The 57671-nt window shown below is 72.0% G+C and carries 47 protein-coding genes, 1 pseudogene and 1 riboswitch (1 of these 49 running past the window's edge); of the genes and pseudogenes, 14 read left to right on the top strand and 34 right to left on the bottom strand.

Going from position 1 to position 57671, the window contains the following annotated elements; translation table 11 throughout:
* From IE274_RS33365 to IE274_RS33275, 19 genes are all read right to left on the bottom strand, one after another.
* A protein-coding gene (locus IE274_RS33365) for a polysaccharide pyruvyl transferase family protein (protein WP_190119684.1) crosses the window boundary here: on the bottom strand, positions 1 to 941 show its 5' portion. The gene continues 304 nt to the left of window position 1, outside the view; the window shows 941 of its 1245 coding nt (coding positions 1–941); it begins with the start codon at positions 939 to 941; the stop codon falls past the left edge of the window.
* Positions 938 to 1912, bottom strand: a complete 975-nt coding sequence (locus IE274_RS33360) for a glycosyltransferase family 2 protein (RefSeq protein WP_190119683.1) — start codon at positions 1910 to 1912, stop codon at positions 938 to 940. Before IE274_RS33360 ends, IE274_RS33365 begins: the two co-directional genes overlap by 4 nt.
* Entirely contained in the window at positions 1909 to 3204 is a 1296-nt protein-coding gene (locus IE274_RS33355) for an MATE family efflux transporter (protein WP_190119682.1), read from the bottom strand. The genes IE274_RS33360 and IE274_RS33355 overlap by 4 nt, the downstream gene beginning before the upstream one ends.
* Before the next feature lie 5 nt (positions 3205 to 3209).
* Complete coding sequence (locus IE274_RS33350; RefSeq protein WP_190119681.1) at positions 3210 to 4508, bottom strand: DUF4910 domain-containing protein; 1299 nt, start codon at positions 4506 to 4508, stop codon at positions 3210 to 3212.
* Positions 4505 to 5530: an NAD-dependent epimerase/dehydratase family protein gene (locus IE274_RS33345; protein WP_190119680.1), complete on the bottom strand. Its 1026-nt coding sequence runs from the start codon at positions 5528 to 5530 to the stop codon at positions 4505 to 4507. Before IE274_RS33345 ends, IE274_RS33350 begins: the two co-directional genes overlap by 4 nt.
* Before the next feature lie 3 nt (positions 5531 to 5533).
* Positions 5534 to 6181, bottom strand: a complete 648-nt coding sequence (locus IE274_RS33340; RefSeq protein ID WP_190119679.1) for a PIG-L deacetylase family protein — start codon at positions 6179 to 6181, stop codon at positions 5534 to 5536.
* Positions 6178 to 6972 carry a glycosyltransferase family protein gene (locus IE274_RS33335; protein ID WP_190119678.1) on the bottom strand — a complete coding sequence of 265 codons (795 nt, stop codon included), beginning with the start codon at positions 6970 to 6972 and terminating at the stop codon, positions 6178 to 6180. Before IE274_RS33335 ends, IE274_RS33340 begins: the two co-directional genes overlap by 4 nt.
* A complete protein-coding gene (locus IE274_RS33330) occupies positions 6969 to 8222 on the bottom strand; it encodes a class I SAM-dependent methyltransferase (protein WP_190119677.1) in 1254 nt (417 codons plus the stop codon). The genes IE274_RS33335 and IE274_RS33330 overlap by 4 nt, the downstream gene beginning before the upstream one ends.
* Positions 8219 to 9496: a glycosyltransferase gene (locus IE274_RS33325; protein ID WP_190119794.1), complete on the bottom strand. Its 1278-nt coding sequence runs from the start codon at positions 9494 to 9496 to the stop codon at positions 8219 to 8221. The genes IE274_RS33330 and IE274_RS33325 overlap by 4 nt, the downstream gene beginning before the upstream one ends.
* 16 nt (positions 9497 to 9512) lie before the next feature.
* Positions 9513 to 10805: an O-antigen ligase domain-containing protein gene (locus IE274_RS33320; protein ID WP_190119676.1), complete on the bottom strand. Its 1293-nt coding sequence runs from the start codon at positions 10803 to 10805 to the stop codon at positions 9513 to 9515.
* A 1-nt stretch (position 10806) separates the two neighbouring features.
* Positions 10807 to 12345: a right-handed parallel beta-helix repeat-containing protein gene (locus IE274_RS33315; protein WP_190119675.1), complete on the bottom strand. Its 1539-nt coding sequence runs from the start codon at positions 12343 to 12345 to the stop codon at positions 10807 to 10809.
* Between the two features lie 9 nt (positions 12346 to 12354).
* Positions 12355 to 14322: a heparinase II/III family protein gene (locus tag IE274_RS33310; RefSeq protein WP_190119674.1), complete on the bottom strand. Its 1968-nt coding sequence runs from the start codon at positions 14320 to 14322 to the stop codon at positions 12355 to 12357.
* The gene (locus IE274_RS33305) at positions 14319 to 16514 is read right to left on the bottom strand and encodes a bi-domain-containing oxidoreductase (RefSeq protein WP_190119673.1); all 2196 of its coding nucleotides are present in this window, start codon (positions 16512 to 16514) and stop codon (positions 14319 to 14321) included. The genes IE274_RS33310 and IE274_RS33305 overlap by 4 nt, the downstream gene beginning before the upstream one ends.
* A gap of 17 nt (positions 16515 to 16531) precedes the next feature.
* Positions 16532 to 18466: an asparagine synthase (glutamine-hydrolyzing) gene (gene asnB, locus IE274_RS33300; RefSeq protein ID WP_190119672.1), complete on the bottom strand. Its 1935-nt coding sequence runs from the start codon at positions 18464 to 18466 to the stop codon at positions 16532 to 16534.
* A gap of 3 nt (positions 18467 to 18469) precedes the next feature.
* Entirely contained in the window at positions 18470 to 20002 is a 1533-nt protein-coding gene (locus tag IE274_RS33295; RefSeq protein ID WP_190119671.1) for a Wzz/FepE/Etk N-terminal domain-containing protein, read from the bottom strand.
* Positions 19999 to 21372, bottom strand: a complete 1374-nt coding sequence (locus tag IE274_RS33290; RefSeq protein ID WP_190119670.1) for a Wzz/FepE/Etk N-terminal domain-containing protein — start codon at positions 21370 to 21372, stop codon at positions 19999 to 20001. The genes IE274_RS33295 and IE274_RS33290 overlap by 4 nt, the downstream gene beginning before the upstream one ends.
* A complete protein-coding gene (locus tag IE274_RS33285) occupies positions 21369 to 22652 on the bottom strand; it encodes a glycosyltransferase family 4 protein (RefSeq protein WP_190119669.1) in 1284 nt (427 codons plus the stop codon). The genes IE274_RS33290 and IE274_RS33285 overlap by 4 nt, the downstream gene beginning before the upstream one ends.
* Positions 22642 to 23958 (bottom strand): nucleotide sugar dehydrogenase, encoded by a 1317-nt coding sequence (locus IE274_RS33280; protein ID WP_190119668.1) that lies wholly within the window; start codon positions 23956 to 23958, stop codon positions 22642 to 22644. The genes IE274_RS33285 and IE274_RS33280 overlap by 11 nt, the downstream gene beginning before the upstream one ends.
* A gap of 68 nt (positions 23959 to 24026) precedes the next feature.
* Positions 24027 to 25505 (bottom strand): sugar transferase, encoded by a 1479-nt coding sequence (locus IE274_RS33275; protein WP_190119667.1) that lies wholly within the window; start codon positions 25503 to 25505, stop codon positions 24027 to 24029.
* Positions 25506 to 26174: 669 nt separating this feature from the next.
* On the opposite strand from IE274_RS33275, the gene IE274_RS33270 reads away from it, so the two are divergent.
* Genes IE274_RS33270 through IE274_RS33260 form a run of 3 tightly spaced genes read left to right on the top strand, consistent with a single transcriptional unit; the run spans position 26175 to position 27179 of the window.
* The gene (locus IE274_RS33270) at positions 26175 to 26501 is read left to right on the top strand and encodes a PadR family transcriptional regulator (protein WP_190119666.1); all 327 of its coding nucleotides are present in this window, start codon (positions 26175 to 26177) and stop codon (positions 26499 to 26501) included.
* Positions 26498 to 26854, top strand: coding sequence for a DUF1048 domain-containing protein (locus IE274_RS33265; protein WP_190119665.1), 357 nt, complete (start codon positions 26498 to 26500; stop codon positions 26852 to 26854). Before IE274_RS33270 ends, IE274_RS33265 begins: the two co-directional genes overlap by 4 nt.
* A gap of 1 nt (position 26855) precedes the next feature.
* Complete coding sequence (locus IE274_RS33260) at positions 26856 to 27179, top strand: DUF1048 domain-containing protein (protein WP_190119664.1); 324 nt, start codon at positions 26856 to 26858, stop codon at positions 27177 to 27179.
* Here IE274_RS33260 and IE274_RS33255 read toward each other — a convergent pair.
* Positions 27125 to 28660, bottom strand: coding sequence for a short-chain fatty acyl-CoA regulator family protein (locus tag IE274_RS33255; protein ID WP_190119663.1), 1536 nt, complete (start codon positions 28658 to 28660; stop codon positions 27125 to 27127). The two genes, IE274_RS33260 and IE274_RS33255, sit on opposite strands and share 55 nt — an antisense overlap.
* A gap of 407 nt (positions 28661 to 29067) precedes the next feature.
* On the opposite strand from IE274_RS33255, the gene aceA reads away from it, so the two are divergent.
* Both aceA and metE read left to right on the top strand, forming a co-directional pair.
* Entirely contained in the window at positions 29068 to 30354 is a 1287-nt protein-coding gene (gene aceA / locus IE274_RS33250; protein WP_190119662.1) for an isocitrate lyase, read from the top strand.
* A 139-nt stretch (positions 30355 to 30493) separates the two neighbouring features.
* Positions 30494 to 30711, top strand: a riboswitch (cobalamin riboswitch).
* Positions 30712 to 30874: 163 nt separating this feature from the next.
* Complete coding sequence (gene metE, locus IE274_RS33245; RefSeq protein WP_190119661.1) at positions 30875 to 33193, top strand: 5-methyltetrahydropteroyltriglutamate--homocysteine S-methyltransferase; 2319 nt, start codon at positions 30875 to 30877, stop codon at positions 33191 to 33193.
* 75 nt (positions 33194 to 33268) lie between these two features.
* Here metE and IE274_RS33240 read toward each other — a convergent pair whose 3' ends face one another.
* Both IE274_RS33240 and IE274_RS33235 read right to left on the bottom strand, forming a co-directional pair.
* Positions 33269 to 33448 (bottom strand): hypothetical protein, encoded by a 180-nt coding sequence (locus IE274_RS33240; RefSeq protein WP_229909974.1) that lies wholly within the window; start codon positions 33446 to 33448, stop codon positions 33269 to 33271.
* Between the two features lie 54 nt (positions 33449 to 33502).
* On the bottom strand, positions 33503 to 33862 hold the full coding sequence (locus IE274_RS33235; RefSeq protein WP_190119660.1) for an ArsR/SmtB family transcription factor: 360 nt from the start codon (positions 33860 to 33862) through the stop codon (positions 33503 to 33505).
* Between the two features lie 137 nt (positions 33863 to 33999).
* Here IE274_RS33235 and IE274_RS33230 point away from each other — a divergent pair, with 137 nt between their 5' ends.
* Together IE274_RS33230 and cpt are read left to right on the top strand one after the other, a co-directional pair.
* Entirely contained in the window at positions 34000 to 35340 is a 1341-nt protein-coding gene (locus IE274_RS33230) for an MFS transporter (protein WP_190119659.1), read from the top strand.
* Positions 35341 to 35467: 127 nt separating this feature from the next.
* On the top strand, positions 35468 to 35998 hold the full coding sequence (gene cpt, locus IE274_RS33225) for a chloramphenicol phosphotransferase CPT (RefSeq protein WP_190119793.1): 531 nt from the start codon (positions 35468 to 35470) through the stop codon (positions 35996 to 35998).
* Here cpt and IE274_RS33220 read toward each other — a convergent pair.
* Positions 35991 to 37037, bottom strand: coding sequence for a GlxA family transcriptional regulator (locus IE274_RS33220; RefSeq protein ID WP_229909973.1), 1047 nt, complete (start codon positions 37035 to 37037; stop codon positions 35991 to 35993). The two genes, cpt and IE274_RS33220, sit on opposite strands and share 8 nt — an antisense overlap.
* A 165-nt stretch (positions 37038 to 37202) precedes the next feature.
* Between IE274_RS33220 and IE274_RS33215 the strand changes: the two genes are divergently transcribed.
* From IE274_RS33215 to IE274_RS33200, 4 genes are all read left to right on the top strand, one after another.
* On the top strand, positions 37203 to 38045 hold the full coding sequence (locus IE274_RS33215) for a dienelactone hydrolase family protein (protein WP_190119658.1): 843 nt from the start codon (positions 37203 to 37205) through the stop codon (positions 38043 to 38045).
* Positions 38046 to 38126: 81 nt separating this feature from the next.
* Positions 38127 to 38543 (top strand): DUF6463 family protein, encoded by a 417-nt coding sequence (locus IE274_RS33210; RefSeq protein ID WP_190119657.1) that lies wholly within the window; start codon positions 38127 to 38129, stop codon positions 38541 to 38543.
* Positions 38544 to 38675: 132 nt separating this feature from the next.
* Positions 38676 to 40301 (top strand): serine/threonine-protein kinase, encoded by a 1626-nt coding sequence (locus IE274_RS33205; protein WP_190119656.1) that lies wholly within the window; start codon positions 38676 to 38678, stop codon positions 40299 to 40301.
* Between the two features lie 91 nt (positions 40302 to 40392).
* On the top strand, positions 40393 to 41505 hold the full coding sequence (locus IE274_RS33200; protein WP_190119655.1) for an alpha/beta hydrolase: 1113 nt from the start codon (positions 40393 to 40395) through the stop codon (positions 41503 to 41505).
* Here the strand turns inward: IE274_RS33200 and IE274_RS33195 are convergent.
* From IE274_RS33195 to IE274_RS33185, 3 genes are all read right to left on the bottom strand, one after another.
* Complete coding sequence (locus tag IE274_RS33195; RefSeq protein ID WP_190119654.1) at positions 41459 to 41968, bottom strand: ricin-type beta-trefoil lectin domain protein; 510 nt, start codon at positions 41966 to 41968, stop codon at positions 41459 to 41461. The genes IE274_RS33200 and IE274_RS33195 overlap by 47 nt on opposite strands.
* Before the next feature lie 209 nt (positions 41969 to 42177).
* On the bottom strand, positions 42178 to 42936 hold the full coding sequence (locus IE274_RS33190) for a DUF3472 domain-containing protein (protein WP_190119653.1): 759 nt from the start codon (positions 42934 to 42936) through the stop codon (positions 42178 to 42180).
* Between the two features lie 616 nt (positions 42937 to 43552).
* Positions 43553 to 46420, bottom strand: a complete 2868-nt coding sequence (locus tag IE274_RS33185) for an NACHT domain-containing protein (protein ID WP_190119652.1) — start codon at positions 46418 to 46420, stop codon at positions 43553 to 43555.
* Between the two features lie 180 nt (positions 46421 to 46600).
* Between IE274_RS33185 and IE274_RS33180 the strand changes: the two genes are divergently transcribed.
* A complete protein-coding gene (locus tag IE274_RS33180) occupies positions 46601 to 47212 on the top strand; it encodes a dihydrofolate reductase family protein (protein ID WP_190119651.1) in 612 nt (203 codons plus the stop codon).
* A gap of 39 nt (positions 47213 to 47251) precedes the next feature.
* Here IE274_RS33180 and IE274_RS33175 read toward each other — a convergent pair whose 3' ends face one another.
* The 4 genes from IE274_RS33175 to IE274_RS33160 all read right to left on the bottom strand — a co-directional run bounded on the left by IE274_RS33175 (position 47252) and on the right by IE274_RS33160 (position 51436).
* Positions 47252 to 48460: an alpha/beta hydrolase gene (locus IE274_RS33175; RefSeq protein WP_190119650.1), complete on the bottom strand. Its 1209-nt coding sequence runs from the start codon at positions 48458 to 48460 to the stop codon at positions 47252 to 47254.
* Between the two features lie 88 nt (positions 48461 to 48548).
* Positions 48549 to 49010, bottom strand: coding sequence for a DinB family protein (locus IE274_RS33170; protein ID WP_229909989.1), 462 nt, complete (start codon positions 49008 to 49010; stop codon positions 48549 to 48551).
* Between the two features lie 213 nt (positions 49011 to 49223).
* The gene (locus IE274_RS33165; protein ID WP_229909972.1) at positions 49224 to 50246 is read right to left on the bottom strand and encodes a YncE family protein; all 1023 of its coding nucleotides are present in this window, start codon (positions 50244 to 50246) and stop codon (positions 49224 to 49226) included.
* Between the two features lie 140 nt (positions 50247 to 50386).
* Complete coding sequence (locus IE274_RS33160; protein ID WP_190119647.1) at positions 50387 to 51436, bottom strand: aldo/keto reductase; 1050 nt, start codon at positions 51434 to 51436, stop codon at positions 50387 to 50389.
* A 179-nt stretch (positions 51437 to 51615) separates the two neighbouring features.
* On the opposite strand from IE274_RS33160, the gene IE274_RS33155 reads away from it, so the two are divergent.
* Positions 51616 to 52311, top strand: coding sequence for a M15 family metallopeptidase (locus tag IE274_RS33155; RefSeq protein WP_190119646.1), 696 nt, complete (start codon positions 51616 to 51618; stop codon positions 52309 to 52311).
* Here IE274_RS33155 and IE274_RS33150 read toward each other — a convergent pair.
* The 4 genes from IE274_RS33150 to IE274_RS33135 all read right to left on the bottom strand — a co-directional run bounded on the left by IE274_RS33150 (position 52304) and on the right by IE274_RS33135 (position 57111).
* A complete protein-coding gene (locus IE274_RS33150; protein WP_190119645.1) occupies positions 52304 to 53686 on the bottom strand; it encodes a HAMP domain-containing sensor histidine kinase in 1383 nt (460 codons plus the stop codon). The genes IE274_RS33155 and IE274_RS33150 overlap by 8 nt on opposite strands.
* Positions 53686 to 54384 carry a response regulator transcription factor gene (locus IE274_RS33145; RefSeq protein ID WP_190119644.1) on the bottom strand — a complete coding sequence of 233 codons (699 nt, stop codon included), beginning with the start codon at positions 54382 to 54384 and terminating at the stop codon, positions 53686 to 53688. Before IE274_RS33145 ends, IE274_RS33150 begins: the two co-directional genes overlap by 1 nt.
* A gap of 46 nt (positions 54385 to 54430) precedes the next feature.
* Positions 54431 to 56008, bottom strand: coding sequence for an alpha/beta fold hydrolase (locus IE274_RS33140; RefSeq protein ID WP_198897886.1), 1578 nt, complete (start codon positions 56006 to 56008; stop codon positions 54431 to 54433).
* 131 nt (positions 56009 to 56139) lie between these two features.
* Entirely contained in the window at positions 56140 to 57111 is a 972-nt protein-coding gene (locus tag IE274_RS33135; RefSeq protein WP_190119643.1) for an immunity 49 family protein, read from the bottom strand.
* Between the two features lie 178 nt (positions 57112 to 57289).
* Between IE274_RS33135 and IE274_RS33130 the strand changes: the two are divergent.
* Positions 57290 to 57671, top strand: a pseudogene (locus IE274_RS33130) (barstar family protein); the annotation flags it as partial.

Here is a 57671-nt window from a genome sequence, read left to right as displayed (position 1 = left end):
ATCAGGTTGTGGTAGCGGGTCGCCACCACGGTGTCGGCAGCCGCCATCTCCTTCATGAGGTCGGCGAGGGAGGCCGCTTTGGCCGCGGTGACCAGCGGCGAGTTCACCGCGGCGAGGATCGCGGCGACCACCGGCTCATCGCACGCGTCGCCGGTGACCAGCCGGACCGGCCTGCCGTCCTCGACCAGCGCGCGGACGAACCGGGTGGTCCCGTCGAGGTAGCGCCGGTGGATCTCCTCGGCGCGGGCGCGGTCGTCGTCGCCGCCGTGGAAGTCCATGACGCCGACGCAGACCGGTCCCGGCGAGTCCGAGGGCGGGCTCGCCGGAACCGTCGGCAGGGCGAAGGCGAGGTCCGGGTAGACCTCGTCACGCGCGGTGTCCACGCCCATCCCCCGCATCGCGTCGCGGGACAGGTCGTCCCGGTACGACCGGTACCTGGCGCACCGCGCCGACCAGCGCACCAGGGCCCGGGTCAGCCGGTTGCCGATCGGCGCGGCACCGACGCCCACCAGCGCGACCCGGGTGCCGAGCAGTCGGCCGGAGGCGCAGAGCAGGAACAGCGAGTACGGGAAGCCCCAGGGCCGCAGCGGCAGCGTGGCCTCCAGGACGCCCATGCCCGGCACGATCACCACGTCGTGCCGCCGCACCCAGGCGGCGGTGCGGACGACGTCGACGAGCTTGCCGAGCCCCTTCCCGGCGATCGCGCCCGCCCGCGACGCGGTCCGGTACTCCCCGCGGTACCAGTGCAGCCGCGTCGCGGGGATGCCGTACCGGGCGGAGACGACCTCGGGTCCGCCGCACAGCGCGTCCACGACCGCCTTCGGGTGCTGGGCGCGGAGGTAGCCGAGCACGGCCTCCAGCGACCCGTCGTTGCCGAGGTTGCCGGAGCCGAGCAGGCCGAACACCCCGACGCGCACCGGGATTTCGGGCGCGGACGTCACGCCTGGCTCCCTTCATGACCCTCGCGGCCTCCGCGGCCTTCACGTCCGGCGACGAGCGCGTCGACGGAGACCGTGTGCCGCGCGGGGTCGACCGGGGCGCGGTCCTCGACCCGCTCGCCCGCGCCCGGCCGGACCCGGCTGGCCATCCACGCGGCCAGGTGCCGGTAGCAGGCGCGCCGGTCGGCCGAGGACAGCGGCGCCCGCCGGATCGCCGAGACGAAGCCCCAGACGTACTCGGCGAGCAGCCGGGGCGTCGGGTGCAGCGGCCCGGACCGGCGCGGGTCCAGGTTGACGCACCGGGAGCGCTTGGAGGGGTTCGCCCGCTCGGCGCGGGTGGGGTGGTCGCGGCGGAAGTACAGGAGTTCCGGCACCTGGTGGAAGGGCCCGTGCAGGCCGATCTCGGCGACGAACGTGCGGTCCGCGTGGTGATAGCTGTCGTGCGGCTTCACCCGGCGCAGTACGTCGGCCCGCATCACCCCGTAGAAGTCGTCTCCGCCGGGCTCGAACAGCATGCTGCGGAAGCGCTTCGGGGCGCTCGGCGAGTCGGTGGCGAGCGTGTACTCGTAGGGGACCTTCACCTGGCCGTTCTCGTCGATGACCGCCTGGTCGGCGTGCGCGAGGATCACGTGCGGCCGCTCGTCGAGGGCCGCTACGCAGCGCTGCAGCAGGTCACGGGCGTACAGGTCGTCGTGCGAGGCCCACTTGAACAGTTCGCCGCGGCACTGGGTGAACACGTAGTTGTGGTTCGGCGCGGCGCCGATGTTCCGGGCGAGCCGGATGTAGCGGATGCGCGAGTCCTGCGCGGCGTACTTGCGGCAGATGTCCTGGGTCCCGTCGGTCGAGGCGTTGTCGGAGATGACCAGCTCGAAGTCCGCGTAGGTCTGGCCGAGCAGGGCGTCGAGCGCCTCGGCGAGGTACTCCTCGCCGTTGTAGACGGGCAGGCCGATGCTCAGCCGGGGTTGGGCGGTCATGACGTCCTCACTTCGGGAATGGATGGGTGGCGGCGCTCGCGCAGGGCGATCCGCAGCTGGAGCCACCACACGGCTGAGCTGATGATGGTCGCGGCGGCGACGCCCCAGGCCGAGCCGACCGCGCCGTCCACGGCGGCACCACCGAGCCCGCCGCCGACATAGCAGGTGGAGGCGAAGAGTTGGGCGCGCAGGCTGCGCCGGGCGGCGGCGAGGGCGCGCAGTCCGGCGGCCGCGCCGATGCCGAGGCTGCTGCCCGCGACGCCGAGCGCAGCCGGCACGATGAGGTCCGACGCGGAACCCCAGACGTCGCCGAGCACGAGCTCGCCGCCCCGGTCCGGCACCAGGAGCAGCGCCGCGCCCCACAGCAGCGCGGCGCCGGCCAGGGCGCCGGACAGCATGAGGCAGAACCTGCCGAGGCGGTGCGGGGCCTGCCGCAGCACCCGTGCCGCCTCCGGGACCGTGACCAGTGACAGGCCCATGAGTACGGCCAGGAACGGGCCGAGCAGGAGTTCGGCGCCCCGGACCACACCCACCGCGCTGACGCCGACGATCGCGCCGAGCCCGTACGCCCGCAGCTGGGAGGCGCCGCTGACGCCGACGTTCTCGACGAGGTACCGGTAGCCGAGGTCACGCTGCTCGCGCAGCCATGCGCGCGCCCCGGTCGGCTGGGGCCGGATGCCGGACTGGAGGCAGCCGTACGCGGCGGCCACCGCGGCGGCGGCGCCCCAGGCGAGTACGAAGGCCGCGACGCTGCCCACCCGGGCCGCCACCAGCAGGGCGGGGACGAGCGCGACGCCGCCCAGGAGGTCGTTGACGAACGCTTTCCGCCCGGTGCCCGCGGCGAAGAACGAGTACCGCCAGGCGTCCTGCAGGAGCAGCCCCGGCAGCACCACGCCGAGGGCGGCGAACGCGGGCCCCACGCGGCCGCCGACGCTCAGCCCGACCACCAGGCACACCGCGCCGATGGCACCGCCGACGCCGAGCGCGGTACCCGACGACCGGGCCGCCGCCGCGCGCCAGGACTCGGTCGACACGCCGCTGAAGCGCACCACGAGGGGGTCGGTGGCAAGGCCGCGGGAGACGCTGAGCACCACGCCGTAGGTCACCCAGGCCAGGCTGAACACGCCGAACGCCGACAGGCCCAGCGAGCGGGCCACGTAGATCCCCACCGCGAAGTTGGTCATGCTGCAGACCGCCTGGTCGGCCAGGCCCCAGGACAGCCGGCCGGCCATGGCCCGCCTGGCGGTCGGCCGGGCCGCCGCTGCCGCCTGCTTCTGCTTCCCGGTGGTCATCGGCGTCACGCCTTGAGCAGCCCTGCGTCGTGCAGGGCCCCGGCCGCGGCGGCGACGGTGTCGAACGGCAGCCCGGCCCGCTCGGCGACGTCGAGGAGACTGTGCTCGCCGTCGGAGAGGCTGAGCACCCACAGCATGGCCATCTGGGCCTGTTTCGCGTCGCTGCGGCCGCCGAGCGAGTCGTACAACCCGCGTCGCCCCAACTGCGGCTCCCCGTAAGGGCTGAGGTTGACGTACCGCCGGTTGCGGTCGAGTACGCCGAACGCCTCGCGGCAGACGGCGAGGGTGTCCGCCATCGCCTCCGGGGAGACGAAGTCCGGGTTGTCCGCCGAGGTGTGGTACTCGGGATACCCGGCGTACGGAGTCCGGCTGAGCGAGCCCACACCGAGGTCGAACCCGGGCGAGCAGTACTGCCGCTCGTCGTAGCCGTACGGGGTGAACTCGGTGACGTGGTGCGGCCGTTCGGAGGCGGCGAGCACCTGCCGCAGCACCCGGTCGATCTCCGCGTCGCCGCGCCTGCTCTGCTTGTACGTGAGCTGCCCCGAGTCGCCCGCGCAGGCCAGCACGAGCCCGTGCTTGACCCGCTCGATCCGGTCCGCGTTGCGGGCCAGCCAGGTGATCGCCCCGATGGTGCCGGGCGCGTAGATGAACCGGTAGGTGTAGTACGGCGTCTCCTGCGCCAGCGCGCGGGCCAGGAACGTCGCCACCGCGATGCCCGCCAGGTTGTCGTTGGCGAGCGACGGGTGGCAGGTGTGGCAGGAGACGATCACCTCGTCGGCCACCTGCCCGGGGACGACGTGCTCGGCGTAGGTGAGATGGCCGTCCGCGAGCGTGGAGTCGACGCGCACCTCGTAGTCGCCGTCGGGCAGTGCGTCCAAGGTCTCCTGGGCCAGGCAGAAGCCCCAGGCCGGCTTGTAGTAGCTGGTGCGGTACGGCACCCAGCCCGGGTGGTCCGGCAGGGTGTGCAGGTGTTCCCGGAGTTCGGCCAGCGGCATGGTCCGCGACACGGGCACGCTGTAGCCGAGCACGTGCAGGCTGGACGCGGCGAAGTCGACGACCCGGTTGCCGGAGGCGTCGGCGATGTACGCGTCCCGGATGTTCCACTCCTGCGGCACGGTCCAGTCGAGCACGTGCGTCCCGGTCGGCACTTCGTGCATCTGCAGGGGGACGTACTCGCCGACGATGTCCAGGGTGGCGCGCACGCCGTCGCCGGTGATGCTCCGGCAGAGCGGGTAGAGCCGCTCCACCAGCGCGTGCATCTGCTCGCCGGTCGAGGTCGCCGGCTGCTCGCCGGACGCGGTCATCGGCGCCGCCGCAGGGTGTCGTCGACGGTGCCCGCCTCGGACGCGGCGCGCAGCACGGCGAGGCGGGTGAAGCGGTGCTCGAAATTCTCCTGGGTCAGCCCGAACTTCCGGTAGGCCTCGGCGAGTTCGAGCGCACCCTGCCGTACCGTCCACGCGCAGTCGAAGCCGGGAATCGCGGCCCGGAACCGGGAGAAGTCCACCCGGTAGGACCGCGGATCGGCGCCGGTCTCCCCCGTGATCACCACCTTCGAGCCGGACACCGCCTCGGCGACCTGCTCGGCGATCTCGGCGACCCTGACGTTGTTGACCTCGCTGCCGATGTTGAACGCCCGGTCGTGCACCGCTTCGCGCGGCGCGGTCAGCGCGGCCGTGAAGGCCCGTGCGATGTCGGCGGCGTGCACCAGCGGGCGCCAGGGGGTCCCGTCGGACATCACCAGGACCTCCCCGGACAGCAGCGCGTGACCCACCAGGTTGTTCAGCACGATGTCGGCGCGCAGCCGGGGCGAGAAGCCGAAGGCGGTGGCGTTGCGCATGTAGACCGGGCTGAAGTCGCCGTCGGCGAGCGTGTGCAGGTCGTCCTCCACCCGCACCTTGGACTCCGCGTACGGCGTCACCGGGCGCAGCGGGGCGTCCTCGCCCACCAGGTCGCCGCCGCCCGCCGCGCCGTAGACCGAGCAGGTGGACGCGTACAGGAAGCGCCGCACGCCGGCCTCGCGCGCCAGCCTGGCCAGGCTCACGGAGGCGTGGTGGTTGATGTCGTAAGTGAGCTCCGGCGCGAGCGATCCCAGCGGGTCATTGGACAGCGCGGCCAGGTGGATCACGGCGTCCACCCCGGCGACGTGTTCGGCTGTGACGTCACGCAGGTCCACCCGGGGGCCCGCGGGGTCCGCGGGCCTCGGGCCGAGGACGCAGTCGGCGAACAGGCCGGAGTCGAGGCCGACCACCTCGTGCCCGGCGGCGGCGAGGACCGGGGCCATGACGGTGCCCAGGTAGCCCTGGTGTCCGGTGAGCAGTACGCGCAAGGTTCAGTCCCCCAGATCGAGCATGAGTTTGGTGGCGGCGAACGCCTCGGCGTACCGCGCGTGGCATTCGATTCCGCGGATCCGCGCGAGGCCGAGGAAGGCCTCGCGGTCGTACCAGGGCCGGTGCCGCTGCGAGAGGTAGTGCTCCTGCAGCAGCCGCACCTTCTGTTCGGCGATCTCCGGTGTCAGCGGCTGGTACGCCGACGGGCGGCCGAGGTCGCCGTCCCACTTGACGATCTCGTAGCCGAGGACCAAGTGGTCGCGGAACGCGGTGGGTATCAGCTTCGCCAGGCCGCGGTGGTCCTGGTGCGCGTCCTCGGTACGCGGCGCGAGCACCAGGTCGGGGTCGCTCTGCCCGCGTAGCTCCTCGACCGCGGCCTTGGCCTCCTCCCAGCGCGTGGGGAGTCGGCCGTCCGGCAACTTGAGGACGGTCAGGCGGAGTTCGGCGCCCGGACAGAAGGCGGCGAGCGCGGCCCGCTCCTCGTCCTCGCGCTCGCTGCCGCCGCCGGAGAGCACCAGCGCGTCGACGCGCAGGCCCGGCCGGGCCAGGCACAGGGTCAGCAGCGTGCCACCGGCGCCGATGGCGATGTCGTCGCAGTGCGCGCCCACCGCGACGATCCGGTCCAGGCGCCCGGGTCCGAGCCGGATCACGCGCTCACCCCGGACTTGTCCCGCTCCCACACGGCCCACGGCCGGTCGCCCCGGGCGTAGGCGTCGTCCAGCGCGGCCCGCTCCTTCACGGTGTCGGTCGGCTTCCAGAAGCCTCGGTGCTGGTGCGCCACCAGTCGTCCCTGCTTGGCCAGTTGGGCGCAGCCGTCGGCGACCAGGTCCCCGTTCTCCGGGATGTGATCGAAGACCTCCTGACGGAGCACGAAGTAGCCGCCGTTCTCCCACAGCGGCATGTCGCTCACCGCGGTGATGCCTCCCACCAGGCCGTCCTCGGCCAGGTCCACGCAGTGGAACGAGGACTGCGGCGGCACCACCATCATCGACGCCCCGGCGTCGCGCCGGGCGAACTTGTCGATCATCTCCGGCAGCGGGGCGTCGGTGAGCACGTCGGCGTAGTTGGCGAGGAACATCTCGTCGCCGTCCAGGTGCTGGCGCACCCGGCGCAGTCGCTCCCCGATGGGTGACTCGATGCCGGTCTGCGCGAACGTGATCGTCCAGTCGGCTATGTCGGTGGACAGGAGCTCGGTCCGGCCGCCTCTCAGCACAAAGTCGTTGGACGTCGTCTCTTCGTAGTTGAGGAAGAAGTTCTTGATGTGGTGCGCCCCGTATCCGAGGCACAGGATGAACTCCGTGTGCCCGAAGTGCGCGTAGTAGCGCATGACGTGCCAGATCAGCGGCCTGGGGCCGACCATCGCCATCGGCTTGGGCACGTCGTCGGCGGAGCCGCTGCGCATCCGCATCCCGTAACCGCCGCAGAACAGGACGACCTTCATGCTGTGACCTCTTTCACGACGCCGGCCTCGACCACGCTCAGTTCCGGGATGGGGAAGACAAGACGACCGCCCCAGTCGTGGACGAAGGACAGTTGCTCGATGAGCTCGTCCCGCAGGTTCCACGGCAGGACGAGGACGTAGTCGGGCTTGTCGACGGCGATCTGCTCGGGCGGCAGGATCGGGATGCGGGTGCCCGGGGTGTACCTGCCGTGCTTGTAGGGATTGCGGTCGACCGTGTACGCGAGCAGGTCGGGCCGGATGCCGCAGTGGTTGAGCAGGGTGTTGCCCTTGCCGGGAGCGCCGTAGCCGACGACCTTCTCGCCGCGCTCGGCCGCTTCGATGAGGAACTTCAGGAGGTCCCGGCGCACCTTGTCGACCCGGGCGGAGAACTCGGTGTACCCGGACAGCTCCTGCAGCCCGGCCGCCTTCTCGCGGGCGAGGACGTCGGCCACGCGCGAGGACGGCTCGTCGGCCACCTCGGCGGGGCGGGCCCACAGCCGGATGGAGCCGCCGTGCGTGGGCAGCAACTCGACGTCCACGAGGGCGAGTCCGCCGCTCGCGAGGGCCCGGATCGCGGACGCGACCGTGTAGTACTGGAAGTGCTCGTGGTAGATCGTGTCGTACTGGTTCTCCTCGATCAGGGTCAGCAGGTGCTGCACCTCGATGGAGACCCAGCCGTCGTCGGCGACCAGGGCGCGCAGGCCCTCGGTGAACCCGACCACGTCGGGGATGTGCGCGTACACGTTGTTGGCCACGACCAGGTCGGCCGGGCCGTGCTCGGCGCGGACGGCCGAGCCGGTGTCCGGGGACAGGAACTCCGTGAGCGTGGGCACGCCCGCGTCGCGCGCGGCGGCGCCCACGTTCACCGACGGCTCGATGCCCAGGCAGCGGATCCCCCGGTCCACCACGTGCTTCAGCAGGTACCCGTCGTTGCTCGCGACCTCGACCACGAAGGCGTCGGGGCCGAGGCCCACCCGCTCCGCGGCGTCGGCGACGAACGTGCGCGCGTGCTCCACCCAGGAGGTCGAGAAAGAGGAGAAGTACGCGTACTCGCTGAACGTCTCCTCCGGCGTGATCAGCGGCGGGATCTGCGCGAGCCAGCAGTCGGTGCAGACCCGCAGGTGCAGCGGGTACGCCGGTTCCGGCTTGTCCAGTTGGTCCACGGCGAGAAAGCTCTCGCACGGCGGGGTCGCCCCCAGATCGACGACGCTCCCCAACGCCGCCGAGCCGCAGAGTCGGCATCGTGTCATTTACTGCCCCCATCCCTGCCCGCGCGGGTGCCCCGCCGCGAGCCAGCGTTTCCGTTCCTTACCGGCGGCGCGGTGTGCCCGCCGCCCGACCGACCCGCGATCGCGGTGCGGTACCCCTCCACCAGGCGCTCCAGGCCGACGGCCGGGCTGAACCCCTGCTCGTATCGGCGCCGGGCCGCCCGGCCCATCTCCCGGTTGCGGTCCGGCTCGGCCGCGATCCGGCGGATGCAGGACGCGAGCGCGCCGGCATCGCCCGGCCGGTGCAGCAGCCCGGTCACCCCGTCCTCGACGAGTTCGACGAAGGCGCCGTGCCCGGCGGCGACGGCCGGGACCCCGGCCGCCATCGCCTCCGCCACGACCAGGCCGAAGGTCTCCATCGCCATCGACGGCGCCACCACGGCGACCGACCGCGCGACGGCCTCCCGGCACTGCTCCGGGTCGCGCAGGCCGAGGTAGCGCACGTCGTCCCGGCCCGCCGCCCAGGCGGTCACCTCCCGCTCCAGCGGCCCCGCCCCGGCGAGCACGAGCGGCACGCCCACACCGCCCGCCGCGGCGATCTCGTCCCACGCGGTCATGAGCAGCCGCATGCCCTTGGCCTCGGCGAGGCGGCCGAGGAAGAGCAGATGCTCGCCCGCTCCCGCTCGTCGGACGCCCGGGTCGGGGACGAAGTTGTGCTTCACCGCGAGCAGTTCGGCCGGCATGCCGGACCGCACCAGGACGTCGCGCTGCGCCGCGGAGATGCAGAAGAACCGCTCCACGCCGGACCACCAGCGCCGCCGGTTGACCGCCAGGCTGACCGCGAGCGGCACCGTCGCGAGGCGGGAGTTCCGGTAGCAGCCGTGCCGGACGGCGGGCAGCGCCGCCCGCGACCCGACGCACTCGGTGCACTCCCGGCCGTCCCGGTGCAGGGTGCCGGGCAGGCAGACCTGGGTGTAGTTGTGCAGTGTGGCGACGACGGGCACGTCGGCGTCGGCGCAGGCGGCGAGGACCGCGGGCGACAGGAGCGGGAAGACGTTGTGGACGTGCACCACGTCCGGCCGCTCGGCGCGGAGCCGGGCGGCGAGTTCCGAGCGGACCGCCGGGTTCCACGGCACCAGGAGCGGCACCTTGACCTTGCCGAGGAGGGACCGGGCGGCGATGTCGTCGCTGCGCCGCTCGAACACGTCGACCCGGTGGCCGGCCGAGCGCAGCACCGCTGCCTCCTCGTCGACGACCCTGTTCTCCCCGCTCGGCTGGGCCGAGGAGTAGCGGTTGTGCACTACTAGGACGTGCAAGTCATGCATGGTCGGTTCACCTCCGGGCCCATCGCGGGATACGTCGTCTGGGGACTTCGGCCTTCGTCAGGGCCGTGGCCGGGGCGGGCGTCGCCAGGAGCGAGGCGGCCAGGGCCAGGTGCAGCAGGTACGGCGAGGCGTCGCCGAGGCCCGCCTCGGTGTACGAGGAGATCGCGCAGTAGCTGATCAGGAAGATCGCGCAGGCTCTCGGCACCGACGGCGGCCGCAGCAGCGCGACGCCACCGAGGGCGATGATCATCGCCGCCACGATGGTGATGCCGAGCAGACCCTGCTCGTGGTAGACGGCCAGCCAGCTGTTGTCGATCGGCAGCCCGCCGAACGACTTGTCGCTCAGGCCGACCCCGAACACCTTCTCCCCGGTCGTCCGGGGCGCGGCGAGCAGGGCGTCCCAGACCTTGGCCCGGCCGGTCAGGTTGGACATGTTCTCCTGGCTCTGTCCGCGCAGGTACCAGGCCTGCATCGCGGAGCTGAACGCCACCGCGGCCACCACGGCGATGAGCACCGTCCAGGCGAAGAAGCGGCGGGCGGCGGCGCTGCTCAGGACGAGCGAGCTGATCGCGAGGACCAGCCCGACGAGCAGGCCGAGCGTGGCCGTCCGGGTGTGGGTCAGGGCGAGCAGGACGATGGACGGCACGATGATCACCGCGGCGCTGGCCTTGTCGGTCATGCGGCCGAGCAGGAGCAGCACGGTGAGACCGATGATCACCGCGGCGTACTGTCCGATCTGCGGCGGGGTGAGCGGCCACAGCGCGCCGACGAGGCGTCCGCCGTAGTACTCGGGCATGGCCGTGCCCGGCGAGACGACGAGGCCCGCGGCCACCGACACGAGTACCGCGAAGTACATCCGGATGTGGTGCCGGACGAACGTCGTGCTGCCGTCCCACCAGCGGCTGAGCAGCCACAGTGTGCCGACGAAGAGACCGAGGCGGGCGCAGCGGAACAGCGCGCCGTACCCGACCTCCAGGTTCGCGCTGGAGATCACGCTCGGCACCAGCAGCAGGGTGAGCAGGAACACGAAGGCGCTGGGTCGGATGCGCAGGTGGAGATTTACCGCGAGCGCCAGGGTGAACGCGGTGACCAGCGCGCCCATGGTGGCCATCTGGATGAGGGAGCGGGGCAGCGGGACGACGGTCTTCGCCCCGGCGGAGCCGAGCGTGTTGAGGGCGAGCAGCGCCCAGACGATCCCGACGGTCTTGGGTGGGACGACACGGCGCGGTTCGGCGTCGGGCCGGGTGCCCGCCGTGTCCGGTCCGCCCGGCAGTCGGCGGCGTATCAGGTCTCCGCCCATCTCAATCACCGGCCTGTGGGGCGAAGGTGCTGCCCGCGTCCTGCCGGTAGGGCGTGCTCTGCCACTGGCCGGAGTCGAGGTTCTGGTCCGTGTCCGTGGGGACGAAGCTCCACGGACCGCGGTAGGCGTTGTCGTGCCAGCGGTTGCGCTGCTTGTGGGTGATCGCCTCGGCCACCCGCTTGCCCTTGTACGGGGACCACTTGGGATAGGTGCCGTAGTTGGAGAGGACCGCCATGCGGCCGCACTCCGTCTTGCACTTGACGACGGACGTGTCGAGGACGAAGCGGTTGTCGTGGATGTCCACCCGCTGGGTCTTCCATCGGCAGTCGGCGTAGAGCGGTGCCTTGGTGATCCCCGGCCGTGCGCAGCGTTTGGTGTTCTTCACCAGCAGCGTGCAGTAGCCGGTCGAGGTGTTGGCCGGGCTGTTGCAGAACCGGTCGGCGTTCTCCCAGAGGGTGATCCCGTTCCAGTTGTTCTCCAGCACGTTCCGGGAGATCTCGATCTTGTCCGTGCGGGCCCGGATGCGTGGTTCGCCGCCGGCCTCGGAGATGTAGATGGTCGCGTACGGGAAGTTGTCGCCCTTCTTCGCGGCCTTGCGGCCCTCGACCCAGTTGTTCCGCCGGATCGTGTTGTTCCGGATGACCGCGTTGTAGCTGGTCTCGTACATCACCGCGACGCCGTCGTTGGCCTCGATGACGTTGTCCTCGATGCGGAAGTCGTTGTTGTTGTTGTCCGCCCACAGCCCGGCGCCGCGGTTGTCGTGCACCCAGTTGCCGCGGATCTCGGCGCCGTTGACGGCCCAGAACTTGATGCCGCCGGTGCAGCCGCAGCCCGGCCGCTTCCGCTCCCAGTCACCGGTGTTGTTGCCGACGATCTCGTTGCCCTCGACCACCAGGCCCTTGATGGAGTCATCGGTCTTGTACGCGTTCATTCCGTACTGCCCGTTGTTCCGCAGGCAGCTCGCGCGGACCTGCTGTCGGGCACCGGCCATCAGCCCGGCGCCGGAGTTGTGCTGGATCTTGGTGTGCTCGATGACCCACCCGTCGGCCATGTCGTGGTTGACCACGCCCTCGTCGTGCGGCGCGACGAAGCCCTGCACGGTCAGGTAGCGGATGGTGACGTCGGGGGCGGTGCCGCTGAACGCGTAGTTGTTGGTCTTCCGGCCGTCGAGCACCGCGCCCGGCGCGCCGAGGTAACGGTTCCCCTTCTTGGTCATGACCTGGGAATAGCGGTCGGGTTCGAGCTTGTGCTTGCCCGGTCGCAGCCAGAACGTGGTCTTCGGAGGGTTGCTCCTGGTCTTCTTGGCCAGGTCGCCGACCACCGCGGGGTCGACCGTCACCGCGCCCGCCGGTGCCTTGGCGGGACCGGCCGCGGGCTTGGCGCACATCCGGGCCACGGCCTTGGAGTGCGCCCCGGACGTGGATGGCCTGCCGGTCGGCTTCGTCGGCGCGTCCGGCGTGCTCGTGCAGCCGGTCGCCGCCAGCAGGACCACCGCCAGCGGTGCCGCCGGCAGCGTCCAGTGCCGCCACTTGATCCCCACGCGTCCTCCTTAACCGCGGAACCTGAGTACGGTGGTGAACCTCTCCATGCCGTCGGCGACGCCCGTGCCGACCAGCGTGGTGGTGGGTCCCTTGCGGCCGAACCCGGCGGAGTACCAGCCGAGCGGCGGGTCGCTCTCGCCACGATGCGCCTGCCAGCTCAGCTCCCCCGGCAGGTCGAGCACCGCGGAGCGGTCCTCGCCGTCCCGGGTCCAGGTGAGCACCGCCCAGTTCCCCACCAGGTCCGCGGCGATCGCCGGGCCGAGGTGGAACGCGAGTCGCACGGCCCGGCGCTGACCGTGTTGGCCGCGGACCTCGTCGACGACCCGCAACTCCTCGTCCGCGGTCAGTTCCACCTGGCGGCGGTGCACGGAGCCCTGGTAGCCGTCGTGTTCGGCGCACCAGCGGGATGTCCCCCCGCTGGCGGCGTCGGCCGTGTCCGCGACCAGGACGCGGCTGCGGGCGTGCCGGGTCCACAGGAACGGGCCGCCGGAGCCGGACTGGTCGGCGCCGTCGAGCTGCAGGGTGTTGTGGCCGAGGGTCGACCGGAAGTACTGCCGCCACTCGGGCTGCCCGTGGTAGCAGTACGTGCCCGGGTCGGCGAGCACGTCGACTCCGTCCTGCCGGACCTCCACCGACAGCGCGTCGGCGTGGGCGTGCGCGGCGATGGACAGGAACCCGTGCGGGCCGCCGTCGCAGCGGCACCAGATCTCCCCCGGGCCGCGCAGGATCGTCATGCCCGCGTCGGCGAAGTGGGCCGGGCGGTGTGCCGGGCGGGTCACGGCCGGTGCGGTCTTCGCGTACGGCCGGATGAGCGCGGCGAGCAGCGGGGTGCGCACGTCGGTGCCGGTCACCGTCGGCCACCAGTCGAGCCGCCCGAACACGGCGTCCCCAGTGGCGAGCAGCGAGCCCCAGCGGTCGGTGCCCGCGCCGTCCACGACCAGGCCGTGCCCGTCGTCCGCGTCGCCCTGGCGCGGCGGCCGCAACCGGTTGTCCACGATGGCCGCGAGCGCGTCGGCCATCCGCAGCAGCACCAGGCGCAGCGACGCGGGGACCGGCACGTCGGCGGCGTCCGCCTCGGCCACGGCGGCCAGGCCGAGTTCGAGGACGAGTCCGTGGTACTCGGTGGCCAGCTCGCGGTTGAGGCCGGAGTGGAAGGTGTTGGCGCGCAGCTGCCGCTCCAGGGACCGCAGCGCACCGGCACGCCAACGCGCCGAGGCGGGGAACCAGTCGAACGCGCAGGCCGCGGCGAACTGTCCGGCGGTCTCGGCGATGACGTGGTTGTTCGACGAGGACCCCCGGCTGGGGAAGGCGGCCAGCCAGCGCTGGTGGTGCCAGATCTGGTTGCGGGCCACCGGGTTGTCCTCGAAGAGCCCGGCCGCGCCCGGCCAGCCGTCGAGCAGCCGGCGGATCCACACCCAGGACAGGAGTCGGATGCCCAGCTCGATGCCGCTGATCCAGTGCACGCCGCGCAGCGGCGGGTTGGCCTTCCACCACGATCGCAGGTGCTCGGCCACGCGCTCGGCGTACCGCTCGTCCCCGGTGATCGCGTAGGCGGCGGCGAGCACGGTGAGGTACTGGTGCCGGGAAAGCTCCCAGATCTGCTTGATGTCCCCGACCGCGTCCTCGTTCCGGTACGGCACGTCGAAGGCGTAGCCCCACGGGGCCCGGCGCCCGGTCTTCGGGTCGCACCACCAGTCCGGATCGACCAGGTCGTCACGGACCACGCCGAAGTACTCGACGTGCCCGTACATCAGCCGGCCGGCCTCGGCGACGAGGCGTTTCGCGGCGTCCGGCGGGATCGCGGCGACCGTCCCCGCGGGCAGGACCGAGGTGAACCGGGCGTCGGTCACGTCCGGGCAGTCCGGCCGCGCCGACCGCCACCGCCGCCTGCGCACCGCGTCGAGGGCCCGGCCGCCGACCTCCTGCGGTCCCATCCGGGACAAGCGCCTCAGATACCAGGCCGGGCTCATGGTCATCGCGCCCTCGCCAACGTCACCGGCGCGCCGCCGGCCAGGCCGGTCCGCACCGCGAGGGTGGCCGCCGTGGTGGCGACGAGGGACTCCAGCGGCACGGGCATCGGCCCGCCGGTCCGTACGGCCTTGATGAACGCGGCCAGCTCGGCGTTCTGGCCCTTGTCCCGGGCCTTGGGAAGGCGCGAGCTGACCCACTTCTTGGGGCCGTGGACCGAGGCGCGGACGAAGTCGTCGAGCCGCAGCACCTTGCCGTCCGCGACGAGGTCCAGCGTCTCCTTGGGGAAGCTGGGCGCGCCGATGGTGACGTAGCTGATGGTGGCGGTGGACCCGTCCGGGTAGTGCAGGACGACCTGCAGGTCCTCGTTGCCGGCCGGGGCAACCGCGTACACCGAGACCGGGTCGGCGTCGAGCAGCCAGCTCGCCGTGTCGATGAAGTGCCCGCCCTCCCCGGCGAACCGCGAGCCCTCGGTGCCCTGTTGGAGGTACCAGCTGCCGTGCTGGAGTCGGCCCGCGTTGACCAGGTAGCGCAGGCTCGCCGGTCCGGTCCGGGCGCCGAACCGCTTCTTGGCCTCCTGCAGCAGGGGCGCGAAGCGGCGGTTGAAGCCGACCTGCAGCCGGTCGTTGCCGGACTCCTCGACCGTGGCGAGCACGCCGGTCAGGTCGTCCTCGGTGAGGGCGAGGGGCTTCTCCACGAAGACGGCCTTGCCCGCGAGGAGTGCCTTGCGGGTCAGTTCGGCGTGCGAGCTGTGCCGGGTGACGACGAACACCGCGTCGATGGACTTGTCGCCGAGCACGGCGTCGAGATCGGTGGTCGCCTCGGCGAAGCCGAACTTGCGCTTCGCGTTGGCCGCGGACAGCGCCGTCGTGGTGACGACGGTCGACAGTGCGACGGCGTCGCGCTCCGCAAGGTGGGGAAGGAGCATCGACGTCGCGTAGTTTCCGGCGCCCACGAACGCGAGGCGCACCGGTGTCCCGGCGGGCCGGGCGAGGGGGGCCGCTCCGGCGCCGCGCCGCTTCACCTCGGGCACGGCCACCGCCGGGGCCGCCGCCGGGGCTTCCGCGTCGCCCGCTTGTCCGGGGTACCGGAACAGCACGGCCACGGCCTTCAGTTCGCCTTCCTTCAGGCGCTGGTACGTCTCGACGGCGTCGTCGAAGTCGGCGATGTGGGAGACCAGGGGCTCCACGTCGACGCGGCCGCGGGCGAGGAGATCGAGGAAGCACGCCAGGTTGCGGCGCTCGGTCCAGCGCACGTAGCCGATGGGGTAGTCGCGCCCTTCGAGTTCGTACTCCGGGTCGTAGCGCCCGGGACCGTACGAGCGCGAGAACCGTACGTCGAGCTCCTTCTCGTAGTACGCGTTCCACGGCAGGTCCAGGCGGCACTTGCCGATGTCGACGACGCGGCCCCGGTCGCGGCACAGCTTGGCGGCCAGCTCGACGGGCTCGTTGCTGCCACCGCCCGCGGCCAGGTACACCTGGTCCACGCCGTGACCGTCGGTGAGTTCGGCGACGGCGGCCGCCACGGCCGCGGACGCGGGGTCGCCGCAGGCGGCGGCGCCCAGGCCCTCGGCGAGCTCGCAGCGCGCCGGGTCGGGGTCGACCCCGACGACGCGGGCCCCCGAGGCGGTGAGGAGCTGCACCACGAGCTGGCCGATCAGGCCGAGGCCGATGACCAGGGCCACGTCGCCGAGTTGGGGCTCGCCGCGGCGGACGCCCTGCATCGCGATCGACCCGACGGTGCCGAAGGCCGCGTGCCGGGGCGCGAGGCCCTCCGGCACCGGGGCGTAGAGGTTCTTCGGCACCCAGTTCAGCTCGGCGTGCAACGCGTGCTCGTTGCCGGCGCAGGCCACGAGGTCGCCGACCTTCACATCGTCGATCCCGGGGCCGACCTGCTCGACCACCCCGCACAGCGAGTAGCCGAGCGGCGTGTAGGAGTCCAGCTTGCCCATCACCTTGCGGTACGTGGCGGGCACCCCGTTGGTGGCCACGCTCTGCATGACCTTGGCCACCTGGTCGGGACGGGAGCGGGCCTTGCCCAGCATCGACATCCCGGCCTCGGAGACCTTCATGAGCTCGGTCCCGGTGGATATCAGCGAGTAGGCGCTGCGGACCAGCACACCGCCCGGCTTGCATCCCGGCACCGGCACGTCGAGCACCGCCAGCTCGCCGCTCTTGTAGTTCTGCACAACTTGCTTCACCCGAAGTCCCCTTATTCCTACGCCGACAAGCGGGCGTTCTGACCGGACCCGGAGGTCGCGTCGCGGTACCAGTACTCGAGAGTCAGTACGTGCCACAGATGCTTGGAGAAGTCCCGCTGCCCGGCGGCGTCCTCGGCGACCATGCGCGCAAGGGCGTCGCGGCGCAGGAGCCCGGAGTTGACGAGCACCCCGTCATTGACCACCTCGCGCACCAGCGGTGCCAGGTCCCGGCTCATCCAGGCCCGCAGCGGGGCGCTGAACAGGCCCTTGGGCCGGTACACGATCTCCTTGGGCAGGATCGAGGTGGCCGCCTCCTTGAGGACGGCCTTGCCCTGCCGTCCGACGATCTTGCGGTCGCCGGGCACGGCGAACGCCGCCTTGACCACCTCGACGTCCACGTACGGCACCCGCACCTCGGTCGAGGCGGCCATGCTGGAGCGGTCCGTGTACGCGAGGTTCAGGCCCGGCAGGAACATCCGGGCGTCGCCCAGGCACATGCGGTTCACGAAGTCGTCGAGGTCGTTGTCCTCGTAGATGTCCGCGTGCTCGGTCAGCACGTCCTCGACCGTCCCGGCCAGGTCCGGGTTGACCAGGGCGAGCAGCTCGTCCTGGTCGTACATGGTGTAGCTGCGCCGGAACGCGGTCTCCTCCGGCAGGTCGGCGAAGGAGAGGAACCGCTTCGCGAAGCGCACGGACCGGTACCCGCGGCGGGCCGTGGCGACCGGCAGCCGGTCCACGGCCGCGGACACCCCGCGCCGCAGGGGCCGCGGGACGCGCTGGTAGCGCAGCGCGAGCAGGTTGGCCAGGTGCTTGCGGTACCCGGCGAACAGCTCGTCGGCGCCCATCCCCGAGAGCATCACCTTGACCCCGGCCTCCCGGGCGGCCGAGCAGATCAGGAAGGTGTTGATCGCAGCGGGGTCGCCGATCGGCTCGTCCAGGCTGTACGTCATCTGCGGCAGCAGGTCGAGCACGTTCGGCGCGATCTCGATCTCGTGCAGGTCGACGCCGAACCGCCCGGCCACCTGGCGGGCGTAGCGCAGGTCGTCCGGCATCGCCTCGAACTTGGCGTCCTCGGGGCGGAAGCCGATCGTGTAGGCGGAGATCCCGGGCCGGTGGCGGGCCGCGAGGGCGGTCAGGTAGCTGGAGTCGAGGCCGCCGGAGAGGAAGGTCGCCACGGGTACGTCGGAGAGCAGGTGCTGCCGGGTCGACTCCTCGACGATGGCGGCCAGGTCCGGCCGCTCGCCGCTCCGGGCCCGCTCCCGGCCTTCGGCGGCGACGTCCTTCAGGTTCCAGTACCGGCCGCGCTCCTCCGCGCCGTCGGGCCGGAACCTGATCCAGCTCCCCGGCGGCAGCTTCTCCGCCTCGCGGTACGCGCAGCGCGAGTCCGGCACCCAGTAGTACAGGAGCGAGGCCACCAGCGCCGCGTGGTCCACTTCCAGCGTCCCGCCGGTGGCGGTGGCGAGCGCCTTCAGCTCGGAGGCGAACACCGCGCCCCCGCCACGCCGGAGCAGGAACAGCGGCTTGATGCCCAACTGGTCGCGGGCGAGCACCAGTTCACCGGTGCGCTCGTCGAAGATCCCGAACGCGAACATGCCGCGAAGGCGGGGCAGGCAGTCCGTGCCCCAGCGCCGCCAGGCCTCAAGGAGCACCTCGGTGTCGGAGGTGCCCCGGAAGCGCACTCCGGCGGACTCCAGTTCGGCGCGCAGCTCGGGAGCGTTGTACAGCTCCCCGTTGTACGTCAGGGCGAGGCCGCCCGAGACCATCGGCTGGGCGCCGGTCTCGGACAGGTCGATGATGGCGAGGCGGCGGTGCCCGAGGTGCACCTCGCCGTCACCGGTGGGATGGCTGTACCGGCCCGCCCCGTCCGGGCCGCGGTGGGCGAGGGTATCGGTGAGCCGGTCGGTCACGACCTTCCCGTCCGGCCATCGGTAAGTGCCTGCGATACCACACATGTTCTAGCGCGCCTCCTGGTCGCTGTTCGGGACCCGTGCGGCCGGTACCGGCGGCCGCTCCGTGCGAAGCTGGCCCGTCCCGTTCTGCCGGGGCAGCCGGTTGACAGGGCCGCGCAGCGCGGAATGCAGCCCGTCCCACAGGGTGCCGTCGGTCCGGTCCCGCGGATCGGGGTCGATCAGCACCACTCCGATCACCGGGATGTCCAGGTCGTCGAGCTGCCGCGCCACCGTGTGCAGCCACGCGGTCCTGCCGTGTCCGGCACGCACGACGAGCACGGTCTGGGCGCCGAGGAACCGGAGGTCGGTCCACGCCGTGCCGGGCGCGACCGAGCCGACGCCGATCCGGCGGGTCTGCTGCGGCACGGCCTCGGCACGTTCGCCGCTGACCACCTCCGGGTCGCCCGACTCCGTGTGCAGGCGCGCGAGCTGCGGTCCCGGCAGACCGTCGACGATGACCACAGGACCGTCCGTCGCCAGTGCCCTGGCGACGTCCAGGGCGATCACGCCCACGCTGCGCGCACTGCCCAGTTCGAGCAGCGACACCGGTTCCGCGGCGCCGCGCACGGTGCGGGCCAGGCTCGTGGCGAGTCTGGCCCGGGCCGCCCGGGTCCGCCGGAGCTGCCACAGCCGGGCCGTCCGGCGGGGCAGGCGGGGCAACTCCGCGATGACCGAGGCACCCAGGTGCGCCGCGATGTCCCGGCGCAGCACGGGGCGGTCCGCCACCACCGTGGCGACCGCGGCCACCGCGATGCCGAGGACGAACCCGAGGACGAGCCCGATCCCGGCGCTGGTGACGGCGGCCTTGGGCACGGAGTGCGGCACCGCGCGCGGTGCGTCCACGATCTGCGTACCGGCGATGAGCCGGGGCGTGCCGACGCGGGCCTCCTCGGCGCGCTGGGCGAAATCGGCGATCCGCGAGTTCAGTTCGGCCCGGCGGGAGAAGAGCGATTCGATGCTCGCCGACTCCTTCGGATCGCCGCTCTCCGGCGAGCGGCCCCCGATCGCCTCGTTGACCTTGTCGAGCTCGTCCCGCATCCGCTCACGCTGGTCGAGCAGGGCCTTGGCCTCGGCCTTCGCGGTCTCCCGCATCCGCCGCACATGGTCCGCGACGAACGCCTCGGCCAGCGCCTTGGCCCGGGCCACCGCCTTCGCCTCGCTGTCGGCGGTGACATCGATCTGCATCAGGTTGTTGGTCAAGCCGGTGCCTCGGTAGTCCCGCATGAAGTCCTCCGGCTTGTCCGGGGACTTGAGGGACTGCAGGGCCTTGCTCGCGATCCGGGTGGTCTTCAGCAGTTCGACGTCGGTGCGGATCAGCGTTCCGGTGTCGTTCGGCTGGTCCTCCTGGTGCGCGACGAGGACCTTGGTCGCCGCGGTGGGCGGCGGTGGCCGCAGGACCGCGAAGGCCGCGCCGAGGAGCAGCCCGATGAGCGCGAGGGAGCACCAGAGGCGGCGGCGCCTGCGCACCGACACCACCAGCGCCTGCAGGTCGAGGAGCGGAGTGCTGGTCGACGACTCCGCGGTCGTGTTCGCCGTCATCGAGGACCTCCCGTCGCGTGGCCGCGACCCGCGAGGGCCGGGGTGGCGTTCTCCGGAGGTCGTCCTGCGGACCGCGGCGAGCGGTCCCGGACCGTACTGGCGACGACGATGCCGACGACCTCGTGCCTGCCGTCCGCACACGCCTCGGCGACGGCGCCGAGTTCCCCCGCGGTCCAGCTGCCCGCGCTGAGCACGATCAGGGCACCGGACTCGGTGCTGCGGTCCGGCACCGTGGGCCGGTCCACCGACACCTCCACCACCCGCAGCAGCGGATCGCCCTTGGCCTCGTCGACGAGCTGTCCCGCGGCCCGGCGGGCGGTCTCGTCGCCATCCGGTACGACCACGAGCAGCCGCCGGGGCGCCGACAGCCTCTCCTTCAGGCGGGCGCACACCCGCCGGTAGCGGATCTGTCTGCTGGCCTCGTCGCCGGACCGCCGCGGGGGCGGTGTGTCCCACCGGATGTCGAGGCCGAGCAGCCGGCGGATCCAGGCCCGCGGACCGGCGCCCTTGGGCCGGAGCGCTGGCCGTTCACCGGGCACGTCGACGGCGCCGAGGACCGCCGAGCGCAGCGCCGCGGCGATCTCCGCCTCGGTGCGCAGTCGGCGGTTCGCCCGGGCGGCGGCGAGATGGCCGACGACCCCGAACAGGAAGAACAGCAGCGCCCCGGCGACGACGAGCTGCGTCCTCGTCGGCGGCGCCTCGCTGGTCGGCCGGGCGGCCGGGCCCATGACGACCATGCCGGCCTTGCTCGTCGCCCGGTCGGCCTCGTCGAGCTTCTTCATGGACTCCTGCAGCGCGGTACGCAGCTTCTCGAGCTCGGTGCGGGCCTGCACGCTCTCCACGGTCTGCCCGGGGTCGGCCGCCTTGGCCAGGGCGGTGATGCGGCGGTTGGTCTCCGCCACCTTCTTCCGCAGCGCCTCGGGCCCGGTGGCCGTGTCGGCTTCGGTGTCGGTGCTGTCACCCGCGATCCGCGCGGCGAAGCCGACGAATTCCTTGGCCACCCGGTCGGAGAGCTGTTGCGCGCGCTCCGGGGTGCCCGCCGTGCCTGAGATCTTGATGATGTTCCCGTCGGATGCCTTGGCACTCACTTGGTCCCGCAGCTCGCCGCCGCTGACGCCCTGCCATCTGAGCGAGGCGGCCGCGCGGTCGACCACCGCCGAACTGGAAGCTATCTCCGCCTGGGTCAGCAGCTCGCGCTCTTCCCACTGCCCCGGCAGCAGTACCGAGGCCGAGGCCGTGTACTTCGGCGGGAACAGCACCGAGGTGCCGTAGCCGAAGAGCGCGCCGATCACGGCGACGGTGACGAGGAGCCGCCAACGCCGTCGGAAGATCCGCCCGATGGTGACCAGGCGTATTGCGTCGTCACTCAACTGTGCTGCCTCTTCCCTGTGCTGACCGGGGCGACCGCCGACGCCGGAGTGTGGTCACGGCAGGCGGCGGCGTAGGCGGCTAGCAGCGACGCCTGCGAGTTCCGCCAGGAAAGCTGCCCGCTGATCCGCTCCTGACCGATCTTGCCCATCCGGGCCCGCTGCTCCGGATCGTCGAGGAGCCGCGCGATGAGCTCGGCGAACTCGGCCTCGTCGTTGGCGGGCGCGTAGACGGCGGCTTCACCGGCGGAGACCCGCGCCTCCTTGAGGTCGAACGAGACGATCGGCCGACCCATGACCATGTACTCGAGGACCTTGTTCATGGTCGACACGTCGTTGAGCGGATTGCGCGGGTCGGGCGACAGGCACACGTCCGCGGTGGACAGATAGCGCGCCAGGTCGGCGTCCGGGATGCGCCCGGTGAACTGGACCTGCTCGGCGAGCCCGAGCTGCCGGGACAGCTCCACCATCGCGTCGAAGGTGTCGCCGCCGCCGATGAACACCGCGTGCCAGTCGGTCCGCCCGGTCTCGTCACGCAGCTTCGCCAGGGACCGCAGGGCGTAGTCGACGCCGTCCTGCGGGCCCATGACGCCGAGGTAGCACAGCAGATGGGGCTTGCCGCGCTTCAACTCCGGCTCCGGCGGTACGGGTTGGAACCGGTCGGTGTCGGGTGCGCTGCGCACCACGAAGACGTCCTCCGGTCTCTTGCCGCCCCGGCTCACCGCGACGTCCCGGTAGCTCTCGTTCGTGGCGATCACGATGTCGGCGGCCCGGTAGGTCAGCCGTTCCAGCGCGCACACGGCGCGGTAGAGCAGGTCCTTGCCGCGGTCGAAGCGGGACAGGTACAGCTCGGGCACCAGGTCGTGCTGGTCGAAGACGAACCGCGCGCCGCGCCGGGTCAGCCAGCGCGCCGGCAGGAACAACAGGTCCGGCGGGTTGCAGGCGTGCACCACGTGGACCGGGCCGACCTTGCGGGCGAGCCGGGCCGTGTGCCACAGGGCCGTGCCGTACTCCCGCAGGTAGCCGGCCGGACCTCCGGTGGCCGCGCGCAACGGGTAGCGGTGGATCCGCACCCCGTCGATCACCGCCTCCGGCTCCGTGTCCCGCTTCTCCCCCCGGGGGCAGATGACGTGCACCGTCCAGCCCGCGTCGCGCAGCGTCGTGCACTCCTGCCACACCCGTCGGTCGAACGGCACCGACAGGTTCTCCACCAGGATCAGCGCGCGCCGGCCCGGCCGGCCGCCACCGCTGGTTGTGCCGTCGAGCGAAATGTCACCAAGCAAGGCCCATGTACCCCGGTTCGGCCCGGCGCGCCTCGGCGTCGGGAAGGCGGATGAGATCGATGAGGACCGGGCCTTCGCCATGGGGCAGCGCCGCGAGGACGGCCGGATCCTTGGTCCCGACGAGGCACACCTCGGCGTGTGCGAGGACCTCGTCGACGGAGTCCGCAAGGAGCTGCCCGAGGTGCGGAAGGCGCGTCTCGATGTACTCGCGGTTCGCGCCGAGCAGCCGGGACAGGCTCACGTTGGCGTCGTGGATCCGCAGGTCGTAGCCCTTGCCGAAGAGCCGCTCCGCCAGCTCGACGAGCGGGCTCTCGCGGAGGTCGTCGGTGCCGGGCTTGAAGGACAGGCCGAACAGGCCCACCTTGCGCTTGCCGGTGCGCTCCACCAGGTCCACCGCGCGCTGCAGGTGGTCGGCGTTGGAGGGCAGCACATGGGCGAGGATGGGCACCGAGACGTCGGCCCGCTGCGCCGCGTGCACCAGGCTGCGCAGGTCCTTGGGCAGGCAGGAGCCGCCGAAGGCGAAGCCGGGCCGCAGGTAGGCGGGGCTGATGTTCAGCTTGCGGTCGGCCAGGAACACGTCCATCACCTGGTGCGAGTCGACGCCGAGCGCCTGGCACACCGCGCCCAGCTCGTTCGCGAAGCCGATCTTGAGGCCGTGGAACGCGTTGTCCGCGTACTTGATCGCCTCGGCCGCCGGGACCGGCACCCGGAACACCTCGCCGGGCAGGCCGCCGTACAGCGCCGCCACCACGTCGCCGCTGGCCGCGTCGAGTTCGCCGATGACGGTCTTGGGCGGGTCGAAGAAGTCCCGCACGCTGGTGCCCTCGCGCAGGAACTCCGGGTTGACCGCGACCCCGAAGTCCACCCCGGCCGTGCCGCCGGCGTACTTCTCCAGGATCGGCACCAGGAGGTTCAGGCAGGTGCCCGGCAGCATGGTGGAGCGGAACACGACGGTCTGCCGGCCGCCCCGCTCGGCCACCGCGGCGCCGATCTCCTCGGTGACCCGCTCCAAGTACGTGGTGCACAGGCTGCCGTTGGGCTCCGACGGTGTGCCCACGCAGATCAGCGACACCTCGCTGCCCATGATCGCCTCGCGGACGTCGGTGGTGGCGCGCAGCGCGCCGGTCCGCACGACCTCGGCGACGAGCTCGCCGATCCGCTCCTCGACGACCGGCGCCTTGCCGTCGTTGACCATGTCGACCTTGACCTGGTTCACGTCGACGCCGATGACCTCGTGGCCGAGGCTGGCCAGGCACGCGGCCGACACACAGCCCACGTAGCCGAGCCCTAAGACACTGACTCTCATATCCCGTTCCTCCCCCCAGGCCCTTGCGGCCTGCCTTCCGTTCGCTGCTGCACCGCGCCCCCCGCGGTTCAGTACGCCCCCTGCCCCTGGAGCACCGCACGCAGCGTCTTCCACAAGATCACTGTGTCCAGGGCGAGCGACCAGTCCTCCACGTACCGCAGGTCGAGCCGGACGGCCTCTTCCCACGGCAGGTCGCTGCGCCCGCTGATCTGCCACAGGCCGGTGAGCCCGGGCTTGACCAGGAGCCGCCGCCGTATGTCCGGGCCGTACGCGGCGGACTCCTCCGGCAGCGGCGGCCGCGGGCCGACGAGCGACATCGAGCCGGTGAGTACGTTGAAGAGCTGCGGCAGTTCGTCGATCGAGTAGCGGCGCAGCACCGCTCCCACCCGGGTCACCCGCGGATCCTGGCGGAGCTTGAACAGCAGTCCGGCGCCCTCGTTGAGTTCGGCCAGCGCGGCGCGGGCCCCGTCGGCCCCGGCGACCATGGTGCGGAACTTGTAGATGGTGAACTCGCGGCCGTCCTTGCCGACTCGGCGCTGGCGGTAGAACGCCCCGCCCCGGCTGTCCACCAGGACGAACAGCCCGACGAGCACCATCAGCGGCGCGAACAGGATGAGCAGGATCACCGCGCTCATCCGGTCGACGACCGCCTTGACCACCCGGCGGCCGCCGGTGAAGGTCGGCATGCTGACCCGGAGGAGCGGGATCCCGAGCACCGCGTCGACGTGCAGCCGCGGTCCCGCCACCTCCATCAGCACGGGGGCCACGACCATCTCGGCGTCGCTGCCTTCGAGGTTCCAGGCGAGGCGCTGCAGCCGGTCCGGTGACCAGTGCGGGTCCGGTGTGACGGCGACGACGCGGTAGCCGTCGCGGCGGACGTGGCCCGCGACGTCCGGCAGCAGGCCGACGACGGGCACTCCGGCGAGGTGGTCGCCGTCGAGCCCGAGACCATCCGTCGTGCACACCGCTTCCACGCGCCAGCCGAGGTGCGGGAACTTGCGGGCCCGGGTGATCAGGTCGTGCAGGGTGGCTGGGCTCCCGGCAGCGAGTACCGGTCTCAGGCACCGTCCTTCCTTGCGCTGTTTGTGCAGCCAGAGGCGCAGCAAGTACCGCGCGGTCATGGTGACGAGCGCGATCGCGGGGATCGCCACGAAGATCCAGAGCTTGATGTTGCGCGAGGTGAGGGCGATTCCGCCGAGCGCGAGGACGACGGCCGCCGTGAACAGCGAGCGTCCAAGGCGGCGGAACTCCTCTGCGCCCTGGCCGAGTACGGCCGGAGCCCAGGACCGGCTCACCGCGAGCGATCCGAGTATCAGCAGCTCGGTTCCGAAGGCAAGAAATGCCCAATTCTCATGCCAGTTGGCCGCGTCCCGGACTCCGAAGAATCCGCCGATCGCCGCCACCACTAAGGCGGTGGCCACCGTATCGCTGGTGATCACAGCGCGGCGGTAGCGCTGCTCCCAGTCGCTCGCGGGCCGGCTGCTCGTCCCGTTCGTCAAACGCCCGCGCGTCGACGGAAACGGGTTGACTAATTCCCCCTGTTGCACGGGCCCCCCAGGTCGTCAGTGTTTCGACGGCTCGCCTAAACCTGTGTCTCCCCCGGGAGGCACCCCTGCCTCCCGCTCCGCGCCATTCCTCCCCTGGGAGGCATTGCCTCCCGCTCATGACGTCCGGCGAATGAATGCAGCGCTACTTGGACACCCCACGCAGGCGGCAGCGGACTGAATGTCCTGCCGAACTCTTGAGGTGCGCAGAACCCTTCGAAATCTCGGGTGCTCCCCGCACCCAAGGCCCCCCCGGGCTCCAAGAATTGATCACGCCCGCGTCTGGCTTCGGGGACGTGATTGCTGGCTATCGGTGACGCCGAACCTAAAGATCACTATTTGTCGCTCGTGTCCAACCATGTGAAGCACCGTCAATCTAGACCATCGGCGCCCTCCTGGAGAGGGGATGTGTGCAACTTGTGCTCAAGCTTTGAAGCCGGACACACCGGCCGATCACCGCCCACGGGCGCCTCGACGACAGGGACACGCCCTGTGACCTGTGACGACTCATGTTCTCCGGGTGACCGCCACCGACACCCCGGAGGCGTACCGGCGGCGCCAAATAGGCCTGATCTAGGGCCCCACGCCCCTCTCCCGCCGCACTACTCAGTGATACCGTATAGTGGTACTCGGCACTACGCAGTACCAGGAGGAGCGAACAGGAGGGTCGCGATGGACGACCTCACGGAGATGCTGAAGGGCACCCTCGAGGGCTGCGTCCTTCACATCATCGACACGGAGGAGACCTACGGGTACGCCATCACGCGTCGACTCAACGAACTCGGCTTCACCGACGTCGTCGAGGGGACGATTTACACCATCCTGCTGCGCCTGGAGAAGAACGGACTCGTCCAGGTGACAAAACGGCCGTCCGGAGTGGGGCCCCCGCGCAAGTTCTATGCGCTCAACGACGCGGGGCGCGAAAGACTCGCGACGTTCTGGGAGAAATGGGAGTACCTCTCATCACGCATCGACAAGCTCAAGGAGGGCGGGCGATGAACTTCTGGGAGACCATGACCGGAAGCGATCTCACCCGGGAATACAAGGCTTTCGAGGCCCGCGCCGAGGAACTGCCGGCCGATCACCGGGAAGCGTGGGGACAGATCAAGTTTCACCTCTCCCCCTACGCGGACTTCACGGGTCGCAACCTGATGCCGATCCTCGACGGCGCCCTGGGGCTGCTCGAAGAGACGGCGGCGGAGGGGCAGCGCGTTCACGAGGTGCTCGGCGACGACATCAAGGGCTTCTGCGCCGCGCTGGCCGGCGGCGAGGGCGCCCGGAGCCATCTCGACCGGTGGCGCGACCAGTTGAACAGCAACGTCGCGAAGAAGCTGGGCCGGCTAGGAGGCTGACGTGGGCATCCAGGACATCATCCAGGGCAAGAAGCAGTGGCGGGCGCACACAGCGCGGGTCAGGGCGCTCCCACCGGACTACCAGATCGTCTACAAGGAGATCCAGAAGTACTTCTTCAAGGTCGGACCGCTCGACCTGGCCGACGGGCCCCTGCTTCCCGGCCTCGTCGACTTCTTCGAGGAGGGCGTCGCGGCCGACAAGGGAGTCCTGGAACTCATCGGCACGGACGTCGCCGCCTTCTGCGACGGCCTGATCAAGGACTCGCCCACCTACGCGGACGTCCACCAGGAGTCCTGCGGCGGGAAGCCCGGCACGGCCGTGTAGGAGGACCGACCGGCAGGAAGCGCTCCCGCCGTATCCGGTCGAGGCGTGGGGCGACGCCTCACCCCGTCAGCCGGCGCCCCCGCCCCCACCACCGGGTACGGCACGAACGTGCTGCTGTTCTCGTCGATCGCCAGCCTGCGGTCCAGTGGTGGTACGGCCCGCTGGGGGCAGTCGGTGCGTTCGCAGAGGCGGCAGCCCATGCCGATGGGGACGGCGGCCGAGGTGTTGTCGAGGTCGAGGCCGTCGGAGTAGACGAGGCGGGAGGCGTGCCGGATCTCGCAGCCGAGGCCGAGGGCGAAGGTCTTGCCGGGCTCGCCCCAGCCGCCGCGGTGGCGGGTGAGTGCCCGCGCGGTCCACAGATAGCGCTGCCCGTCCGGCATGGCGGCGACCTGCACGTGGATGCGGCCGGGCGCGGCGAACGCCTCGTACACGTTCCACAGCGGGCAGGTGCCCCCGGCGCGGGAGAAGTGGAACGCGGTCGCGGACTGCCGTTTGGACATGTTCCCGGCCCGGTCGACCCGGACGAAGGAGAACGGGACGCCGCGCAGCCGGGGGCGTTGCAGGGTGCTGAGGCGGTGACAGATCGTCTCGTAGCCGAGTCCGAAGTGGTCGGTGAGGCGCTCGATGTCGTAGCGGAACTTTTCCGCCGCCGTGTGGAAGCGGCGGTAGGGCAGGATCAGCGCGGCGGCGAAGTAGTTGGCGATGCCGATGCGGGCCAGCGGCCAGGCCGCGGACTCCTGCGCGAAGTCCTCCGTGGCCAGCGCCGAGAGCTGGTCCGTGTGCTCCAGCAGCGCGAGCTGGGTGGCCATGCGGAACGCCTGCTGGCCGGGGCGGAGGCGACTGGACAGGTGCAGGACGCGGGCTGCCGGGTCGTAGTGGTGCAGGAGCCGGTCGGAGTCCGCGGCGAGCCGCACCCCGTGCCGTTCGGTGAGCCGCGCGGACAGGGCGCGTACGACCTCGCCGCGGCGGATGCCGATCTCGGTCGCGAACTGCTCGGCGGCGAGGTCGATGTCGTGCAGGTAGTTCTGGCGCCGGTAGAAGAACTCGCGGATCTCCTCGTGCGCGGAGCGGGGCTGTGCCACCGGGCCCGGCCCGCGGCCCTCCGCCGCCTCGGTCAGCTGCTCGGTCAACCGCTGGTTCCGGCGGCCGAGTTCGACCAGGAGGGTGGCCACGGCGGGCATCCGGGAGGCCAGGTCCGACAGGTCGGACGCCGTCACCTGGCCGGTGGAGACCACGCCGGTGAGGGCGTCCCGCAGGTCGGCCACCAGCCTGCTGGTGTCGCGCTCGGAGAAGAAGCCCGGGTCCACACCGAACGCCTCGGTCAGGCGCAGCAGCACCGGCACGGTGAGCGGACGGGAGTCGTGCTCCATCTGGTTCAGATAGCTCGGCGAGATGGCGAGGGCGCGGGCCAAGTCGGCCTGACTCATGCGGCGTTCCTCGCGCAGGCGTCGCAGCCGCGCGCCCGCGTACGTCTTGCTCACTCGTGGCTCCCGTCCCGCCGCACCATCCGCAGCTCCCGTCCTCCGCATGCCTCACACGCGTCCCCCGCACATCGGCTCTGCTCGCGATGGTAGCCACGCGAGCCGTCCTTCAAGCCTTTTCAGAGTTGGCAAAACTGCCGGAGAAGATGCGCAGAAGTTAGCAGCTTTCCCCGGTTGCTGGCACTGAGTGCCGATGCCACAGTCGAACCGCGGCCCGCCGGACTCCGTCGGGCGGAACGGGACCTGGGCTCGATTTCAAGCCCTGACGTCGGAGACCCCGGCCCTTCCGTCCGACTCGGCAGCATTGCTCACCTTGCCCGCGTACGGAATCGGCGGGCCGCGTCCGGAACCATTCAGGCACTCAGTGCCAGACATTCGCACAGTTCACGACTCTCCGGGAGACGGTCATGGCACAGGCAGGGACGACGACGGCAGCGGCCGAGGAGCTGGCGCGGCGGTGGGCGACGGACCCGCGGTGGCGGGGGATCGAGCGCACGTACAGCGCCGAGGACGTCGTGCGGCTCTCCGGCAGCGTCCGCGAGGAGCACACCCTGGCCCGGCGCGGCGCCGAGCGACTGTGGCGCCAACTCCACGAACTGGACTACGTCCACGCCCTCGGCGCGCTGACCGGCGGGCAGGCGGTGCAGCAGGTGAAGGCGGGACTGCAGGCGATCTACCTGTCCGGCTGGCAGGTGGCCGCCGACGCCAACCAGGCCGGGCACACCTACCCCGACCAGTCGCTCTACCCCGCCAACTCCGTGCCGCAGGTGGTCCGTCGGATCAACAACGCGCTGCTGCGCGCCGACCAGATCGCCACCAGTGAGGGCGACGCCTCGCTCGACTGGCTGGCGCCGGTCGTGGCCGACGCCGAGGCCGGGTTCGGCGGTCCGCTGAACGCCTTCGAGCTGACCAAGGCGATGATCGCGGCGGGCGCGGCCGGTATCCACTACGAGGACCAGCTCGCCTCGGAGAAGAAGTGCGGCCACCTCGGCGGCAAGGTCCTCATCCCCACCGGCCAGCACGTCCGCACGCTCAACGCAGCCCGCCTGGCCGCCGACATCGCCGACGTGCCGACCCTGATCGTCGCCCGCACGGACGCGCTCGCCGCCAACCTCCTCACCAGCGATGTCGACGAGCGCGACGCCGAGTTCGTGACCGGCGAGCGGACGGCGGAGGGCTTCTACCGCGTCCGCAACGGCATGGCGCCCGTCATCGCCCGCGGGCTCGCGTACGCCCCGTTCGCCGACCTCATCTGGGTCGAGACCGGCACCCCCGACCTCGCCCAGGCCCGCGAGTTCGCCGAGGCCATCCACGCCCGGCACCCCGACCAGATGCTGGCCTACAACTGCTCGCCGTCCTTCAACTGGAAGGCGGCCCTCGACGACGACCAGATCGCCAAGTTCCAGCGTGAACTGGGCGCCATGGGCTACAAGTTCCAGTTCATCACCCTGGCCGGTTTCCACTCCCTCAACCACGGCATGTTCGACCTCGCCCGCGGCTACGCCGACCACGGCATGACCGCGTACGTGGACCTGCAGGAGAAGGAGTTCGCCGCGCAGGAGCACGGCTTCACCGCCGTCAGGCACCAACGCGAGGTCGGCACCGGGTACTTCGACCTCGTGTCCACGGCGGTCAACCCCCACTCCTCCACCACGGCGCTCTCCGGGTCCACCGAGGAAGAGCAGTTCCACTAGGACGCCGTCGGGCGGCCGGGCTCGGGGCCCGCGGAACGCGCCGGGGCCGGGAAACCCGGCCGCCCGCCGACACATCACCCGTGTCTCATCTCACGTTCCGGAATGTGAACAGTGCTGCCCAGGAACGCATCCACCCTCTAACCTGGCGCGTGCAGCTGGTTCGCCCTGTCCGCCAGGCAGGCGCGTCGTAAGAGGGAACCCGGTGGGAATCCGGGACTGCCCCGCAGCGGTGAGTGGGAACGACCACCGTCATGAGCACTGGATCCGGCCGCGGATCCGGGAAGCGACGGTCAGTAGGTGTCCGCCTCGGCGGACGTGCCCGCGAGTCCGAAGACCTGCCTGTTGCCCGTACGTGACCGATCGCGTGCGGATATCCCGGTGACCTCGTGGGCGGGTCGGCGTACATACCAGACGGAACACCGTGCCAGTGGCGTGTGTGGTGTCCGTCTTGTTCGTCATCCCTTCGCGTCCGCGTCCCGTCCCCGGGATTCTCAGGAGTCATCTCGCGAAGGAGATTTCCGTGACAGCGAAGTCCGCAGCCGCGGCAGCACGGGCCACCGTGTACGGCTACCCCCGTCAGGGCGCAGGCCGTGAACTCAAGAAGGCGATCGAGGGGTACTGGAAGGGCCGCGTCACCGCCGACGCCCTCCGGGACACCGCGGCGGAGCTGCGCCGCTCCACCTGGCAGCGCCTGGCCGACGCCGGTGTCCACGAGGTGCCGACCGGTGACTTCTCGTACTACGACCACGTCCTGGACACCAGTGTCATGGTCGGCGCCGTCCCTGGGCGGCACCGCGCGGCCGTCGACGCCGACGCGCTCGACGGCTACTTCGCCATGGCCCGCGGCACCCAGGACGTCGCGCCGCTCGAGATGACCAAGTGGTTCGACACCAACTACCACTACCTGGTGCCGGAGTTGGGCCCCGACACCGTCTTCACCGCCGACTCCGGCAAGCAGGTCGCCGAGCTCAAGGAAGCCCTCGCGCTCGGCCTCGCCGCCCGTCCGGTCCTGGTCGGCCCCGTCACGTATCTGCTGCTCGCCAAGCCCGCGCCGGGCGTGGCCGCGGACTTCGAGCCGCTGACTCTCCTGGACCGGCTGCTTCCCGTGTACGCCGAGGTCCTCGCGGACCTGCGCGCGGCGGGCGCCGAGTGGGTGCAGCTCGACGAGCCCGCCCTGGTGCAGGACCGCACCCCGGCCGACCTGAACGCCGCAACGCGTGCCTACCGCGATCTCGGCGCCCTCACCGACCGGCCGAAGCTGCTCGTCGCGTCCTACTTCGACCGGCTCGGCGACGCCCTGCCGGTGCTGGCGAAGGCCCCGGTCGACGGCCTCGCCCTGGACTTCACCGACGCGGCCGCCGCCAACCTCGACGCGCTCGCGTCGGTGGGCGGACTGCCCGGCAAGCGCCTGGTCGCCGGTGTGGTCAACGGCCGCAACATCTGGATCAACGACCTCGAGAAGTCCCTGGCCGCCCTGGGGACGCTCCTCGGCCTGGCCGACCGGGTCGACGTCGCCGCCTCCTGCTCGCTCCTGCACGTCCCGATCGACGCCTCGGCCGAGCGGGACATCGACCCGCAGATCCTGCGCTGGCTCGCCTTCGCCCAGCAGAAGACCGGCGAGATCGTCACCCTGGCCAAGGGCCTGGCGCAGGGCACGGACACCATCTCCGCCGAACTGGCCGCCAACCGGGCCGACCTGGCCTCCCGCGCCGGTTCCGCGATCACCCACGATCCGGCCGTCCGGGCCCGCGCCGCCGCCGTCACCGACGCCGACGGCCGCCGCTCCCAGCCGTACACCGCCCGGGCCGCCGCCCAGCGCGCACACCTCGGCCTGCCGCTGCTCCCGACCACCACCATCGGCTCGTTCCCGCAGACCACGGAGTTGCGCACGGCCCGCGCCGACCTGCGCGCGGGACGCATCGACACCGCCGGGTACGAACAGCGCATCGAGAACGAGATTCGCGAGGTCATCTCCTTCCAGGAGAAGACCGGGATCGACGTCCTGGTGCACGGCGAGCCCGAACGCAACGACATGGTGCAGTACTTCGCCGAGCAGCTCACCGGCTACCTCGCCACGCAGCACGGCTGGGTCCAGTCGTATGGCACCCGCTACGTCCGCCCGCCGGTCCTGGCGGGCGACATCTCCCGGCCCGAGCCGATGACGGTGCGCTGGACGTCGTACGCCAACTCCCTCACCGACCGCCCGGTCAAGGGTATGCTCACCGGTCCCGTCACCATGCTCGCCTGGTCCTTCGTCCGCGACGACCAGCCGCTCGGCGACACCGCCCGTCAGGTGGCCCTCGCCCTGCGCGACGAGGTGGACGACCTGGAGGCGGCGGGCACTTCGGTCATCCAGGTCGACGAGCCCGCCCTGCGCGAGACGCTGCCGCTGCGCGCCGCCGACCGCCCCGCCTACCTCGACTGGGCCACCGAGTCCTTCCGCCTCACCACCAGCGGCGTCCGTGCCGACACCCAGATCCACACCCACATGTGCTACGCCGAGTTCGGCGACATCGTCCAGGCCATCGACGACCTCGACGCCGACGTCATCAGCCTGGAGGCCGCCCGCTCCCACATGCAGGTGGCCCGCGAACTGGCCGAGCACGGCTACCCGCGCGAGGCGGGCCCGGGCGTCTACGACATCCACTCCCCCCGTGTCCCCGGCGCGGAGGAGGCCGCGGCCCTGCTCCGCAAGGGACTTGAAGCGATCCCCGCCGACCGCCTCTGGGTCAACCCGGACTGCGGCCTGAAGACCCGCGGCTGGCCCGAGACCCGCGCCGCACTGGAGAACCTGGTCACCGCGGCGCGCACGGTCCGGGGTGAACTGCCCAAGTCCTGACCGGGGGACGGCGCGCTGGGCCCGGAGCACGTGCGGGTGCTCCGGGCCCAGCGCCGGTTCAGAGCGGGTCGAGGATCATGAGGATCTCGTCGCGGGCGATGCCGCGTGCGTGGCGTCGATCGGCGGGAACGGGAACCCCGCCGCTCCCCCGGCGTTGGTGACGTCGACCCAGCAGTCGATGAGCACGCGCCTCACCTCGGGCGTGACGGCACCGGACGAGGTGAACCGCGCAACGGCAATCGGGCTGTCGGTCATCGGAGGATCCTCGCAGGGAGGTCCGACAGCGGGACGGCGCGCGGGCGCCCGCTCTCAGTCGTGCGGAGCCTTGCCGCTCACGCGATGGTCGGCGTGGCTGAGTGCCTCGATGACCAGTCGGCGCAGATGGCCGTCGCGCAGGCTGTAGTACATGTGCCGCCCCTCGCGGCGCGCCTCGACCAGGCCCGCGAGCCGCAGCTTCGCCAGGTGCTGGCTCACCGCCGTCCGTGAGGCGGCGCATCGCTCGGCGAGCGATCCGACGTCCGACTCCTCCTGCGCGAGGAGCCACAGCAGGTGCAGGCGCGTGACATCGGACAGCAGCGCGAACACCTCGGTCGCCTCCGCGAGGCGCGCGCCGTCGGGAGCACGCAGATGCACACCGGGTGCAGGTGGCAAGGGATCGCGAGCAGGCATGCACCCAGCGTAGTCGCCCCGACAGGAGGGCACGGCAGTCGCCCCCGGGCCGCCGACATCAACATGTGCGTATGTGCGCACATATAGCTATGATGGAGGTGCCGGCCCCGCCAACCACCCGGCCAGGGATGTGAGCCATGCTCTCCGTCTTGCGCAATCGCACCTATCGGCACCTGTTCGCCGCCCAGGTCATCGCCCTGACGGGCACCGGCCTGGCCACGGTCGCGCTCGGCCTGCTGGCGTACGACCTCGCGGGCGCCGACGCCGGTTCGGTACTCGGCACCGCTCTCGCGATCAAGATGGCGGCGTACGTGGTCATCGCCCCGGCCGTCGGCGCGATCGCCGACCGGCTGCCGCGCAGGAGCCTGATGATCGGGGCGGACCTGATCCGCGCCGGGGTGGCGCTCACGCTGCCGTTCGTGGACCAGATCTGGCAGATCTACGTCCTGATCTTCCTGCTCCAGTCGGCCTCGGCGGCCTTCACACCGACCTTCCAAGCCGTGGTTCCCGATGCCCTGCCCGACGAGCGCGACTACACCCGGGCGCTGTCCCTGTCCCGCCTCGCCTACGACCTGGAGAACCTGTTCAGCCCGGCACTCGCCGCCGCGCTGCTCGCCGTGATGACGTACAACTGGCTCTTCCTCGGCACCGTGGCGGGGTTCCTGGCATCGGCCGTGCTCGTGGTGTCCGTCGTCCTACCGAAGGCGGTCGCCCCGCCGGAGCCGGGTGGGGGCAGTGTGTACGCCAAGGCCACCGCGGGTTCGCGTCTCTTCTTCGCCACGCCCCGGCTGCGCGCCCTGCTCGCGCTCAACCTGACCGTGGCGGCGGCCGGTGCCATGGTGACCGTCAACAGCGTGGTGTACGTGCGGGACCGGTTCGGCCTCGGGGCGGCGGAGGTCTCGCTGGCGCTCGGGGCGTACGGCGGTGGCTCCATGCTGGTCGCACTGGTGCTGCCGCGCGTGCTCGACCGGGTCCCGGACCGCGCCGTGATGCTGGGCGGCGCCCTGCTGCTCACGCTGGGCTTCGCGGCGCTCGGTGCCGTCACGGCGGCGAGCGGCGGAGGGTGGCGCTGGCCCACGCTGCTCGGTGTCTGGGCCCTGTTCGGCGGCGGGTCCTCGATGGTGCTCACGCCCTCCGGCCGACTGGTGCGACGGGCGGCGCCGCCCGAGCGGCGGACCCAGGCGTTCGCCGCGCAGTTCTCTCTCTCGCACGTCTGCTGGCTGCTGACGTATCCCCTGGCCGGCTGGCTCGGCGCGACGGCGGGCCTGCTCTCGGCCGTGGCCGCGCTCGGTGTGCTCGCCCTGGCCTCCGGGGTCCTCGCGACGCGGTTGTGGCCGTCGCGGGCGGCGGCACCGGTCGAGCACGAGCACACCGGCATCGGCACGGAGCACCCGCACCTCGCGGACGCGGTACGGGTCGGCCGCGCCTGGCGGCACAGCCACCGCATCCTGGCGGACGGGCTGCACGCCCATCGGTGAGCCGACACGAACGGGGTCCCGCAGGTGAAGCGGAGCAACGGCCCGAAGGCTGCGGCCGCCTAGCCGGTGGCGGCGCCGGTGGAATTCGTTTGGTGTGTTCGCACGGTGCTTCTACTGTGGCGCGGTGATGACCCAGGTGATCGTTCTCAACGGTGGTTCCAGCTCGGGGAAGTCCGGGATCGTGCGGTGTCTGCAGGCGGTGCTGCCGGGGCCGTGGCTGGCCTTCGGGGTCGATACGTTTGTCGACGCGCTGCCCGCGGCGATGCGGAAGTCGGACGCCGGGATCGCGTTCGGGCCGGACGGTGAGGTGGCCGTCGGGCCGGAGTTCCACGCGCTGGAGGCGGCCTGGATCGAGGGGCTGGCCGCGATGGCCCGCGCGGGGGCCCGGATCGTCGTCGATGAGGTGTTCCTCGGCGGCGTGGAGTCGCAGGAGCGGTGGCGGCGGGCGCTGGGCGAGTTGGGGGTGCTGTGGGTCGGTGTGCGGTGCGACAGCGCCATCGCCACGGACCGGGAGGTCGCGCGGGGCGACCGGGTTGCCGGGATGGCCGCGGCCCAGGCCGATGTGGTGCACCGGGGCATGGTGTACGACCTGGAGGTGGACACCGGGCATGCCGAGTCGATGGCGTGCGCGCGGGCGATCGCAGCGCGGGTCAGGTAGGCGCGGGCTCCGTTGTCGTGCCGCTGGCGCTCTGGCGTGACGGCGGGACGACGGTGCGCGGCGCGGGGGACGCCGGGGTGTCGTGTCGGCGGAAGGTCGCGCGGTACGTGCTCGGCTGTTGGCCCGTGTGGCGGGTGAAGACCTGGCCGAAGGCCCCGGCGTCGCGGTAGCCGACGTCGCCGGCGATGCGCGCGACGGTCCGGTCGGTCGTCTCCAGGAGGTGCCTGGCCCGGCGTACCCGGGCGGAGTGGAGGTAGGCGAGTGGGGTCTCACCGGCTTCGTCGCCGAAGCGGCGGAGCATGGTTCGCGTGCTGACGCCGAACTCCTCGGCGAGGGCGGGCAGGTCGTAGCGGGCCGCGAGGCGCTGGTCGAGCCACCGCTTCACGCCGAGCGAGAAGCCGCTGCCCACGGCGGGCAGGAGTCCGAGGTCCACGTACGCGGCCTGGGTGGAACGCGCGTCGTCGAGCAGGGCGATGCGCGCCGTGCTGCGGGCGACGCGGGGGCCGTCGTGCTCGCGGATGAAGCGGAGCGCGAAGTCGTACATCGCGCTGAAGGCGGCGGTGGTGGTCACGCCTCGGTCGGTCACGACCAACTCCTCGGCGCGGACACCCACATCGGCGTACCGCCGCGCGAAGCGGTCCGCGTACAGCCAAGAAGTCGTCGCCTCGCGTCCCGCCAGCAGTCCGGCCTCCGCCAGGAGGAAGGCGCCCACGCAGATCGACACGACCGCGGTCCCTGCGGTGGCATGCGCGCGGATGGACGTCACTTCCGGCTTCAGGTTCGCGAGGGTGGTGTCGAGGTCGGCGGCAGGTGAGAGCTCGAATCCCGGCACGATCAGCACGTCCGCGGGGCGCATCGCCGAGACGCCGATGCCCATACCGCCGGACACGGTCACCCGTCGGCGCGGCGAGACGACCGACACCTCGTAGGACGACTCCTCCGCTCCGCGCGCGGCGGCGACGTGACCGGCCATGGTCAGGAGGTCGAGGACGCCGAACACCTCCGACCCGAAGCAGCCCGGGTAGGCCAGCACACTCACCCGCAGCGGAACCACACGACACCTGCCTCCGGCTCTTTGACACTTCGACGCCCCGGCACTTCGGCATCTCGGCACTTCGGCGCCCCGGCGCTTGGCGAGATCACCGTGAAGTGTGGCGATCTCGCCGCTTCTCGGCAAGAGCAGCCTCTCGTCATCCTGGGCGTCATGACAACCGTGCGAGGGCAACGCGACGACCTCCTGGGGGACTTCTCCCGGAGGACCGTCACCGTCGATGACGTCAGCAAGACCGTGTACGTCTGCGGGTCGGGGCCGGCCGTCATCCTGATGCCGGAGATGCCGGGCATCAGCCCCGACCTCGCGCGGTTCGCACGCTGGGTGCGCGACGCGGGCTGCTCCGTCTACGTGCCGTCCCTCTTCGGCGTCGACGGCGCCTATCCGCTCGCCGAGGCGGGCGAGGCCGTCGTGCGCCGCGCCTGTGTCAGCGCCGAGTTCCGGGCCTTCGCCGGTGGCGGCACCAGCCCCGTCGCCTCCTGGCTGCGCGGCCTCGCCCGCATCGCGCACGCCGAGCGCGGCGGTCCCGGTGTCGGCGCCGTGGGGCTGTGCTTCACCGGCAACTTCGCCCTGACCATGGCGCTCGAACCAGCGGTCGTCGCGCCGGTGGTCAACCATCCGTCGCTGCCGCTCGACGACCCCGGCGGTCTGGAGCTCGGCCCCGAGGACGCCGCCGCCGTGGCCGAGCGCGTGGAGCGCGACGGCCTGAAGGTGCTCGCCTACCGCTTCGACAACGACAAGTGGTGCACCGGCCAGCGCTTCGCGGCCTACCGGGCGCTGCTCGGCGACGCGTTCGACGGCCGGGTCCTGCCCGGCGAGGTGGCGAACACGAACCCGCCGCCCTTCTTCCGCGACAGCGTCGGGTGTGCCCACAGTGTCGTCACCGCACATCTCGTCGACGAGGAAGGCCATCCGACCCGGCAGGCCCGCGACGAGATCATCGCGTTCCTCACCGAACGGCTCGGGATCCGGGACGACCCGAGCGCTCGCCCCTGAGGCAACCCGTGGCCCGCTGCGTCTGACCCATCGGAGGCGCAGCCGCATCCAGTGGCTCCACCACGAGAACGGAGAGTTCGGATGATCAAGTGGGCTGGTTGGCTCATCGCGATGTTCGGAGCGGCGCACACACTCCTCGCCCTCACGGTGGAAGAAGCCGCGAGCCACGCCGGGGACTGGTTCGGCGGGGAGCTGTGGGGCGATGACCTCTCCGCGATGAGCTCGGCGAACAGCGCGTACTGGCTGAGCTGGAACAGCTTCGGCCCGCCGCTCGTCGTCATCGGCCTGATGGTGCTGTGGCTGCACCGCCGGGGCATCGTGCCGCCGCCGTTCATCGCGTGGACGCTGGGAGTGTGGGCCGTGGGCGACACGGTGATCCTCGGGCTCTCGCCCTCGCCGGTCATCCTGCTCGCGAGCGTGCTGTTGCTCGTCGGGGCCCGGCGTGCCGACCGCAACGACGCCCCGGCGCCCGCTGCCGATACGACCCGGGCCCCGTAGCGCGGGACGCTCGCACCGCCCCCGGATCCCCCTCCGATCGCCCCTCCGATCACCCCCGTTTGCCGCCCGTTTAAGCTTCTGTCGCTGGTCAGCCCATCCGCTGACCAGATGGTGACAGGGGGAAGAGCGCCGATGAACCATCCGGCTGAGGTGTTCCAGGCGTTGCAGGCGGACGATCCGCCGCTGGTGGCCGGTTACCGTCTCGCCGCCCGGCTCGGCGCCGGCGGCATGGGCCGGGTGTATCTGTCGCACACGCAGGGCGGCCGACCGGTGGCGATCAAGGTGGTCCGGCCGGAGCTGGCCGACAACCCGGACTTCCGGCGGCGGTTCCGCCGGGAGGTGGAGGCGGCCCGGCGGGTCCGGGGCGCGTACACCGCCGAGTTGATCGACGCCGACGCGAACGGCGTCCCGCCCTGGCTGGCCACGCTGTACGTACCCGGGCCCTCGCTGGCGGACGCGGTCACCCGGCGCGGTCCACTGCCGGTGTCCGCGGTGCTGTGGCTGGTGGCGGGGGTGGCCGAGGCGCTGCAGGCCATCCACGGCGCCGGCATCGTGCACCGGGACCTGAAGCCGTCGAACGTGCTGCTGGCCGCCGACGGTCCGCGCGTCATCGACTTCGGCATCTCGCTGGCCTCCGACATCACCTCGCACACGGCCACGGGTTCCGCCGTCGGCACGCCCCAGTTCATGGCTCCCGAGCAGGCGTCCGGGGGTGAGGTCACGGCGGCGACCGATGTGTTCGCCCTCGGGCAGACGGCGGCGTTCGCGGCGCTCGGAGAGCCGCTGTACGGGGACGGCCCCTCGGTCAGCGTGCTGTACCGGATCGTGCACTCCGAGCCCGATCTGTCGCTGCTGCCCGTACAGCTCCGCCCGTTGATCGCCCGATGTCTGGCCGCCGATCCCGCGGAGCGGGCCACCCTGGCGGAGGTCGTCCAGTGGTGCCGGCAGCGGCTGGGCGGGGACGCGGGCCCGGGGCCGGAGGTGTGGCGGGAGGTCATGGGGCCGGAGGTGCGGGTTCCGGCGCCGGTACCCGACCCCACTCCGGTGCACACGACGCCGCTGGTCGCGCAGACCCGGCCGACGGCGCCGGACGAGCGACGGGCCCGCAAGAGACGTACCACGCTGATCACCGTCGCGGCCGTGGCGGCGGGGGCGCTGGTGGCCGGAGGGCTCGCCTGGACGGTCATGGACGCGCGGGACGGGTCCCGGGACCGGAAGGCGGCCGGGCCGTCGGCGGCCGGCGCGGGGGCGTCCGCCCGGTCGGGCGGCTCCGCGTCGGGGTCGGACTCCGCGTCGGAGCCGGGCGGGTCGGCGGCGGAGCGTACGGAGTCGGGGGCCGACGCGGGAACCAAGGGGTCCTCGTCGACCGCGCCCGAGCCGCCGCGTGCCATCCCGTACCCCTCCCAGTGGCTGGACGAGAAGAACTCGCTGAACATCAAGGAGCCGGTCGAGCGCAAGGACCGCAAGGGCGACCTCCGCTTCGTCTGCAACGACACCAACTGCTCGTTGGAGAGCGACAAGAGCGTGATCACCATGCTCTACAGCAAGCCGGGGGCCACCCTTGAGTCCTGTCGCATCGCCCTCACCGGCGCGGACAGCCGCCGCCTCCCCCTGGCCGCGGCAGCGGCGGGCAGCGAGGTCTGCGTCAAGCACCCCTCCGGCGATATCGCGCTGCTGGTCATCCAGGTGAAGTCGACCGCGCTGCCGAAGAGCGGGATCAGTTTCTTGACCGCCGACATGACGGTGTGGCGGGCGTAGTGGGGTACTTCTGCGAGCACGTGATGGGGTACTTCCGTGAGCACGTAGTGGGGTACTTCCGTGAGCGGCAGAGCCGTCCGTGGGGTGGGGCATGAGTGACCGCAATCCGCCCGCGCAGTCCGGCCGTGTCGTCCCGACGCCGCAGGCAGCGCCTCCCTTCGACCCCGAACTGCGCCCCGTCCTCGACGCCTTGGGCCGGGAGGTACGGGAGTCGCTCACCCCGGACAACCTCCGGGCCCGGCAGGAGCGGGACGCCGCGGCCCGGCCCCGGCCGACGGTCGGGGAACTGTGCGCCGACGGACGGTTCGAGGTGGCGGAGTTGCGGGTGCCGGGGCCGCCGGACGGGCCGGACGTCACGCTGGTGAGCGCGCGGCCGGCCGGGGTCGTCGGGCCGCTGCCGCTGCTGTACTACATGCACGGCGGCGCCATGGTCATGGGCAACGCCTGGTCCGTGCTGCCGCGGATCCTGCGTGAGTGGGTCCTCCCGTTGAACCTGGCGGTCATCTCGGTCGAGTACCGCCTCGCGCCGCGCGCGCAGTACCCGGCACCGCTGGATGACTGCTACGCCGGACTCGCCTGGGCGGCCGAGCACGCGGCCGACCTGGGCATCGACGCGGACCGCATCATCGTCGGAGGCAAGAGCGCGGGCGGCGGGCTCGCCGCGGCCCTCGCCCTGCTGGCCCGCGACCGCGGCGGCCCCGGCGTGCTGGGGCAACTGCTGCTGTGCCCGATGCTCGACGACCGCGGCAGCACGTTCTCCAGTCACCAGATGTCGGGCCTCGGCCTGTGGGACCTCACCTCCCACGCGACCGCGTGGAAGGCACACCTCGGCGACCGTCACGGCGCCGCGGACCTGCCGCCGTACGCGGCCCCCGCCCGCGCCACGGACCTCTCCGGTCTGCCCCCGGCCTACATCGACGTCGGGTCGGCCGAGATGTTCCGGGACGAGGACGTGGCGTACGCGAACGCGCTCTGGCAGGCCGGTGGCCAGGCCGAACTGCATGTGTGGCCCGGCGCGTACCACGGCTTCGACGGCATGGTGCCGCGTGCGGCCCTCACCTTGGACGCACGCGAGGCCCGCACGCGCTGGCTGCGACGCCTGCTCGCGCAGTCCGGCCACCGCCCGGGCGGCCCGCCGCGCTCCGACGACGGGGCGGTCAGCGGCTCTGCGGCCGGAAGTCCCAGTGGGCGCTCGGATCGGTGATGCGCACCGTGGTGGAGAAGACCACGACTTGGTTTCCCCAGGCCTGCGTCTCGTGCATGAGGCCGCCCGGCACACGCGGCGCGACGGCGGCGCCGAACAGCACGAACAGCTTCGATCCGTCGTTCGGATCGCAGGCGCCTCGGTAGGCGCCGACGAGGCCCGCCACGGGGCGGGCCCAGAGGCAGCCGCCCGCGGCGTTGCGGGCGAGCCGGTCGCTGCCGGAGATGATCTCGGGCCACCACAGCTGGGACGCCCGCCCCGCCTCGCACGGCGCGAGGTTGACCACGTCGTTCTCGAACGCGGTCAGGCACTTCCCCGTGGACTCGCTCACCCACTGCCCCCAGGTCGCCGCCTGACTCGGGCTGCCACCCGACAGGCCGAGCCCCAGGAACAGCGCGGCCGCCGCAGCCGTGGCCCCGGCACGGCGCCGCATGTGTGCCCGTCCGGATTCGCGTAGACGCACCACCCCGACCTCCTCAGGCCGTGACACTCCTGGGCTTGGCTCTACCCAGGTGCCCCAGGGTCCGCCCTTGCGAGCCGTCAACTCACTCGTTCGGGTGAGGTTTGGCCCGGCGGCGACGTCGCTTCGGTGCGGCTCGACTGGTGCGGCGCCCCCGGACCGGCGATTGGCCGCAGGCGGGCGTCAGGGCCCGCCGCGGCGCCAGGGCCCGCTCACGACACGAAGCCGCGGGTGATGTGTGTGCCCGCTCCGTCGTTCTCGGCCCGGTAGTTGGCCTTGCCGACGCAGTCGCTGTACTCGTAGTTGGCCCTTGACGTGCCGCTCAGGCCGCCCGCGTCGGTGCTGGTGGGACCGCCGAGGATGACGTCGGACCTGGGCATTTCGGCGCAGCTCGGGATCCCTGCGTAGTACTCCACGAAGCCGCCCTGGGAGCCCTTCAGGTTGCCGCTGCCGGACGGCAGCGTGTAGGTGCCCAGGTGGGTGGAGGCGCCGGTGACGGTGTCCCGCGCCGTGCCGGTCCAGGTGTCGGTGCCGGTCCGCTGGACCTTGATGTCGTAGCGGTGGCCGTAGACGGCGTCGAAGTCCACCGCGCAGGTGACGCCCGGCCCGCCGTCGGCGCCCTCGTGGCAGTTCGGGTCGGAGGTGGTCGCGCCCTTGGTGAAGGTCGAGAAGCGGGCGGAGAGGCGCTCGTTGCCGCCGCTGTTCGCGCGCGGCTGCAGGCCTGTGTAGCCCATGCCGTTCTCGAAGTCGTACTGCTGGGCGAAGTAGATCCCAGCCTTGTGGGCCGTGGCGGGCTGCACCGTCATGGGGAAGGTGATGTTGGTGAGGCCGGAGCTCGGGGTGCCAGGGAGGGACCAGCTCACCGAGACGTTCCCGCCGCCGACGGAGGCGGAGGCCGGGTGGGGGGCGAGCAGAAGCAGGCCTGCGGCCGCGGCTGCCGCGGCGGAGAAGCGGAGCGTACGGACTGGCATGGGCTGTTCCTCTCAGTGGGGGTGTCGAGGAAGAGACGGCCGCCAATGGCCGCTTCTGGGCGCGTTCCGCTACGGGAAGACGTGCTGCGTGGTGTCGTGGTCGTGGTCCTTGATGGCGGGCTGCGGCGGCGCACTGGTGCCGGGGAGCGCGGAAGGTGTCATCGGACGCTTCCCTTACGGCACTTGTACTCAGCTGTCGTCCGTGACGACATGGACTAGTACGGGGCCGGACTTGGACTCTTCGCCGCGCCACGGTGTGCGAGGGGTCGCCGCCGACGTGTTGCTCAAGCCCGCACCCAGGCGAGCGCCCTGTCCTGACCGCTCCGTGCGGCGGCCAGGACAGGGCCGGTCAAGGCGTCACCCGCACCGGGAGCACGAACAGCTCACCGGCGGGACGCGCTACTCGATACGCGTCACTTGATACGCGACGCGACACCGCGCTCGGCACCGCCACCGACGGCGCCGCCCTCGCACCCGCGACACGGGCGGCTCGGGCCTGGGCCTGCCCATCGCACGCGACATCGCACGGGCCCACGACGGCACCCTGGACATCATCCCGGCGGCGGGCGGTGCCCGACTCCCCGTGCTCCTGCCGCGGTTGGGGCAGCCCTCGCGATCACCGTGACCCCCGCACCCGATCGAGCACCTCCTCCGCGATCTCACGCATCACCACCACGTCGTGGTGGGCGGAGCCCCGCGCGGAGCCACCGGAGTCCTTCACCCGCAGGTCGACGCAGACGTTGTCCTGACGCACGATCACCCGGCCACCGCTCTCGGACCCCCACCAGGCCGCCTCATCACCGAGACCGACCTCCTGTCGGCGCTCCCCGCGACTCCGGCTGTCGGTCTCCGCGGCCCGGAAGCCCACGATGGCTCGCTCCACCGCGCTCTCCCCCACGGCCGCCGACTCTCTCGTGACCAGCAGCTCGACGGACGGTGACTGGTCCTTGTGATCGGTGCGCCACGTACAGAGCGAGTACGTCTCGTCGTCGGGCAGAGCCGACTTCACGAGCAGCGGCCCAGGTATCACCCGCGCGGCCAGGTCCCGGTTCAGCAACGCGCACGCGGAGGGCAGCGAGCGGTAGCGCTCGTCGTTCGGGGTGGCAAGGGTGATGATCAGTTCTGGCACGACCAGGGACAGCGTCAGAGCCACCCCGTAGTGCGCCAGGGTGGTGGCCTTGCGGGCCCGGCCGAGGCCTGCCCGGGCGGGGACGGGCCGGGGCGGCGCCAGGGTGTCCTGGAGTCTGCCGTGCCGGAAGGACAGGACACCGCCGGACTGGCGGAGGGCACCGCGTGCGCAGGCGTCCTCCAGGAATTCCAGGACCCGCCAGGGCAGTCGGCCGGTCGCAGCCAACCAGATCCTCGCGACGGTGAACTTCCCCCACGCCGACACGGCGATCCCATACAGCAGGAGGGCCGCCGCCGCGCTCAGGGAGGTCAGCAGCCAGTCCCCGGCGGTGACGACGTCGTAGACGTCCGGCGGTGGTGCCGCTCCCGCGTAGAGGTACGTCGTGGTGTGTTCGTTCAGGAACAGGGCCAGCGGGGCGAGGAGGCACACGGCCGCGGCGAAGCCTCGGCGTGGTGCGGTGAAGGCGCGGGTGCCGGGCAGTGCCAGCGTGACCCGGCGGTCCGTGCGCAACAGGGCGCGGGGGCCGGGGGCCAGGGAGTGGTCGGCGACGCCCTGGAAGGCCGAGCCGCCCGCGAGAAGGACGAGCGGGAGGGCCAGGTAGAGGCCCAGCCACGGGGACTCTCCGGTCGCGCTCAGGGTGGTGAGGGTCAAGACGACCGTGACGGGGACCATCAGGGCGGTTCTTCGCAGGAAGGGGATTAGCCAGCCGCGTTTCGTGAGGGTCCACGGTGCGGCGCTGTCCACCGCGGCGTCGATGACGGCGAGGGCGGCGAAGGGCGCCACCAAGGCGATCAGCGGCACGGTTCCGATGCCGAACGGGGCCTCGAAGGGCCGTGTGTAGCCGACAGGTGCCAGTGCCACCAGGCTCAACGCCATAGCGACGGCCGCCCCGGCGCCGCGCACGAGCCAGGGCACGGCGAGCGGCAGGCTCCACCAGGTCACCTCCCGGGCGCCCTGGTCCCGGGCGTGCCCGGCGAGGAACTCGAGGCAGCGGTGGGCGTCATCGGCGTCCCAGCGGCGCCCGGGACTCGCGGCGGCGAGGGCCGCGTCATAGGCGGCGGGGACGAACTGGTCGAGGAGATGGGCCTCGATGGCGGCGCGGGCGGGGAAACGTCGCGGGTCGAGCAGTTCCTCCGGGTCCCTGTCGGTGTCGCTGTAGGCCTTGCGGGCGAGGGCGGCCATGAGGGGGGTGGCCAGCGCCTCGGTGAGCAGGTGGATCCGGGCCGCGCGCCGCGGATCACCGGCGGGGGCGGTGAGCGCACGGTCCCACACGGTGGTGGTGCGCTGCCTGTCCCCCGGCCGTGGCCGGGTGGTGCGTCGCAGGTAGTCGGTCAGGTCGGCCACAGTGAGGGGGCGCATGCCGATGGCGGCCGCGCCGGTGAGCGGGCGGGTGTTCCGTGCGGCGTCGCGGTACTCCGCCGCGCGGCTGGTGAGGACGGCCTGGGCGGCGCGGTCGAGGGTGCCGTTGAGTGTGCTCAAGGCGTTCGGCCGTACGGTCTCGGGGAGTTCGTCGAAGCCGTCGAGCACCGGCAGCAGTCGGCCGGTGCGCAGCAGCTCGCGGCAGATGTCGCGGGCGGAGGCGGTGCCGGTGCCCAGGGCGGCGTAGCGGCGGCTGAGCGCTTCGGCGGCCCACTCCCACAGGTCCGGCTCGGTCTCCGGCCGCCAGGAGGCGAGGGGCAGGATCACCGGGACCTTGTCTCCGGGCTGTCTGCGTTCCAGGAGGTCGAGGGCGAGCCGGACCACCAGCACCGACTTGCCCGTGCCCGCCGGGCCGAGGACGACGAGTCGGCCGGACGGGACGCGGTCGAAGACGTCGGCGATCTCCTCGAAACGGCCGGAGAGCGAGAGGGGACCGTCGCCGGTGATGTTCTCCCAGTGGTCGATCAGCTCGTCGGGCGCGCCCGTCCAGCGCACGGGAATCGGCGCCGGGTCCTGCAACCGGCGCAGCCGCTCCTCCCGGAGCAGTTGCTCGCGCACGGCCGTCGCGAGCCGATCGGCCGCCGCGTTCAGCTCCGGGTCGGAGCGATCGCCCCACAGCACCCGGGACCGGCGGTGCCGGGCGAGCGCGGCGGGCGCCAGCCACATCCCGAAGGTCACCAGGACCGCGCTCACCGCACCGGCCATCAGATCGAACGCCCGCAGCCGTGCACCGCTGCCGACGTCGACGCCGACCACGAACAGCACCGCACCCGCCACCATCGAGCAGCCCGCGAGCACAAGGCGGGCGGCGAGCCAGCGGCCGTCGACCGGGCGACGGCCGTCGTGGAAGTGGATGCCGCCGTGGATGGTGTGGGCCTGGATGACCGTGTGCGCGGTGCCCGAGAACGCGTTGTGCGACACCGGATCCTGCTCCATGCGCCCCCTCACGCACCCCTGCTCGTGCCGTCCCGTCGCGGACGCCAGTCAGGTGTACACCAACCGGACGTGAAGCTCACACAGTGCCTGCGTTCGGACCGATGAGTGTCTGCGCTCCACCGGGTCTGAGGAGTGGGACGATCGCGTCCCCCATCGAGGCCGAAGAGAAAGCGGTACGCCATGAAGCTGGTCGTGCAGGAGTTCCTGTCGCTCGACGGTGTGTCCCAGGGGCCGGGGTCCCCGGACGAGGACACCAGCGACGGGTTCACGCGGGGCGGCTGGTTCGTGCCGCATCTGGACGCGGAGTTCGAGCGGATCGCCGGTACGTGGCTGGGCGAGGCCGACGCGATGCTGTTCGGCCGTCGTACGTACGAGAACTTCGCGCGGGACTGGCCGACGATGACCGACCACCCCTTCGCCCCCGTCATGAACGGCCTGCCGAAGTACGTGGCCACCCACAGCCTCACCAAGGCCGACTGGGACCCGACCACGATCCTGTCCGGCGACATCCCCGCCCAGGTCGCCGAGCTCAAGCGGCAACCCGGACGGGAACTGCAGATCCACGGCAGCGCCCGCCTCGCCCAGTCCCTGCTGGCCGCCGGTCTTGTCGACACGTTGCGGCTCGCGATCGCCCCGGTCGTGGTGGGCACGGGCCGGCGCCTGTTCCCGGACGGCGGCGCACCGGCCGGGCTGCGGCTCGTCGGCCAGCAGACGACGCCGGGTGGCCTGTCGGTGCACACCTTCGAGGCGACGGGGCTGCCGGAGTACGGGACCTACGGGGCCGGGGCGTAGGCCTCTGGTGGCGGACGGGCGCCGATGGACGGCCGGGGGTCAGCTCCCGGACGTCCAGCCGATCGTGATCTCGGGGTAGGCGGCGTCCGGGACGTCCAGGGACGGCGAGGTCGTGGCGCGGCCGCGCAGCCAGTGGTCGAAGAACGCGCGGACGTAGTCCCCCGTGACCGCCTGCGACCGGCGCCCTTCGGCCGTGCCGAAGAACTTGGCGTACCGTTCCGCGGTCCACACCTGGTCGAGCCGCAGCCCGACGCCGAGCGCCGCGAGGTCGTTGAAGCTGTAGTGGCGCGCACCGCTCAGGACCATGCGGCGGCCCCAGGCCGTGTGGTGGGCCATGAAGTCGCTCCAGGTCGGCAGCTCCATCGGCTCGGTGAACAGCAGGAACGGCTGCTTGAGCCCGGTCTGCGCGGCGTCCGTCTGGAGTGCCCCGTCCAAGCAGGCGCCGGCGGTGAACCGCGGGTCGGTGCGGAGCACTTCGGCGGCCGCCGAGCCGCCGAGGGAGTGGCCGAACACGCCGACGCCGGTGTGCCGCAGCGCCCCCGTGATCTCCGCGGGCAGTCGCGTCGTGCGCTGCCCGGTCACGACGTCGAGCACGAAGCTGAGGTCCGCGGCGCGGACGTCGGAGTACGTGCGCAGCATCGCCTGGTCGCCGGTGGCGGGATTCTGCGGGACGATCCGGCCGTCGGGGAACTGGGTCGGGCCGTCGTAGGTGTGGTTCACGCCGATGACGACGTAGCCGTGGCTTGCCAAGTCCTGGGCGAAGGCCGTGCCAGTGGCCGCGGGGTCCTGGCGGCCCGGGCCGAAGAACACCACGGGGGCCCGGCGCAGGCGCGGGTGCACCGGCGCGTCCTGCCAGGCTCCTGTGCGTACCGACCCCAAGGAGCCTTGCGGGAGTTCGAAGCGCTGCTCGACGACCGGCTCCAGACCGGCCGTGAGGTACCGGGCGCGCTGCGGGCCGCGGGTCCCGGCGGCCGCGTACCAGACCTGGATCATCAGCTCGCGCGGCGTCGCCGTGGGTGCGAAGGGGTCCTTGCGGCGGTCGTCGACGAGGTGGAAGGTGCGGGTGCCGACCGCGTACGGGCCGGTGGCCGCGGGCAGGGGGACTGGGGCGGCGGCCGGGGAGGCGAAGGCCGCTCCGGCTCCGAGGCCACCGGCGACCGCCGCCGTCGCCCCCGTCACCGACGCCCGGAGTATCGAACGGCGCGAGAGCTCTCCCGCAGGCTGGTCCGTCGAAGGCTGGTCCGTCATGGAGGGTTCTCCTTGGTAGCGCCACAGCGCGGGTCGGTGGCCCGCGAGAGCTGGGGGTCGCGCGTCACCGCTGGGGTGACGCGCCGTGTCAGAGGCCGATCGCCCCGTCGATCCGCTCCCGCAGCAGATCGGCGTGGCCGTTGTGGCGCGCGTACTCCTCGACCATGTGGATGAGCACCCAGCGCAGGGACACGGTGCCGCGCCAGGAGTCCGTGCCTGCCACGTCGAGGTGGGGCGCGTCGGTCACGAAGCGCTCGGCGAAGGCGACTTCCGCCTGCCACGCGTCCCACGCCGCCGCGGCGAGGGCGGGGTCGGGCAGCGCGCCGGTGAAGTCCGCGTCGGGTTCGGCCGGCGAGCAGAACAGGGCCGGTACGTCCTGGGCGGCGAGCACCCGTCGGAACCAGCGGCGCTCCACTTCGGCGAGGTGCCGCACCAGGCCGAGCAGCGACAGCGTGGACGGTGTGGCCGATCGCTGCGCCAACTCCGCGCCGAGGCCCGCGCACTTGAGCGCGAGCGTCGCGCGCTGCGCCGCGAGGAACCCGACGAGCATCGCGCGCTCGTCGCCGGTGGCGGGCCCGCTGAAGCGGTCTTCGCCGGAGCCGACCGCACTCGACGCGCCGGCGGCGGCCGGACCGGCCTCGAACAGCTCGGCTCGTCTCCTGGTGACGTGTTCCTGAGGAAGGTGTGTCATCCGTACATCATCATCCGCGCGGCCCGCGCACCCCGCGCCGGGGCGGCCGCGGCGCTGGGCCGCGCCGACCGCTCACGAGGTGGCGGGCAGCAGCACCGAGGAGTCCGGTTCCAGTTGGGTGGCGAAGCCGCCGATGACGGTGAGGCGGTCCAGGTCGACGACGGCGATCCGGTTGTTGCCGAGCTGGGAGACGTACGCGATCGGCTTGGCGGGGTGGAACGACACGGCGGACGGGGTGCCGTCGAGGCGGAGGGAGCGGATCGGTCGCAGGTCGGTGCTGAAGACGGTGAGGGTGTTGGCGGCGATGTCCGTGGCCAACAGCCGTTCGTCGTCGAGGGTGTACACGCGCAGGGGGTCTCCGCCCACCTTGCGGCTCCGGCGTACCTTCATGGTGCGGGCGTCCACGGCGACCAGGGACGCGCTCTTGCGGGCGCCGACGAACAGGGTCTTCTCGTCACGGCTGAGGCAGCTGCTCTCGGGCAGTTGGCCGGGGGTGACGAGGAGGGGTGGGGCGGCGGCGTCGTGGGGGCGGACGAGGCTCACCGTGTGGGACAGCAGGCCGGTGACGTAGGCGCGTTCGCCGTCGCGGCTGAGCGAGAAGAGGTGGGTCTTCACACCGTGCGTGGGTACCGCCCGGGTCGGGGCCCCGTCGGTGGTCGGGGCGTCGAAGCCGAGCAGGACCGCCTTCTCCTCGCTCAGGGCGTACAGCCGGTCGTGGCGGTCGATGCCCATGCCGTGGATGCGGTGGAACGGCCGGGTGTCGATGGTCCGGGCCAGGGTCCGCTCGGCGAGGTCGATGACGAGGACCGCGGCGCCGCCCTCGCCGACAGTGGCGGCCATGCGTACGCCGTAGTGCCCGACGTAGGCGAAGCGTCTGCGGGAGTCGACGACCATCTCATGCGGGTAGTCGGGAAGTTGGACGCTCCGCAGGCGCCGCCCCGAGGCGACGTCGTAGAAGCTCACCGCGTGGCTGCTCTTCTCCACGACCGCCAGCACGTCGGCGTCCTCCGCCCGGGAAGCACCGGCCGCGGCCGTGCTCAGCCCGCTCGCCAACGTCCCGGCCCCCGCGGCCTTGATCACCGTACGACGCGTCACCACAGTCCCTCACCTCGTCCTCTCGCCCTGCTCCCGCACCCCGACCTTCCTACCCTTGTCCCGTACCCCGACCTTCCTACCCTGGTCCCGCACCCCGACCTTCTTCCCCTGGTTTCTCCCCTGCCCGCCCCACCGCTCCCTCAGGCCGCGGACCTGGACCCGGCCGCGCGGCGCCGGAGCGACGGCGTGGTGAGCGACGGCGCCGTCCACGCGCCGTCCGGAGGATAGACGTCGGTACCGGGCGGCACGATCGCGTCGATCCGGTCGAGCGCGGCGTCGTCCAGGGCCACAGCGGCGCCCTTGAGCGTGTTCCGCAGCTGCTCCATCGTGCGCGGGCCGATGATCACCGAGGTGACGGCGGGGTGCGCGAGCGGGAAGGCGATCGCCAGCTCCGGCAGCGAACAGCCCACGTCGTCGGCCACCGCCACCAACTGCTCGACGACGTCCAGCTTCGCGGCGGTGCGCGGCGCCGACGGATCGAAGCGGTCGGGGTTCAGGGTGGGGCGGCCGCTGCTCAGGTCGAGGGCCCGGCCCTTGCGGTAGCGGCCGGTGAGGAAGCCCGAGGCCAGCGGGCTCCAGGTCAGCACGCCCATGCCGAGGCGCCGCGCCACCGGCAGGACCTGCTTCTCGATCCCCCGGGCGAGCAGCGAGTAGGGCGGCTGCTCGGTGCGGAACCGCTGGAGACCCCGGCGGTCGGCGACGTGGTACGCCTCGACGATGTCGTCCGCCGGGAACGTAGAGCAGCCGAACGCCCTGATCTTGCCCTGGCGCACCAGGTCGGTCAGCGCGGACAGCGTCTCCTCGATGTCGGTCGTGTGGTCCGGCCGGTGCACCTGGTACAGGTCGATCCAGTCCGTCCCCAGGCGCCGCAGGCTGTCCTCCACCTCCCGGACGATCCAACGCCGCGAGTTCCCGCCCCGGTTGGGCCCCTCCCCCATCGGGAAGTGGACCTTGGTCGCGAGCACCACGTCGTCGCGGCGGCCCTTCAGCGCCTTGCCGACGATCGTCTCCGACTCCCCGGCCGAGTACATGTCGGCGGTGTCGACGAAGTTGATGCCCTCGTCCAGCGCGGCGTGGATGATCCGGGCGCACTCGTCGTGGTCGGTGTTGCCGACGGCACCGAACATCATCGTGCCGAGGCAGTAGGGGCTGACCTCGATGCCGGTCCCGCCCAGAACGCGGTGGCGCATGCGACTCTCCTTGGCCGTTGGTCCTCTGAGTCCTCCGGGTCCTCGTGGTCCCGTGAGTGCGGCGACTCTACGAGGTGGAGCGCGCTCCAAGGCAAGCGCTGCTCCCGGCTGTCCCGGGCCGGGACTCCGACCGAGGAGCCGACTCCCGGCGCAGCCGTGGCCCAGGAGATGATCTCGCCATGAGCGAGATCATCCTGATGTCCGATCCGAAGGTCACCTCGACCCCCGTGCGGGAGTGCGGCGAACCGCTGGCGGACGTGCGTCGCGCAGCCGCCCTGCTGGTCGACGACCGGCTGCGGGACCCGGCGCACGCCTTCGTGTACCTGCGGGAAGGCGTCGTCAACCGGCTCCTGGAGGCCCAGACGCTGCTGCCCGACGGGCTGCGGCTGCTGTTCGTCGAGGGGTACCGCCCGCTGTCGTTGCAGCGCGCGTACTTCGAGGAGTACGCCGAGGAGCTGACGAAGCTCCACCCGGAGTGGCCAGCCGAGCGGATCCACGCGGCGGCGAGCCGCTACGTCTCCCCGCCCGACATCGCCCCGCACAGTGCGGGCGCCGCCGTGGACCTGACCCTGGCCGACACCGACGGACGCGAACTGGACCTGGGCACCGCGATGAACGCCTCCCCCGAGGAGAGCGCGGGCGCCTGCTACACCGGCGCCGACAGCATCACCGCCGAGGCCCGCGAGCACCGCCGCATCCTGGGGACGGCGCTGTCGGCCGCGGGCCTGGTGAACTACCCGACCGAGTGGTGGCACTGGTCGTACGGCGACCGCTACTGGGCCCTGGCCACCGGGGCGGAGCACGCCCCCTACGGGCCGCGGGAACTGCCCGGCGGCTCGGCGGCACCGAAGGACGGGCAGCCGACGGTCAGTTGAGCCGATCCGTGATCGCGGGGGCAGGCCTGCCGCCGTCCTCCCGCGCGGGGGCGGCGGCGTTGTCGTCGGGCCCGGTGTGCGGCGGCAGCCGGAAGCCGACCTCCGCGCCGCCTCCCGCCGCTTCGGCCGCGAACACGGTCCCGTTCTCCGCCTCGACGAGATCGTGGACGATCGCCAGGCCGAGCCCGGACCCCGGCGTGGCCTGGGTGCCGGGGCCACGGTGGAAGCGGTCGAAGACGGCCTGCCGTTCGTCCGGCGGGATGCCGGGGCCCTGGTCGCGTACGGACAGTTGGCAGCCATCGACGTGGAGGGTGATGGGGGTGTCCGGCGGGCTGAACTTGACGGCGTTGTTGAGGAGGTTGTCGACACAGCGCTGCAGGGCACGGGTGCGGGCGTGCACCGGGGTCGGCCGGGTGGTGGTGACGGAGATGGCGCGTCCGGTGCGCAGGCTGTGGCGGCGCGCGCTGTCCTCGGCCAGGGTCGGCAGGTCGATGCTCGTGGGGTCGTCCTCGGTGTAGCGGTCGGTGGCCAGTTCGACCAGTTCCCGTACGAGGTCGTCGAGGGCGACCGCCTCGGTGACCAGGGTGGCGAGGATCTTCTCCTCGTCCTTGGGGTCGAGTCGGCCGCGGGCCCGTTGCAGGAGTTCGGCGCTGCCGCGCACCGAGGTGAGGGGGGTGCGCAGTTCGTGGCTGGCGTTGTGGACCAGTTCCTGCTCCTTGCTGCGGGAGCGACGCAGGGCGCTCAGCATGGTGTCGAAGCTGAGGCTGAGCTGGCCGATCTCGTCCTTTCCCGCGGGCGGCAGCGGGGTGGAGAGGTCCTGGGTGCTGGTGATGCGCCGGGTCGTACGGACCAGGCGGCGCACCGGGCGCAGGATCCGGCCGACGGCGAGCCAGCCGAGCAGCGCGGAGAGGCCGGTCGCGGCGGCCGTGGTCCAGGAGATACGCCACAGGAAGTCGCGTTCGAGGCGCACGGCGTCGCGGTAGCTCTGGCCGACCATGACCGCGCCGCCGTCGGGAAGGGGCAGGGTGAGGATCCCGTACTCGGTGCCGGAGACCACGACGTCCTGGCGGCTGCTGCCCTTCCCCGTCCGGGCGACGCGGCGGTCCGCGGGTGCGACGGGCAGCGCCGCACGCCCCGGCGCCAGCGGCCGCACGGTGCCCCGCGGGGACAGGATCTGCTCGGTCATGTCGGGCCTCGGCGGCGGGGTGCGGTCGGCGGCGAGCAGGGTGACGGCCGTGTCGGCGCGGTCCTCGAGGCCGCGTTCGAGTTCGTCGGCGACGACGTCGCTCACGTTGCGGAAGGAGGCGAACGCCGTGACGGCGATGGCGAGGGCGGCGGCCGCGATGACCAGCACCGTGATCTTCGTGCGCAGCATCAGGCGGGCCTGACGGTGTAGCCGACGTTGCGCACGGTCTGGATCAGGCGGGGGCCGCCGTCCTGTTCGGTCTTGCGCCGCAGGTAGCCGATGTACACGTCGAGGGAGCGCGAGGAGGTGTCGAGGTCGTAGCCCCAGATGCGCTCGTAGATCTGGGTGCGGGTGAGGACGGCTCCCTGGTGCCGCAGCAGCAGTTCCAGTACGTCGAACTCGGTCTTGGTGAGGTCCAGCGGCTGCGGACCGCGCTCGGCCCGGCGGGCGGTGGGGTCCAGCGTGAGGTCGGCGACCCGCAGCAGGCCAGCGTCCGCGGGTGGGTCGGTGCGGCGCAGCAACGCCCGTATGCGCGCGAGGAGTTCCTCGGTGGCGAAGGGCTTGGCCAGGTAGTCGTCGGCCCCGGCGTCCAGACCGGCGACGCGGTCGCCGATCTGGTGGCGGGCGGTGAGCACGAGGATGGGCAGGCGCTCGCCGCGCCTGCGGAGCATCCGGCACAGTTCCAGTCCGTCCAGGCCCGGCATGACCACGTCCACCATCGCGAGATCCGGCCGCCGCTCCTCCAGCAGGCTGAGCGCGCCGAACCCGTCAGCGGCCACGAGCACGTGGTAGCCCTCGAAGCGGAGCAACTGCTCCAGGGTGCTGCGCACTCCCGGGTCGTCCTCGACGACCAGCACGGTGCGGTGGGTCTCGACAGCGTTCGTCATGGGGACATCTTCGCTGGTGGCGGGCCTGGTCATGGCAGTGGCCCCGTCAGCGGCGCACGGGGGCGACGGCGATCGGCGGGAGGCTCTGCAGGCAGGCGGTGTCGCCGGGAGTGCCGGTCCGGATGAAGCGGGCGGTGACACCCGTGACGCAGCCGCTCTGTTCCAGCTCGGGCACGTGTCCCACGTTGCGGACCGAGAAGAACGTGCTGTGGCCGAACTGGCGCCCGGCCGCCCGGCCGTTGGCGTCGGGGGTGTTGGCGTCGAGGTCGCCGGAGAGCACCAGGACGGGTACGTCCGGCATCCTGGGCCGGGTGGGCTGCGGGCTCGCGGTGGTGGCGCGGGGCCAGCCGATGCACACGTCACCGCCGTCCGTCGGCCCCTCGGTGAACCCCTTGGCGCTGAACGCCCCGTGCTCGCCGGGCTTCGTGGCCGCGAGGGCGGCACGGTACTGGCGCCACCGCTGGGCCGTCGACGCCTGCGTCGACCACGCCTTGCGGTAGTCGTTGCAGACCACCGCCGCGTACGGTGCCTGGTCCTCCGTGGTGGCCGACGAGGCCTCCTCCCGGATCAGGCGCCGCAGCGGCGCGGTGTCGCCCTGGACGAAGCGGTGCAGGGCGTGCGGCACGCTGCCGAGCAGCGACGGCTCGCCGGGGACGGCGCCCGCTCCGCGACTGGCCGCCTCGAAGAGCAGATTGGCGAGTTGGCCCTCCGTGAAGCGCAGTCGACGCTTGGCCCCGGCCGCCTCGAACGGCACGTCCAGGGGCCGGTCGCGCAGCCGTTCCGCCGTGGTGCGCAGGTCCCGCACAGCCTTTTGGCCGTCGCAGGCCGCCGGGACGGAGCGGTCGCAGATCCGGCGCAGAGCCAGCGACACGGCTTGCGCGCTGGGGCGGACGAGCGGGTCGAAGCCGAGGGGGTACGCCCCGGACAGCACGATGGACCGCACGCGCTCGGGGTGCCGGCTCGCGTACACCGGCATCAAGTACGTGCCGTAGGACAGCCCGTACAGCGTGAGCTTCTTCGCGCCGAGCCGGGCTCGGACGGCGTCGATGTCGTCCGCGGTGGCCGCCGTGGTGTAGCCCTGCGCCTTGGGGCCGAGGTTGCGGGCGCAGCGGGTGACGGCGTCGCGCTGCTGCTTTCTCGACCCGAAGCGGTACTCGACGTCGGTCACCCCGCACGGGATGCGCTCGGACCTGCCGGTGCCCCGCGGGTCGACGAGCAGGACGTCGTGGTCCTTGAGGACGGCGTCCAGACCGGCGGCGAACTCGGGGGCGCGGTCGATGGCGACCTCCCCGGGGCCGCCCGGGTTCACGGCGACGGTTCCCTTGGCCGCGCCCGGGCCCCGGTGTCGTACGACCGCGTAACTCACATCGATCGTGCCGAGCTTCGGCTTCCCGGCGACGAGCGGACGGGTGATCGCACCGCAGTCCACGCGGTGGTCGTCCACGGTGGGGCACCACTTCGGGCCGCTGCCTCGCTGGGGCGGCGCGGCCAGCGCCGTGGGTGCGGCCGCCGCCGTGGGTGCCACCGCCGTGGGTGTCGCCGAGGCCGTGGGTGTCGCCGAGGCCAGCACCGCCATCATGCTCGCCGCCAGTACCGTCCGCCGCACCGTGTTCTGGTTGGTCATCGTTGCTCCTCTCCTGTGACCACGACCTTGGCCTGGTCACTTCAGAGGGGCGGCAAAGCAATGACAAGAACAGGTAAGAATGCGTTCCGCGTACGGGCGCGCGGGGGCACTCGCCCACACACCCGCACGGACTACTTCGCGGCCCAGCCACCCAGGTTGTTCGCCTGGCCGTCCGCCGCGAGCCGCATGGCCTGCGGGGAACCCACAAGGTCGTCCGGCAGGTAGCCGGACCGGACGCGCAGCTCCCACCCGTGCGCCTGCACGGCGAGGGCGGCGAGCACCAGAGCCCCGAGCGGCAGCAGGGTCTTCGGTGCGGGGTCGGCCCCCACGCTCTCCCGGTGCTCGACGAGCCGGGCCACGAGGGCCTGTTCGAAGGCGGGCTGGTCATCGTCGAGGAGAACCCGAAGGAGACGGTGGTCCGGTGCGAGAGCGCCGGCTCCGTCCAACTGCCGGGCCGCCTCGGTGCGCTCGTCGGCGTCCGGCTTGCACAGGGGCACGGTGGGCCAGTCGCGCGGGAGGTGCCCCTGCGACCGGGTCAGGTAGCCGCACAGTGCGTCCATCGCGGCGAGATCCGGCCGGTCCGACGTCGAGGTGAGCGTCGAGTACGGCACCCCGTCACGGATCGCGGGCGCGTAATCGCTCCGCAGCAGCAGGCCGATCACCCGCTGCCAGTCCCACACGACCCCGCTGACGACACACACGGCGAAGGTGTCGAGCCAGGTACGGGCCGAGGGGGCCTGCTCGGACCCCTTGCTGAACGCGACGACGTCACCGAACGCGATGTCCTCGCTGGTCAGTTCCTCATTGATGAGCGGAAAGAGGATCTCCTGGTCACCGCCGGGGAAACAGCCGACGCTCAACTCCCCCAGGGCACATTCCGCGGCGGTCCGCAGCGCCGTGCGCGAGGTCTCGTCGAGTGGTCCGCCCGCCACGGTGCGGGCCGCGACGTGCTCCAGGAGTTCCTCCCCCATCTCCCGCATCTTCCTGGGGGACGGATCGTCGTAGCGCATCCAGTGCCACCGCCCCCGGGTCCGCCCGGTGATGTCGTCGAGCGCCTGGGCGATGTGCTCTTCCCTGACCTCGTGGCGTGTCACTTCCTGCACGGCTTGCGTCCTCTCCCATGATCTTCAGGTCGGACGCGGAACGCTATCAGCGGGCTCTGACATCGCCGTTGGCGATGGCGTCTTGGCCGGTCAAGGCTACGGAGGCATCCTCCAGGGAGAGGGAGGCGGAGCGGGACTGGTGCGATTCCTCCGGTTACGTGATCCGTAGGCTGCCCCCATGCCGACCGACGACACCACCGTCAACACCGCGAACGCCGTCAAGCACTTCCAGGACTGCTCCGACGTGTACGACTTCCTGGAGCAGATCCGCCTGCGGCCCGGCATGTGGCTACCGGCCGGCTCGCTGCAGCACCTGCAGTCCATCCTCACCGGCTACCGCGTGGCCCTCGCCGTGCACTCCCGCGACGAACCCTTCCCTTTCTGGCCCGAGGCAGACTTCACCGACTGGCTCCACGAGCACTACGGCACAGCCAGCTCGCTCACCTGGGCGGCGGAGATCGAACGCCGCACACCCGCCGACTCCACGCCGGTCGACGAGTTCTTCCGCCTCCTGGACACGTTCAGAGGCACCCCGTCCCAGGAACCCACGCCGACCGCGC

The sequence above is a fragment of the Streptomyces flavofungini genome, assembly GCF_014650815.1.
GTDB lineage: Bacteria > Actinomycetota > Actinomycetes > Streptomycetales > Streptomycetaceae > Streptomyces > Streptomyces flavofungini.
Note: the sequence above shows the minus strand (reverse complement) of the source record. Positions and strands in the feature narration are given on the sequence as shown.

What these genes read in the sequence shown, in the direction of transcription:
- cpt (WP_190119793.1), top strand. Translation starts at nt 35,468, where the DNA reads ATGACCCAGGTGATCGTTCTCAACGGTGGTTCCAGCTCGGGGAAGTCC.
- IE274_RS33235 (WP_190119660.1), bottom strand. Translation starts at nt 33,862, where the DNA reads ATGCCTGCTCGCGATCCCTTGCCACCTGCACCCGGTGTGCATCTGCGT.
- IE274_RS33280 (WP_190119668.1), bottom strand. Translation starts at nt 23,958, where the DNA reads ATGAGAGTCAGTGTCTTAGGGCTCGGCTACGTGGGCTGTGTGTCGGCC.
- IE274_RS33140 (WP_198897886.1), bottom strand. Translation starts at nt 56,008, where the DNA reads ATGACCAACCAGAACACGGTGCGGCGGACGGTACTGGCGGCGAGCATG.
- IE274_RS33170 (WP_229909989.1), bottom strand. Translation starts at nt 49,010, where the DNA reads ATGCTCGTCGGGTTCCTCGCGGCGCAGCGCGCGACGCTCGCGCTCAAG.
- IE274_RS33160 (WP_190119647.1), bottom strand. Translation starts at nt 51,436, where the DNA reads ATGCGCCACCGCGTTCTGGGCGGGACCGGCATCGAGGTCAGCCCCTAC.
- IE274_RS33200 (WP_190119655.1), top strand. Translation starts at nt 40,393, where the DNA reads ATGAGTGACCGCAATCCGCCCGCGCAGTCCGGCCGTGTCGTCCCGACG.
- IE274_RS33295 (WP_190119671.1), bottom strand. Translation starts at nt 20,002, where the DNA reads ATGACGGCGAACACGACCGCGGAGTCGTCGACCAGCACTCCGCTCCTC.
- IE274_RS33240 (WP_229909974.1), bottom strand. Translation starts at nt 33,448, where the DNA reads ATGACCGACAGCCCGATTGCCGTTGCGCGGTTCACCTCGTCCGGTGCC.
- asnB (WP_190119672.1), bottom strand. Translation starts at nt 18,466, where the DNA reads ATGTGTGGTATCGCAGGCACTTACCGATGGCCGGACGGGAAGGTCGTG.
- IE274_RS33150 (WP_190119645.1), bottom strand. Translation starts at nt 53,686, where the DNA reads ATGCTGCGCACGAAGATCACGGTGCTGGTCATCGCGGCCGCCGCCCTC.
- IE274_RS33270 (WP_190119666.1), top strand. Translation starts at nt 26,175, where the DNA reads ATGGACGACCTCACGGAGATGCTGAAGGGCACCCTCGAGGGCTGCGTC.
- IE274_RS33230 (WP_190119659.1), top strand. Translation starts at nt 34,000, where the DNA reads ATGCTCTCCGTCTTGCGCAATCGCACCTATCGGCACCTGTTCGCCGCC.
- IE274_RS33355 (WP_190119682.1), bottom strand. Translation starts at nt 3,204, where the DNA reads ATGACCACCGGGAAGCAGAAGCAGGCGGCAGCGGCGGCCCGGCCGACC.
- IE274_RS33205 (WP_190119656.1), top strand. Translation starts at nt 38,676, where the DNA reads ATGAACCATCCGGCTGAGGTGTTCCAGGCGTTGCAGGCGGACGATCCG.
- IE274_RS33145 (WP_190119644.1), bottom strand. Translation starts at nt 54,384, where the DNA reads ATGACGAACGCTGTCGAGACCCACCGCACCGTGCTGGTCGTCGAGGAC.
- aceA (WP_190119662.1), top strand. Translation starts at nt 29,068, where the DNA reads ATGGCACAGGCAGGGACGACGACGGCAGCGGCCGAGGAGCTGGCGCGG.
- IE274_RS33185 (WP_190119652.1), bottom strand. Translation starts at nt 46,420, where the DNA reads ATGGAGCAGGATCCGGTGTCGCACAACGCGTTCTCGGGCACCGCGCAC.
- IE274_RS33180 (WP_190119651.1), top strand. Translation starts at nt 46,601, where the DNA reads ATGAAGCTGGTCGTGCAGGAGTTCCTGTCGCTCGACGGTGTGTCCCAG.
- IE274_RS33155 (WP_190119646.1), top strand. Translation starts at nt 51,616, where the DNA reads ATGAGCGAGATCATCCTGATGTCCGATCCGAAGGTCACCTCGACCCCC.
- IE274_RS33320 (WP_190119676.1), bottom strand. Translation starts at nt 10,805, where the DNA reads ATGGGCGGAGACCTGATACGCCGCCGACTGCCGGGCGGACCGGACACG.
- IE274_RS33335 (WP_190119678.1), bottom strand. Translation starts at nt 6,972, where the DNA reads ATGAAGGTCGTCCTGTTCTGCGGCGGTTACGGGATGCGGATGCGCAGC.
- IE274_RS33330 (WP_190119677.1), bottom strand. Translation starts at nt 8,222, where the DNA reads ATGACACGATGCCGACTCTGCGGCTCGGCGGCGTTGGGGAGCGTCGTC.
- IE274_RS33175 (WP_190119650.1), bottom strand. Translation starts at nt 48,460, where the DNA reads ATGACGGACCAGCCTTCGACGGACCAGCCTGCGGGAGAGCTCTCGCGC.
- IE274_RS33310 (WP_190119674.1), bottom strand. Translation starts at nt 14,322, where the DNA reads ATGACCATGAGCCCGGCCTGGTATCTGAGGCGCTTGTCCCGGATGGGA.
- IE274_RS33350 (WP_190119681.1), bottom strand. Translation starts at nt 4,508, where the DNA reads ATGACCGCGTCCGGCGAGCAGCCGGCGACCTCGACCGGCGAGCAGATG.
- IE274_RS33210 (WP_190119657.1), top strand. Translation starts at nt 38,127, where the DNA reads ATGATCAAGTGGGCTGGTTGGCTCATCGCGATGTTCGGAGCGGCGCAC.
- IE274_RS33265 (WP_190119665.1), top strand. Translation starts at nt 26,498, where the DNA reads ATGAACTTCTGGGAGACCATGACCGGAAGCGATCTCACCCGGGAATAC.
- IE274_RS33190 (WP_190119653.1), bottom strand. Translation starts at nt 42,936, where the DNA reads ATGCCAGTCCGTACGCTCCGCTTCTCCGCCGCGGCAGCCGCGGCCGCA.
- IE274_RS33215 (WP_190119658.1), top strand. Translation starts at nt 37,203, where the DNA reads ATGACAACCGTGCGAGGGCAACGCGACGACCTCCTGGGGGACTTCTCC.
- IE274_RS33360 (WP_190119683.1), bottom strand. Translation starts at nt 1,912, where the DNA reads ATGACCGCCCAACCCCGGCTGAGCATCGGCCTGCCCGTCTACAACGGC.